At 69.7% G+C, this 57,351-nt stretch carries 47 protein-coding genes, 1 tRNA gene and 3 pseudogenes (1 of these 51 only partly in view); 30 read left to right on the forward strand and 21 right to left on the reverse strand.

Going from position 1 to position 57,351, the window contains the following annotated elements:
- The 4 genes and pseudogenes from ABD323_RS07430 to ABD323_RS07445 form a co-directional block, all read left to right on the forward strand.
- A pseudogene (locus ABD323_RS07430) lies at positions 1 to 249 on the forward strand (hypothetical protein); the annotation flags it as partial.
- Positions 250 to 491: 242 nt separating this feature from the next.
- Entirely contained in the window at positions 492 to 1,289 is a 798-nt protein-coding gene (locus tag ABD323_RS07435; protein WP_344440425.1) for a YcnI family copper-binding membrane protein, read from the forward strand.
- Between the two features lie 197 nt (positions 1,290 to 1,486).
- Positions 1,487 to 2,026: a hypothetical protein gene (locus ABD323_RS07440; RefSeq protein ID WP_344440426.1), complete on the forward strand. Its 540-nt coding sequence runs from the start codon at positions 1,487 to 1,489 to the stop codon at positions 2,024 to 2,026.
- A 294-nt stretch (positions 2,027 to 2,320) separates the two neighbouring features.
- Positions 2,321 to 2,923, forward strand: a complete 603-nt coding sequence (locus tag ABD323_RS07445; protein ID WP_344440427.1) for a superoxide dismutase — start codon at positions 2,321 to 2,323, stop codon at positions 2,921 to 2,923.
- An 85-nt stretch (positions 2,924 to 3,008) separates the two neighbouring features.
- On the opposite strand, the gene ABD323_RS07450 is transcribed toward ABD323_RS07445, so the two are convergent.
- The 3 genes from ABD323_RS07450 to ABD323_RS07460 form a co-directional block, all read right to left on the reverse strand.
- Entirely contained in the window at positions 3,009 to 3,698 is a 690-nt protein-coding gene (locus ABD323_RS07450) for a methylated-DNA--[protein]-cysteine S-methyltransferase (RefSeq protein ID WP_344440428.1), read from the reverse strand.
- A gap of 22 nt (positions 3,699 to 3,720) precedes the next feature.
- Positions 3,721 to 4,242: an RNA polymerase sigma factor gene (locus tag ABD323_RS07455; RefSeq protein ID WP_344440429.1), complete on the reverse strand. Its 522-nt coding sequence runs from the start codon at positions 4,240 to 4,242 to the stop codon at positions 3,721 to 3,723.
- Between the two features lie 74 nt (positions 4,243 to 4,316).
- The gene (locus ABD323_RS07460) at positions 4,317 to 4,814 is read right to left on the reverse strand and encodes a methylated-DNA--[protein]-cysteine S-methyltransferase (protein ID WP_344440430.1); all 498 of its coding nucleotides are present in this window, start codon (positions 4,812 to 4,814) and stop codon (positions 4,317 to 4,319) included.
- Between the two features lie 204 nt (positions 4,815 to 5,018).
- Here ABD323_RS07460 and ABD323_RS07465 point away from each other — a divergent pair, with 204 nt between their 5' ends.
- On the forward strand, positions 5,019 to 7,934 hold the full coding sequence (locus ABD323_RS07465) for an AfsR/SARP family transcriptional regulator (RefSeq protein WP_344440431.1): 2,916 nt from the start codon (positions 5,019 to 5,021) through the stop codon (positions 7,932 to 7,934).
- A 960-nt stretch (positions 7,935 to 8,894) separates the two neighbouring features.
- On the opposite strand, the gene ABD323_RS07470 is transcribed toward ABD323_RS07465, so the two are convergent.
- The 3 genes from ABD323_RS07470 to ABD323_RS07480 all read right to left on the reverse strand — a co-directional run bounded on the left by ABD323_RS07470 (position 8,895) and on the right by ABD323_RS07480 (position 11,511).
- Complete coding sequence (locus ABD323_RS07470) at positions 8,895 to 9,917, reverse strand: NAD-dependent epimerase/dehydratase family protein (RefSeq protein ID WP_344440432.1); 1,023 nt, start codon at positions 9,915 to 9,917, stop codon at positions 8,895 to 8,897.
- Entirely contained in the window at positions 9,914 to 10,504 is a 591-nt protein-coding gene (locus tag ABD323_RS07475; protein ID WP_344440433.1) for a TetR/AcrR family transcriptional regulator, read from the reverse strand. The genes ABD323_RS07470 and ABD323_RS07475 overlap by 4 nt, the downstream gene beginning before the upstream one ends.
- A gap of 368 nt (positions 10,505 to 10,872) precedes the next feature.
- Positions 10,873 to 11,511, reverse strand: coding sequence for a TetR-like C-terminal domain-containing protein (locus tag ABD323_RS07480; RefSeq protein ID WP_344440434.1), 639 nt, complete (start codon positions 11,509 to 11,511; stop codon positions 10,873 to 10,875).
- Between the two features lie 110 nt (positions 11,512 to 11,621).
- Between ABD323_RS07480 and ABD323_RS07485 the strand changes: the two genes are divergently transcribed.
- Positions 11,622 to 12,839 carry an alpha/beta hydrolase family protein gene (locus ABD323_RS07485; RefSeq protein ID WP_344440435.1) on the forward strand — a complete coding sequence of 406 codons (1,218 nt, stop codon included), beginning with the start codon at positions 11,622 to 11,624 and terminating at the stop codon, positions 12,837 to 12,839.
- A gap of 68 nt (positions 12,840 to 12,907) precedes the next feature.
- Here ABD323_RS07485 and ABD323_RS07490 read toward each other — a convergent pair whose 3' ends face one another.
- Positions 12,908 to 13,507 (reverse strand): TetR/AcrR family transcriptional regulator, encoded by a 600-nt coding sequence (locus ABD323_RS07490; protein WP_344440436.1) that lies wholly within the window; start codon positions 13,505 to 13,507, stop codon positions 12,908 to 12,910.
- Between the two features lie 118 nt (positions 13,508 to 13,625).
- Between ABD323_RS07490 and ABD323_RS07495 the strand changes: the two genes are divergently transcribed.
- The gene (locus ABD323_RS07495) at positions 13,626 to 14,450 is read left to right on the forward strand and encodes an SDR family oxidoreductase (RefSeq protein WP_344440437.1); all 825 of its coding nucleotides are present in this window, start codon (positions 13,626 to 13,628) and stop codon (positions 14,448 to 14,450) included.
- A 277-nt stretch (positions 14,451 to 14,727) separates the two neighbouring features.
- Here ABD323_RS07495 and ABD323_RS07500 read toward each other — a convergent pair whose 3' ends face one another.
- The gene (locus ABD323_RS07500; RefSeq protein ID WP_344440438.1) at positions 14,728 to 15,018 is read right to left on the reverse strand and encodes an Imm32 family immunity protein; all 291 of its coding nucleotides are present in this window, start codon (positions 15,016 to 15,018) and stop codon (positions 14,728 to 14,730) included.
- A 597-nt stretch (positions 15,019 to 15,615) separates the two neighbouring features.
- Here ABD323_RS07500 and ABD323_RS07505 point away from each other — a divergent pair.
- The 7 genes from ABD323_RS07505 to ABD323_RS07535 all read left to right on the forward strand — a co-directional run bounded on the left by ABD323_RS07505 (position 15,616) and on the right by ABD323_RS07535 (position 26,795).
- Positions 15,616 to 15,930: a hypothetical protein gene (locus tag ABD323_RS07505; RefSeq protein ID WP_344440439.1), complete on the forward strand. Its 315-nt coding sequence runs from the start codon at positions 15,616 to 15,618 to the stop codon at positions 15,928 to 15,930.
- A 459-nt stretch (positions 15,931 to 16,389) separates the two neighbouring features.
- Positions 16,390 to 18,432: a hypothetical protein gene (locus ABD323_RS07510; RefSeq protein ID WP_344440440.1), complete on the forward strand. Its 2,043-nt coding sequence runs from the start codon at positions 16,390 to 16,392 to the stop codon at positions 18,430 to 18,432.
- A 337-nt stretch (positions 18,433 to 18,769) separates the two neighbouring features.
- Positions 18,770 to 20,245 (forward strand): ATP-binding protein, encoded by a 1,476-nt coding sequence (locus ABD323_RS07515; protein WP_344440441.1) that lies wholly within the window; start codon positions 18,770 to 18,772, stop codon positions 20,243 to 20,245.
- 60 nt (positions 20,246 to 20,305) lie between these two features.
- Positions 20,306 to 23,098 carry a Z1 domain-containing protein gene (locus tag ABD323_RS07520; RefSeq protein ID WP_344440442.1) on the forward strand — a complete coding sequence of 931 codons (2,793 nt, stop codon included), beginning with the start codon at positions 20,306 to 20,308 and terminating at the stop codon, positions 23,096 to 23,098.
- On the forward strand, positions 23,095 to 24,105 hold the full coding sequence (locus ABD323_RS07525; protein ID WP_344440443.1) for a PD-(D/E)XK motif protein: 1,011 nt from the start codon (positions 23,095 to 23,097) through the stop codon (positions 24,103 to 24,105). Before ABD323_RS07520 ends, ABD323_RS07525 begins: the two co-directional genes overlap by 4 nt.
- Entirely contained in the window at positions 24,098 to 26,110 is a 2,013-nt protein-coding gene (locus ABD323_RS07530; protein ID WP_344440444.1) for an AIPR family protein, read from the forward strand. The genes ABD323_RS07525 and ABD323_RS07530 overlap by 8 nt, the downstream gene beginning before the upstream one ends.
- Positions 26,111 to 26,360: 250 nt before the next feature.
- Complete coding sequence (locus ABD323_RS07535) at positions 26,361 to 26,795, forward strand: very short patch repair endonuclease (RefSeq protein WP_344440445.1); 435 nt, start codon at positions 26,361 to 26,363, stop codon at positions 26,793 to 26,795.
- Positions 26,796 to 26,800: 5 nt separating this feature from the next.
- Here ABD323_RS07535 and ABD323_RS07540 read toward each other — a convergent pair whose 3' ends face one another.
- Both ABD323_RS07540 and ABD323_RS07550 read right to left on the reverse strand, forming a co-directional pair.
- Entirely contained in the window at positions 26,801 to 28,699 is a 1,899-nt protein-coding gene (locus ABD323_RS07540; protein ID WP_344440446.1) for a DNA cytosine methyltransferase, read from the reverse strand.
- Positions 28,700 to 29,369: 670 nt separating this feature from the next.
- Positions 29,370 to 29,852: pseudogene (locus ABD323_RS07550) on the reverse strand (phosphorothioated DNA-binding restriction endonuclease family protein); the annotation flags it as partial.
- 286 nt (positions 29,853 to 30,138) lie between these two features.
- Here ABD323_RS07550 and ABD323_RS07555 point away from each other — a divergent pair.
- Positions 30,139 to 30,672 carry an NUDIX hydrolase gene (locus ABD323_RS07555; protein WP_344440447.1) on the forward strand — a complete coding sequence of 178 codons (534 nt, stop codon included), beginning with the start codon at positions 30,139 to 30,141 and terminating at the stop codon, positions 30,670 to 30,672.
- Here the strand turns inward: ABD323_RS07555 and ABD323_RS07560 are convergent, their stop codons facing one another.
- Positions 30,673 to 31,983 (reverse strand): NsdA family TPR-like regulatory protein, encoded by a 1,311-nt coding sequence (locus ABD323_RS07560; protein WP_344440448.1) that lies wholly within the window; start codon positions 31,981 to 31,983, stop codon positions 30,673 to 30,675.
- Positions 31,984 to 32,161: 178 nt separating this feature from the next.
- Between ABD323_RS07560 and ABD323_RS07565 the strand changes: the two genes are divergently transcribed.
- The 5 genes from ABD323_RS07565 (at position 32,162) to ABD323_RS07585 (ending at position 35,864) form a co-directional block, all read left to right on the forward strand.
- Positions 32,162 to 32,650, forward strand: coding sequence for an ATP-binding protein (locus ABD323_RS07565; RefSeq protein WP_344440485.1), 489 nt, complete (start codon positions 32,162 to 32,164; stop codon positions 32,648 to 32,650).
- A gap of 140 nt (positions 32,651 to 32,790) precedes the next feature.
- Positions 32,791 to 32,925: a hypothetical protein gene (locus tag ABD323_RS07570; RefSeq protein ID WP_344440449.1), complete on the forward strand. Its 135-nt coding sequence runs from the start codon at positions 32,791 to 32,793 to the stop codon at positions 32,923 to 32,925.
- A 14-nt stretch (positions 32,926 to 32,939) separates the two neighbouring features.
- Positions 32,940 to 34,130 carry a cupin domain-containing protein gene (locus ABD323_RS07575; RefSeq protein WP_344440450.1) on the forward strand — a complete coding sequence of 397 codons (1,191 nt, stop codon included), beginning with the start codon at positions 32,940 to 32,942 and terminating at the stop codon, positions 34,128 to 34,130.
- Positions 34,127 to 35,032 (forward strand): aldo/keto reductase, encoded by a 906-nt coding sequence (locus ABD323_RS07580; protein ID WP_344440451.1) that lies wholly within the window; start codon positions 34,127 to 34,129, stop codon positions 35,030 to 35,032. Before ABD323_RS07575 ends, ABD323_RS07580 begins: the two co-directional genes overlap by 4 nt.
- Positions 35,033 to 35,048: 16 nt before the next feature.
- Positions 35,049 to 35,864, forward strand: coding sequence for a hypothetical protein (locus tag ABD323_RS07585; protein WP_344440452.1), 816 nt, complete (start codon positions 35,049 to 35,051; stop codon positions 35,862 to 35,864).
- A gap of 152 nt (positions 35,865 to 36,016) precedes the next feature.
- Here ABD323_RS07585 and ABD323_RS07590 read toward each other — a convergent pair whose 3' ends face one another.
- The 5 genes from ABD323_RS07590 to ABD323_RS07610 all read right to left on the reverse strand — a co-directional run bounded on the left by ABD323_RS07590 (position 36,017) and on the right by ABD323_RS07610 (position 41,707).
- The gene (locus tag ABD323_RS07590; RefSeq protein WP_344440453.1) at positions 36,017 to 37,777 is read right to left on the reverse strand and encodes a relaxase family protein; all 1,761 of its coding nucleotides are present in this window, start codon (positions 37,775 to 37,777) and stop codon (positions 36,017 to 36,019) included.
- Positions 37,774 to 38,394 (reverse strand): plasmid mobilization protein, encoded by a 621-nt coding sequence (locus ABD323_RS07595; RefSeq protein WP_344440454.1) that lies wholly within the window; start codon positions 38,392 to 38,394, stop codon positions 37,774 to 37,776. The genes ABD323_RS07590 and ABD323_RS07595 overlap by 4 nt, the downstream gene beginning before the upstream one ends.
- A gap of 459 nt (positions 38,395 to 38,853) precedes the next feature.
- On the reverse strand, positions 38,854 to 39,840 hold the full coding sequence (locus tag ABD323_RS07600; protein ID WP_344440455.1) for a DUF2637 domain-containing protein: 987 nt from the start codon (positions 39,838 to 39,840) through the stop codon (positions 38,854 to 38,856).
- A 140-nt stretch (positions 39,841 to 39,980) separates the two neighbouring features.
- Entirely contained in the window at positions 39,981 to 40,682 is a 702-nt protein-coding gene (locus ABD323_RS07605; RefSeq protein WP_425555900.1) for an ATP-binding protein, read from the reverse strand.
- Positions 40,679 to 41,707, reverse strand: coding sequence for a hypothetical protein (locus ABD323_RS07610; RefSeq protein ID WP_344440456.1), 1,029 nt, complete (start codon positions 41,705 to 41,707; stop codon positions 40,679 to 40,681). Before ABD323_RS07610 ends, ABD323_RS07605 begins: the two co-directional genes overlap by 4 nt.
- Before the next feature lie 539 nt (positions 41,708 to 42,246).
- Between ABD323_RS07610 and ABD323_RS07615 the strand changes: the two genes are divergently transcribed.
- The 5 genes from ABD323_RS07615 to ABD323_RS07635 all read left to right on the forward strand — a co-directional run bounded on the left by ABD323_RS07615 (position 42,247) and on the right by ABD323_RS07635 (position 45,891).
- Positions 42,247 to 42,795, forward strand: a complete 549-nt coding sequence (locus ABD323_RS07615; protein ID WP_344440457.1) for a helix-turn-helix domain-containing protein — start codon at positions 42,247 to 42,249, stop codon at positions 42,793 to 42,795.
- 160 nt (positions 42,796 to 42,955) lie between these two features.
- Positions 42,956 to 43,201, forward strand: coding sequence for an excisionase family DNA-binding protein (locus tag ABD323_RS07620; RefSeq protein WP_344440458.1), 246 nt, complete (start codon positions 42,956 to 42,958; stop codon positions 43,199 to 43,201).
- A complete protein-coding gene (locus ABD323_RS07625) occupies positions 43,201 to 44,367 on the forward strand; it encodes a tyrosine-type recombinase/integrase (RefSeq protein ID WP_344440459.1) in 1,167 nt (388 codons plus the stop codon). Before ABD323_RS07620 ends, ABD323_RS07625 begins: the two co-directional genes overlap by 1 nt.
- 186 nt (positions 44,368 to 44,553) lie before the next feature.
- Positions 44,554 to 44,901 (forward strand): hypothetical protein, encoded by a 348-nt coding sequence (locus ABD323_RS07630; RefSeq protein ID WP_344440460.1) that lies wholly within the window; start codon positions 44,554 to 44,556, stop codon positions 44,899 to 44,901.
- 57 nt (positions 44,902 to 44,958) lie between these two features.
- Positions 44,959 to 45,891, forward strand: coding sequence for a DUF3825 domain-containing protein (locus ABD323_RS07635; protein WP_344440461.1), 933 nt, complete (start codon positions 44,959 to 44,961; stop codon positions 45,889 to 45,891).
- Positions 45,892 to 46,215: 324 nt separating this feature from the next.
- On the opposite strand, the gene ABD323_RS07640 is transcribed toward ABD323_RS07635, so the two are convergent.
- A tRNA-Gly gene (locus ABD323_RS07640) sits at positions 46,216 to 46,286 on the reverse strand.
- A 206-nt stretch (positions 46,287 to 46,492) separates the two neighbouring features.
- Here ABD323_RS07640 and ABD323_RS07645 point away from each other — a divergent pair.
- On the forward strand, positions 46,493 to 46,729 hold the full coding sequence (locus ABD323_RS07645; RefSeq protein ID WP_344440462.1) for a hypothetical protein: 237 nt from the start codon (positions 46,493 to 46,495) through the stop codon (positions 46,727 to 46,729).
- Positions 46,730 to 46,845: 116 nt separating this feature from the next.
- Positions 46,846 to 47,421 (forward strand): dCTP deaminase, encoded by a 576-nt coding sequence (gene dcd, locus ABD323_RS07650; protein ID WP_344440463.1) that lies wholly within the window; start codon positions 46,846 to 46,848, stop codon positions 47,419 to 47,421.
- A 65-nt stretch (positions 47,422 to 47,486) separates the two neighbouring features.
- Here the strand turns inward: dcd and ABD323_RS07655 are convergent, their stop codons facing one another.
- The 4 genes and pseudogenes from ABD323_RS07655 to ABD323_RS07670 form a co-directional block, all read right to left on the reverse strand.
- Positions 47,487 to 48,383, reverse strand: a complete 897-nt coding sequence (locus tag ABD323_RS07655; protein ID WP_344440464.1) for an alanyl-tRNA editing protein — start codon at positions 48,381 to 48,383, stop codon at positions 47,487 to 47,489.
- 111 nt (positions 48,384 to 48,494) lie between these two features.
- Entirely contained in the window at positions 48,495 to 49,376 is an 882-nt protein-coding gene (locus ABD323_RS07660; RefSeq protein WP_344440465.1) for a Yip1 family protein, read from the reverse strand.
- Between the two features lie 257 nt (positions 49,377 to 49,633).
- A pseudogene (gene manB / locus ABD323_RS07665) lies at positions 49,634 to 50,698 on the reverse strand (mannose-1-phosphate guanylyltransferase); the annotation flags it as partial.
- A gap of 363 nt (positions 50,699 to 51,061) precedes the next feature.
- Entirely contained in the window at positions 51,062 to 53,293 is a 2,232-nt protein-coding gene (locus ABD323_RS07670) for a 4Fe-4S dicluster domain-containing protein (RefSeq protein WP_344440466.1), read from the reverse strand.
- 381 nt (positions 53,294 to 53,674) lie between these two features.
- Here ABD323_RS07670 and dnaK point away from each other — a divergent pair, with 381 nt between their 5' ends.
- The 3 genes from dnaK to dnaJ form a co-directional block, all read left to right on the forward strand.
- A complete protein-coding gene (gene dnaK, locus ABD323_RS07675; protein ID WP_344440487.1) occupies positions 53,675 to 55,522 on the forward strand; it encodes a molecular chaperone DnaK in 1,848 nt (615 codons plus the stop codon).
- A complete protein-coding gene (gene grpE, locus ABD323_RS07680) occupies positions 55,519 to 56,136 on the forward strand; it encodes a nucleotide exchange factor GrpE (RefSeq protein ID WP_344440467.1) in 618 nt (205 codons plus the stop codon). Before dnaK ends, grpE begins: the two co-directional genes overlap by 4 nt.
- A 126-nt stretch (positions 56,137 to 56,262) precedes the next feature.
- Positions 56,263 to 57,351 carry the 5' portion of a molecular chaperone DnaJ gene (gene dnaJ, locus ABD323_RS07685; RefSeq protein WP_344440468.1) on the forward strand. It continues 69 nt past the right edge of the window, so only the first 1,089 of its 1,158 coding nucleotides appear in the window; its start codon is at positions 56,263 to 56,265; the stop codon falls past the right edge of the window.

Genomic DNA, 57,351 nt, shown 5'->3' on the forward strand with positions numbered 1-57,351 from the left:
CGCCGCGAGGCGGCCGTGTGGCGGCTGGTCCGGCTCACCGCCCGGGCGGCCGGGGCCGCGGCCCGGGCGGGCGCGGCGCTGGCGGCCGGGCTGCTCGCGCTGCTGACGTCCCCGGTCGGGGCCGGGACCGGGCGGCAGCCCACCGGCCCCGCCCCGGGCACCCCGACCGTCCGGCTCCGGCCGCCGGCTCCGGCACTGCTGCAGCACTGCGTGATCAGGCGCGGCCCCCCGGTGCCCGCGGCGGGCTGACCCGGTCCCGGGAGGCCACCGCCCGCGGTGCCCCGCTCCTCGGCCACCGGCCGGCCGCCGCCTCCGGCTCGACCCCACCCCGCACCCGCCCGCCCGGCTCCCGGAGCCCGGCCGGCGCGGCACCGCGTCCTGCCCACCGGCCTCCGCACGGACGGCCCCACGGACGGCCCCGGTGCGCAGCGGGTGGGGGCCGACGCCCGCGTGCCGTCCCGCTCCGCAGACCGACCGACCTGAGGACCGTCATGATCACCTTCCCGTCCACCACCACCCGCGTCCGCCGCACCGCCGCCCTCGCCCTGGCGGGCGCCGCCGTGCTGCTGGCCGCCGGCCCGGCCGCCGCGCACGTCACCGTGCAGCCGTCCAGCGTGCCCGCCGACGCCACCGACCAGACCTTCGCCTTCCGGGTCCCCGACGAGGACGACACCGCCTCGACGGTGAAGGTCGAGGTGGACCTCCCGACCGACCACCCGATCCCGTCCGCGCTGGTCGCCCCGGTGCCCGGCTGGACCGACCAGATCCAGACCACCAAGCTGGCCACCCCGATCCACACGGACGACGGCGACATCACCGAGGCCGTCTCGCAGATCGTCTGGACCGGCGGCCAGATCGCGCCCGGCCACTACCAGGACTTCACCGTCGACTTCGGCGCGCTGCCCGCCGGCACCGACACCGTGGTCTTCAAGGCCCTGCAGACGTACGGCAACGGCACCGTGGTCCGCTGGATCGACGTGCCGCAGGCCGGGCAGCCCGAGCCCGAGCACCCGGCGCCGACGCTGCACCTCACCGCCGCGGGCGGCGCCACCCCGGGCACGGGCGCGAGCAGCACCCCGACGGCGGGCGCGAGCACGAGTGCGGGCGCGAGTGCGGGCGCGAGCAGCGGCTCCGCCACGCCGACCGGCACGACCGCGGCCCGCAGCGGCGGCAGCGACTCCACCGCCCGCGCGCTCGGCATCACCGGCATCGTGGTCGGCGTCGTGGGCGTGGCGGTCGGCGTCCTGCTCGGCCGCCGTCGTTCGGGCGGCGCCGGCCCGGCCGCCTGACGGCCCGAGGGCCCGAGGGCTCCGCTGGCCGGTGCTCGCTGACGGACAGTCGTCCGGTGCTCGGTATGACAGATGTCCTACCGAGGACCGGACGGCTGTCTCTGCCGGCGGTGACCCCCCGCGCGCCAGACTCGTGGATGTCGGCAAGAGGCCGGCGGGCGGGACAGCGGACAGCGTGCAGCACCCAGGGGGCGGCCATGAGCATCAGCATCAGCAGCGTCGACATGTTCACCGAGTCGAACCGGGCCAGCACGCCGACCGCGCTGGTCGCCGAGGCCTCGCAAGCCCCGCAGGCCCCGCAGGCCCCGCAGGCCGCTCAGCTCCCGGCCGACATCGCGGCGTTGCAGGGGGTCAAGCCGCTGCCGGCCTGGTTCTTCGCCTTCGAGGGCGTGATGGGCGGGGCGTTCGACATCCTCAAGGCCGACCCGAACGCCTGGATGGTGCTGGCCGGCCTGGGCCTGGTCAACCTCACCATCGGCCTGACGGTGCTGAGCAAGCGGCGCAAGCTGCTCAAGGCGATGCTGAAGAACGGCCGCACCCGGGCCATCGCCATCGGCCTCGTCTCGCTGCGGATGGGCGTGCACCTGGTGCTGGGCCTGCTCGGCGCCGAGATCACCAGCGCCGCGGGCCACCTGGTGCTGGCCGCGCTGATGGCCGCCACCACGGTCGGGCTGCTCTGGTTCGACCAGCGGGTCAGCTTCCGGGCCCTGGGCCTGTCGCTCGACCGCCGCGGCTGAGCCGGTGGGCCGGCCGGGCATCGGCCACCGGCTGCTGGACCTCGACGGTCGTCGGCATCGCGGATTCCCTGTCGCACCGCCGGTGCGGAGCCGACCCCCCGCGTCCCGGCGGGCGCCGGTTGGGAAGACGATCGTCCGTCAGCAAGGGCAGGCGCCCACGTGGGGGGTGCCGTCCGCCACTGACGGGGGCCGGCCCCGCAGGCAACATGCTGAAGCATATTCAGTGCAGTTGCAAGTGATGCGCAATAGTGTGATCCCGGCACGATCACCACCTTCGAAAGGAGCCGTGTCCTGATGGGCACCTACGCGCTTCCCGACCTCCGGTACGACTACTCCGCCCTCGAGCGCGCGATGAGCGCCGAGATCCTGGAGCTGCACCACTCCAAGCACCACGCCGCCTACGTCAAGGGCGCCAACGACACCCTGGAGCAGCTGGCCGAGGCCCGCTCGAAGGAGCAGTTCGGCACCCTGGTCGGGCTGCAGAAGACGCACGCCTTCCACCTGTCGGGCCACGTGCTGCACTCGCTCTTCTGGGAGAACCTCTCGCCGGACGGCGGCGACCGCCCGGACGGCGCCCTGGGCACCGCGATCGAGGAGCACTTCGGCGGCTTCGAGGCCTTCCGCAAGCAGCTGACCGCCGCCACCGTCGGTGTCCAGGGCTCGGGTTGGGGCATCCTCGGCTGGGAGCCGCTGAGCCGCAGCCTGATCGTCGAGCAGGTCTACGACCACCACGGCAACGTCGGCCAGGGCACCACCCCGCTGCTGGCCTTCGACGCCTGGGAGCACGCCTACTACCTCCAGTACCGCAACGTGCGCCCCGACTACGTCGAGAAGCTCTGGGACGTCGTCGACTGGAACGACGTCGCCGCCCGCTTCGCCGCCGTCGCCGGCTCCTGACGCCCGCACCGGTGCGGGCGTCCGCCACCCGCACCGGTCACGGCCGGCACCGGTCACAGCCGGCCCGCGTCGCAGCCGCCACCGGTCACGGCCGGCCCGCGGCGGCCTCCAGGTCGAGCAGCAGGCGCTTGGCCTGCGCGCCACCGGCGTACTGGCCGGGCGAGCCGTCCGAGCGCACCACCCGGTGGCAGGGCACCACCAGCGGCAGCGGATTGCCCGCGCAGGCCGTACCGACCGCGCGCACCGCCCGCGGGCTGCCGGCGGCCGCGGCCACCTCGGCGTAGCTCTCGGTCCGCCCGTAGCCGATCTCGGGCAGGTGGGTCAGCACGTCGCGCCGGAAGCCCTCCCTGGACAGCCGGTGGTCCAGCGGGAGCTCGAAGCGCCGCCGCCGGCCGGCGAAGTACTCCTCCAGCTGCCGGGCCGACTCGTCCAACCGGCCCGGCGCGCGCAGGATCCGCGCGCTGACCGTGTCGCTCAGGACCTGCAGCACCGCGTCGTGGTCCTGCACGGCGAACGCGATCCGCACCAGGCCCCGCTCGGTCGCGGCCAGCAGCAGGGAGCCGACCGGGGAGTCCAGGGTGCGGTACGCGACGTCCAGGACGCCCGCGTCCCGAGCCGCGTCGGCCAGCCGGGCGTGCAGGCGGGCCATCGCCCGCGCCTCCTCCGCGCCGTCACCGCCGCCGGCCAGCGCGGCGAGCAGGCTCGCGTCCGCCTCCCGAACGTCCTCGCCGTCGGATCCGCGGGTCGCCCCCGTGCTCGTGCTCGTGCTCGTCATCGTCCTCGTCCTCCCGTCGTGTTCAGGTCGTGTTCAGGCCGTCGGCCGACCGGGCGGCCGGCCCCTGCCGCCCGTCCCGCGGGTAGCGGGCGCGCAGCGCCTTGATGCCGTCGGCGGCGGCCCTGCGCGCCGCGTCCGTACTGCCGCCCATCACGGCCGCCACCTCCCGGTAGGGCAGGCCGGCCAGGTAGTGGTAGGCGACCGACCGGCGCTGGCGGTCGGGCAGCGTCCGCAGGGCCGCCCACAGGTCCGGGTCCCAGTCCTGGGGCCGGCCCAGTGGGCTGGGCCGCTCGGGCAGCTCGTCGACCGGCGTGGGGCGGCGGGCGCCGGCCCGGACGGCGTCGATCGCCTTGCGGTGCGCGACGGTCACCAGCCAGGCCTCGACGTTCGCGTCGGCGGGGAGGTCCGGATAGGCCTTCAGGGCCGCGAGGAAGGTCTCCGACCAGGCGTCCTCCGCGTCGTGCGGCCCCACGACGGCCCGCACGACCCGCAGCACCATCGGCCCGTGGTCCGTGACGATCTGCTCGAACAGTGGCTTGCTCACACCGGGTAGACGACCGGGCGCCGCCGAACGTGAGCCCGCGCCCCGGACGGGCTCCCCGTCCCGTTCCGTCCCGGTCAGAACAGCCGCCCCCTCCGCCGCTCGGCCGGCTCCTCCAGCTCCAGCAGGAAGCGCTTGCGGTCGAGCCCGCCCGCGTAGCCGCGCAGGCTGCCGTCGGCGGCCAGCACCCGGTGGCAGGGGACGATCACCGACAGCGGGTTGAGCGCGTTCGCCGCCCCGACCGCCTGCGCCAGCGACCGGTCCCCGAGCAGACGGGCCAGGTCGCCGTAGGAGCGGGTCTCGCCGTACGGGATGGCCACCAGCAGCTCCCAGACCCGGTGCTGGAAGTCGTTGCCCTCGGCGGCCAGCGGCAGGTCGAACTCCCGTCGCTCCCCGGCGAAGTACTCGCCCAGCTGGCCGCGGAGCGGCGCGAACCCCTGGTCGGTGCGCTCGCCGAAGGTCTCCGCCGGGGGCCGTCGCAGGTGCCCCTCGAAGTACAGCCCCACCAGCGCGCCGTCCTGGGCGATGGCGGTGAGCTCCCCCACCGGCGAGTCGATGAGCGTGTGCGTCCTCATGGCCGCCCTCCTGCCAGCCCCGGCGGTCTCCTGGCGACCGCCTCCGTCACCGAGTAGACGCCCCGCCCGACACGAACGTGAGACCGGCCCGGGCACCGCGTTCCGGCGATCTTGTAGGGTCGCCGTCAGGCCGGGGTCCGGGCCTGCGGAACCGCACGTCCGGCGGCACACCCACGCGACCACACCGACCCTGAGGGCAGCGGCATGCGCTACGGAATTCTCGGCTCGCTCGAAGCCCGCCGCGGTGAGCTCCGGATCGAGGTGGAGCGGCCGCGCCGGCGGGCCCTGCTCGCCTTCCTGCTGCTCAACGCCAACCGCTCGGTGACCACCGAGCAGCTGGTGGACGCGCTCTGGGGCGAGCGCCCGCCGGCCAGCGCCCGCGGCCAGGTGCACACCGCGCTCTCCGAGCTGCGCAAGCTGCTCGGGGCCGACGGCGCGGACCCGCTCTCCTCCCCCGACGGCGGCTACCGGCTGACCGTCGAGGAGTCCGCGCTCGACGTCAGCACGTTCCGCCACGCCGTCGGCGAGGCCCGCCGGCTGGCCGAGCGCGGCGAGGCACGCGCGGCGGCGCACGCGGTGCGCGCGGGCCTCGCGCTGTGGCGCGGCGACGCGCTGAGCGGCATCGAGGCGCCGTTCGCCGAGGCGGCCCGCAGCCGGCTGGAGGAGGAGCGCTTCGCCGCGCACGAGTTGCTGGCCGACATCGAGCTCGACCTCGGACAGCACCAGCAACTGGTCCCCGAGCTGACCGCCCTGCTGGACGCCTACCCGGCCCGCGAGGGCCTGGCCGAGCGGCTGATGCTCGCGCTGTACCGCGGTGGCCGGCAGACCGACGCGCTGGCGGTGGCCCGGCGGCTGCGCGCGGTCCTGGCCGAGGACTTCGGGCTGGACCCCGGCCCCTCGCTGCTCGCGATGGAGAGCGCGGTCCTGCGCGGCGACCCGGCGCTGCGGCGCGAACCCGCCCGGACGGGACCGCCGCCGGCCGTCCAGCCGCCCGCGCCGGCCCCCGCGCAGGCAGGGGCACCCGCACCCGCCGCAGCGCCGGCTCCGGCCGGCACCAGCTGGTCGGAGCGCTGGCCGAGCACCCCGCGCCCTGCCCAACTGCCCTCTGCCGCCAACGGGTTCGTCGGGAGACTGGCCGAGGCGGACAGCCTCGACGCGGTCTGGCGAGGAGCCCCGGGCGGCCCGCGGATCGCCATCGTCACCGGACCGGCCGGCGCCGGCAAGACCGCGCTGGCCGTGCGCTGGGCGCGCCAGCGGGCCGACGACTTCCCCGACGGGCAGCTCTTCGTCGATCTGCGGGGCTACGCGGAGGGCGCCTGCGAGGAGCCCGCCCAGGTCCTGGAGCGGTTCCTGATCGCGCTCGGCGTGGCGGGTCCGCAGGTACCGGCCACCGAGTCGGCCCGCGAGGACCTCTACCGCTCCTGCCTGGCGGAGCGCCGGATGCTGGTGGTCCTGGACAACGCCCGGGACTACCAGCAGATCCGGCCGCTGCTGCCCGGCGCGCCCGGCTGCCTGACCCTGGTGACCAGCCGGGGGGCACTGGGCACGCTCGTGGTGGAGTCGGGCGCGGTGCCGGTCCGACTGGGCCGGATGACCCCGGAACAGTCCGTCGAGGTGCTCAGCGGGATCCTCGGGCCCGAGCGGATCGCCGCCGAGCCCGACCAGGCCCTGGCGCTGGCCACCCTCGGCGGCGAGCTGCCGCTGGCACTGCGGATCATCGCGGCCCGCCTGGTGGAGGACCCGGACGCCCTGCTCGCCGAGCTGGTCGCGGAACTGGCCGCGGAGGGCAGCCGGTTGGACGGCCTGGAGCTGCCGGGCGACCGCAGCAGCGCGGTCGGCCGGGCACTGGACCACACCTACCGCCAGCTGCGTCCGGAGCTGGCCCGCTCGTTCCGACTGCTCGGCGTGCACCCCGGGCAGCTGGGCGGGGCCGCCGCCGCGGCCCTGATCGGCACCGGCCCCGTCCTGGCCACCGCGCCGGCCGCCGTCAACAGACGGCTGCTGCGCGAACTGGAGGCCGTCCACCTGGTGGAGCGGCCCGGACCGGACCGCTACGCGCTGCACGACCTGGTGCGGCTCTACGCCCAGCACCGCACGAGCGGCGGCGCGGCCGAGCGCGACGCCGCCCGGGCCCGGCTCCTCGACTGGTACATCGGCCTCAGCGCCGCGGCCGCGCGCCAGCTGGACCCCGGCCGCCCGCAGAGCGAACCGCGGGTGGAGCACCGGCTGGACACCCCGGACCCGTTCCCCGACGTCGAGGCCGCGCTCGCCTGGTTCGACCTGGAGGCGGAGAACCTGCTGGCCCTGACCCGGCTGGCCGCCCGGTCCGGCGACCACCGCGCGGTCTGGCAGCTGGCGGACCACCAGTTCGGGCACTTCATGCGCAGCCACCGGCTGGACGCCTTCGTCGAGTCCTACCGGCTCGCCGAGGAGGCGGCCCAGCTCGGCGGGGAACAGCACGTCGCGGCGCTGATGGCCAACAACCTGGGCGTCGCCCACTCCTTCCGCCGCGAACTGCCGCTCGCCAAGGCGGCCTACGAGCGCGCGCTGGCCATCCACCTGGAGCGCGGCGAGCTGCGGCGCGTGCTGAGCACCCGGAGCAACCTCGGCAGTCTGCACTTCGACCTGGGCCTGCTCAGCGAGGCCCGCGGCTACCAGGAGGCAGTGGCCGCCGACGCACGGGAGCTCGACGAGCCGCGGCTGCTGGCGGTGAGCCTGTCCAACCTCGGGCTGACGCTGGGCGACCTCGGCGAGTACGAGGAGTCGCAGACCCTCCAGGAGGAGGCGCTGGCGGTCCTGGCCGCGCGCTGCCCGCAGGAGCGGCAGTACATCCTGCGCGCCAACCTCGCCCGGGTGCGCTTCGTCGCCGGCCACTACGAGGCGGCCCAGGCCGACTGCCGCGCCGCGCTCGTGGAGGCGCGCAGCCACGGCGACCTGCTGCACACCGCGCGGCTGCTCTGCCACCTGGGCGACTGCCTGCTGCGCGACGGGCACCCGGACGAGGCGCGGACGGCCTGGCAGGAGTCCCTGGACCTCTTCACCGAGTGCGGCAGCCCGCAGGTGGCCAACGCCCAGGTCCGCCTGGCGACCAACGGCCTGCCGGCCGTCGAACCGACCTAGGACTGCCCTTCTCGACCCTTCGGGAGCGCGCGCCGGTGTAACGTCCCGGCGCGCCGAACCTCTGCGTCGCCCCCGCGTCGACCCCCTGCGTCGACCCGGTGGGGCCATGAGAAGAGCATGAGAAGAGCGCGAGAAGCGCGCTGCGTCAGAGTGGATCACGAGCCGGTCGCCACCGGTCCACCCCGCACCGCACCCCGGCTCGCCGACCACGTGAAGCCAATCGCACGGAAAGCAGTAAGTCAAGAAATCCGGAATCGATTCGCCGATCGACACCGGAATGTCCATGATCGACCTTTTCCCGACACTCGACACCTTCCCGGACGGAATATCCGGACCTGCCACCGACGGCTTGACACCGGATTCCACCGGGAGCTTTGATCAATCCCGTTCGGCGCGGAATGGCCGCCGAATGTGCCGCTCCATGACCCGCCATTCATCCAGGGCTCGCGCCGGCGAGCCCTGGGAGTCCCGAGCTCCGAGCAAGGCCACCATGAACCTCCCCAGCACCTGCCCCACCCCTTGCCCCACCTTCGTCGACCGCCCGCTCGGCCGGCTCCTGCCACCGCCCAGGCCGCCGCCGGAGCACCGCCCAGGCCGCCGCCCCTCGCACCCGGAATCCCCGAGCCGCTCCCCGACGCATTCCCGCTCCCGCACCACCCACGCCACCCGCCCCGCGAAAATCCATCCGCCTACCCCGGCCGGATTCCCGCGTCCCGAATCCCCCACCGCCAGCCATTCCCGGCGCATTCCGGCGACCCCGGAACCACCCGCCGCCTGGCATTCCAGAAATCCGGCCGAGCCGCCGGACCGACCTCCGCCCTCCACCTCCCCGGACGGCCGGAGAATGCGCCGACCCGGTCCCGTCCACCCGAGGGATCCCGTCGTTCGACAGGCCGCCGAGGACCTACGGGGGTGGGCCTCGGCGCCCTGTCGTCCGACGGGCGCCCCACCGTCGCCGGCTCAGCCCGCCGCGACTCGGCCCGCCGCGACGGCCTCGACGGCCCGGCACCAGTCGACGGTGTCGCGCAGCGTCTCCTCCAGCGGGCGCAGCACCAGACCGAGTTCCCGCACGGCCTTGTCCGAGCTGGTCGGGTTGTCGTGGTGCAGGGTGCGGACCGCCTTGACGTTCACCAGCGCCGGGACCCGCCGGAGGCGGGCCAGGCCCTGCGCGACCCAGGCCACCGTCAGGGCCACCGGGTACGCCGGCCGCCGGGTGGGCGCGGGCACCCCGCTGACGGCTTCGAGGGTGCTGAAGATCTGCCGCGTCGAGGCGTACGGGCCCCCGACGATGTACCGCTCCCCGCTGCGCCCGTGCTCCACCGCGGCGATCATCGCCTGCGCCACGTCCCGGGCGTCGGCCACCTTGCCGCCGCCGGGCAGCACCGCGGGGATCGCGCCGGCCAGGAAGTTGCGCACCAGCCGTCCGCTGCTGGAGGGGGCGGTGTCGTGCGGGCCGAAGAGCCAGCTGGGCAGGATCACCACGACCGGGAGCCGGTGGGTCCGCAGGAAGTCGGCGACCGCCTGCTCCGAGCGCACCTTGCTGCGCAGGTAGGGATTGCGCAGCACGCCCCGGTCGGCCGGCACGCTCTCGTCGGCGGGCCCGCCGCCGGGCCGGTGGCCGACCACCCCGGCCGAGCTGACGTGGATCGCCTTCCCCACGCCCGCCCGGTCGGCCGCCTCCAGCAGGGCGACGGTGCCGTCCACGTTGACCGCCTGCAACCGGTCGTCGTGCTCGCCCGGTTGGAACGTCTCACGGAAGTACGCCGCGGTGTGGAACAGCACGTCGCAGCCCTCCAGCGCGGCGGCGAACCGGCCGACGTCCAGCAGGTCGCCCTCCACCAGCCGCGCCCCCGTGTCGCCGAGCACCCGCTCGCCGACCAGCCGGTCCCGCACCAGCGCGGTGACCTCGTACCCCTGCTCCCGCAGCGACCGGATCAGGTTGCCGCCGAGCAACCCGGTGCCGCCGGTGACGAACGCCTTCATTCCCGTGCCTCCCCGCACTCTTCCTCCCTGGTGGACGGTGCGCCGTGCGCACCGAGGAAACCGGCCAACGCCCGCCGCACGGACGGGTCGGGGCCACCGCCGGCCAGCTCCAGCAGCGCGGCCTCGGACGACAGGGCGACGAACAGCCGCGCGCTGACCTCCGGCTCGGGCCACCCCATCGCCGCGAACTGCGGTGCGGCGAAACGGGCATGACCCTCGTTCCGGGCCGCGATCTCCTCCTGGATCAGCGGTTCGAACCGGGCCTCCAGCAACAGGGCCTTGAGCGCCCGCTGTTCCAGGCACGAGTCGAGGTACGCGTACGACCCGGCCTCCAGTGCCGCCCGCCCCACCGGCATCGAGTCGACCGCCCGCCGGATCCGCTCGACCGTGCGGTCGTAGAAGGTCCGGTGCAGCGCGAGCACGAACTCCGCCCGGCTGGCGAAGTGGACGTAGAACGTCCCCTTGGCCACCCCCGCCTCACTGGTCACGTCATTGACGCTCAGCCCCTGCAAGCCCCGCCCCGCCAGCCGCAGCCCCGCCTCGATCAGCGCCGTCCGCTTGCCCTCCGGATCCCGCACCCGCGCCATCACCCTGGCCACACCTCCGCCGTCGCCGCTTGCCGTGGGCCTCATACTGACTGACCGGTCGGTCATTAGCAAGGCCCTGCTGACCCCCCGTCACCCCCGACGTCGCAGCCGTTCCGCCGCCGGCCCGGGTCGATCCCCCGCCGCAACAGCCGCCCCCGCCCCCGTCCCCGTCCCCGCCCCCGTCCCCGTCCCCGTCCCCGTCCCCGTCCCCGTCCCCGTCCCCGTCCCCGAAGAACCGTCCGTCAGGCCCCCGAGCGCCAAGACTTCCGCCCCCGCGCGGCCGGCGCCGAACGCGCCGCGCCCGACCACGGCCGCTCCAGGACTCCACGCCCCCGGAACCGTCACCCTCGCCCGGACAGGACCGGGGCTCAGGCGCGGAAGGCGGCGAGCAGCTTGTCGGCGAGGCGGTCGAGGTAGTCGGGGTCGGTCGGGGTGTGGACGACCGCGAGGCGCCAGTAGAGCGGGCCGGCCAGGAAGTCGAGCGCGAGTTCGCGGTCCACGTCGGCGGGCAGTTCGCCGCGCTCGACCGCCCGGTCCAACAGGCGGGTGGCCTTGCTGCGGCGGGTGTCGCGGACGGCGGCGAAGAGCGCCCGGGCCAGCTCGGGACTGCGGGTGCTCTCGGCGAGCAGGTCGGGGATGATCCTCGAGGGCAGCCGGTGGCGCAGCGCGCCGGCGATGTCGGCGAGGAAGGCGAGCACGTCGCCGCGCAGGGTGCCGCTGTCGGCGACCTCGGGCGCGTCCACGGCGACCGCGGAGACGAGGGCGACGGTCATCTCCAGCTTGGACGGCCAGCGGCGGTAGATGGCGGCCTTGCCCGCCCCGGCCCGCTTGGCGACCGCCTCCAGGGAGAGCCGCGCGTAACCGACCGACGCCAGCTCCTCGAAGAAGGCGGCCGCGATCGCCGCGGTCACCGTGTCCTGGAGCACCGGCCCGCCGGGGAGCCGGCGCTCGGGAGCGGCGGGCGGGGCGGCGGGGGCGGGGTCCCGAGGGGCGGGCGAGCTGGGCATGCCCCGAACCTACACCAGACGGAACGGTTGCGTCTCGACTAGACGGGGGCTAGGGTCGCCAGCAGACGAGACGCACCCGTTCCGTCTCGACAACAGGCTGGAGGCACCTCATGCGGTTCCTGTACGAGGACGAGTCGTTCTCCTTCGAGACGCTGCGCACGGCCGGCTTCGCCGGCTACGGCGGCGCCGACCTGGGCGAGGTCGTGGCCACCGCCCGCACCATCGGCGAGGGCGACGAGGAGGCGTGGCTGCGCGAGTGGAAGAGGACCGCGGAGCGCGTCCACGCCATCGGCAGCCGCGCCCTGGCCGCCGGGCACCGGGTCAGCGCGCGCGAGGCCCTGCTGCGCGCGTCGAACTACTACCGCACCGCCGAGTTCTACCGCCGCGACGACCCCGCCCACGACCCCGAGGTCAAGCTCCTCTCCACGCTCTCGCGCGAGACCTTCGCGACCGCCGCGGCCCTGATGGACACCCCCGTCGAGGCCGTGCGGATCCCCTACGAGGACACCACCCTGCCCGGCTACCTCTTCCTCGTCGACGACTCCGGCACGCCCCGCCCCACCGTCGTCTTCACCAGTGGCTTCGACTCCACGCTGGAGGAGGCCTACTTCGCCCTCGCCGCGGCCGCCCTGCGCCGCGGCTACCACGTACTGGCCTACGACGGACCGGGCCAGGGCGCGGCGCTGCGCGAGCAGGGGCTGGTCTTCCGTCCGGACTGGGAGGCCGTGGTCACCCCCGTGGTCGACTACGCGCTGACCCGCGCCGAGATCGACCCCGACCGGCTCGTCCTGTTCGGCTACAGCCTCGGCGGCTACCTCGCCGCCCGCGCCGCCGCCCACGAACACCGCCTGGCCGCCCTGATCCTGGACGACGGCCTCTTCGACTACCACGCCGCCCACACCCAGGTCATGCCGCCGTTCCTGCGGGAGTGGATCGAGGCCGGACGGGACGACCTCGCCGACCCCGTCGCGGGCCTGCTGATGTCGGCCGGCACCCAACTCCGCTGGGCCCTGCGCAACGGGGTGTGGGCCTTCGGCGCCACCTCGGTCGCGGACTACGTCCGCCGCACCGCCGCCTACACCCTCGAGGGCGTCGCCCAGCTCATCGACTGCCCCACCCTCATCCTGGACGCCGAGAACGACCAGTTCTTCCGCGGCCAGCCCCAACGCGTCCAGGCCGCCCTGACCTGCCCGCACACCCTGATCACCCTCACCGAGGCCGAAGGCGCGGGCGAGCACTGCCACATGGGCGCCATGTCCCGCTTCCACCAGGTCACCTTCGACTGGCTCGACACCACCCTGGCCCCGACCCCGACCCCCGCCTCCTGACCCCGCAGCCGTCGTAAGGCGTCTTCCTGCGGCCCCCTCCGCCGACCGCGACGGCTCCGATCACCCGATCACCCTTGGACGAGACCGTCGATCTCCCGGGCCAGCCGGGCGCCCTCGCGGGTCATGATCTCCGGATCGCGCAGCGCGTTGGTGAGCAGCGACATCCCCTGGTAGGCGCCGACGAGAGCCAGGGCGTGGCCCGCGGGATCGGCCACGCCCAGCTGCCGGTACTGCTGCTCCACCCAGTCCAGCAGTTGGCGGATCACCTGCCCCACCGCCAGGTCGAGCCCGCCCTCGGCCCGCTTGTCGAGCTCGACGGCCAGGGTGCCGGTGGGACACCCCAGGCGAGCCGCGGTGTCCCGCTGATCGACCCACGCGGCCACCAGGCCCTTGAGGCGTTCGCGCGGGTTGGGGAGCCGGTCGAGCCGCCGGGTCAGGGTCGCCAGGTATCCGGAGTGCTCCGCGAGCGCGGCTTCGACCAGCTCGTCCTTGGTCTTGAAGTAGTAGTAGACGTTGCCCGCCGGCACGTCGGCGGCGCGGGCGATGTCGGCGATCGTCGTGCGCTCCACCCCCTGCTCGTGCAGGACCCGGGCGGCGGCGGCGGTCAGTCGCTGCCGCTTGCCGACAGCCGCCCGGCCGGCCGAGCGGGAATCCACTGAGTCAGTCACCCGACTAACTATAGACAGCCGACCACTCCGCCGTGCTAGCTTCTCCCCCAACGGAGTGAGTCAGTCAACTAACTCACTCCCTCACTCCTCACTCCTCACTCACATCAAGGGGATCATCATGATCGTTGTCACGGGTGCGACCGGGAACGTCGGACGGGCGCTGGTGCGGATGCTCACCGAGGCACGACTGCCGGTGACGGCGGTGTCGCGGCACATCACCGCCACCGACGTGCCGCCGGGGGTCCGCACGGTGGCCGCCGATCTGGCCGAACCAGCCGGCCTGCGGGACGCCTTCGACGGCGCGCGGGCACTGTTCCTGCTGGTGGCCGGCGAGGACCCGGACGGCATCCTGGCGGCCGCCCGGTCCGCCGGAATCAGCCAGGTGGTGCTGCTCTCCTCACAGGGCGCGGGAACCCGGCCCCAGGCCTACCGGCACCCCGTCCTGTTCGAGACGGCCGTGCGGAAGTCCGGCCTCGACTGGACCGTCCTGCGCTCGGGTGGAATGGCCACCAACGCCTTCGCCTGGGCCGAGTCGATCCGCACCCGACGAGCGGCCGAGGCACCGTTCGGCGACGTCGGCCTGCCCTTCGTCGACCCCGAGGACGTGGCCGCGGTCGCCGCCACCGTCCTGCAGACCCCGGACGCCCACCTGGCCGCCACCTACACCCTGACCGGCCCCGCCCCGACCACCCCACGCGAACGCGCGGCCGCGATCGCCGCCGCCCTGGGCGAGCCGGTGCACTTCACCGAGCAGACCCGCGCACAGGCCCACGCCCAACTCGCCCGATTCATGCCCCTCCCCGTGGTCGAGGGCACCCTGGCCATCCTCGGCGAGCCGACCGAGGACGAGCAGCGGCCGAGCCCCGACATCGAACACATCCTGGGCCGCCCCCCGCACACCTTCACCACCTGGGCCGCCCACAACACCCCGGCCTTCCGCTGACCACACCGGCCCACCAGCCGGGGCGCCGCGCGAAGAGCAATCACCGGCGGCGAGATCAGGGCCCCCAACAGCACACAAGCACTGCGGAGTTCCGGGAACGGCATCCGACGAGCTCGCGCCCTGCACTCGGCAATTCCGCCAACTCGATTGCTTCACAGCGCCTCTGACATGCCGCCACACCGCCCCGCGGCTCGCTGATCCCAGTCGGCCGGCCCCATCGTCGACCGCCATTCACCGCCCCTCCCCGCCTCTTCGGGCACGGACGGGGCACACGACGCTACTCGCCGTCGTCCCGTTCCAGGACCAAGCCGACCGAACCCTCTTCGAGGCCGTTGCTGTCTTCGAGATGCAGGTGGCTGCCGTCCGGGGTGCCGGCCTCGGCAAGAGTCAGAACGTGGCGGGCGAGAGTTCGCAGCCCGGCGGCGTTCGCCTCGATGACGATCTCGGCCCCAAGGTTCCGGACGTTGATCCGTGCGTCCTGCTCCCAGCTGAACACACGCGACACGCCATCAGCGCTCGCGGCCATCGTGGTACTGGCGGTCAGAGGCATCTCCTGCTCGGCTGTCATGACGCCCATCCTGCCGGATCAAGGTGCGGGCAAGGAGTCCGCAGAAGAGCGCAGAACCGCGACACTCGAGCCATCCGCACGCCACCAACGAGCGTGACAGGAAGAACGCCGACAGCATGGATGCGGAAATCACCCACAGGCTCGAAAAGGACACAACCGACCGAGAGGGCACGCGAGGGGCACGAAAGCCAGAATCGGCTCACCAACGACAAAGGCCCAGCCTGGGGATCATGTCCCTGAGCTGGGCCTTTACCACTGGAGCGGGCGACGAGAATCGAACTCGCGCTATAAGCTTGGGAATCTTTGGTCCTTCGGGCCGAAAACAACCTCTGCCCTGCGGCGATGTCCGTCCTGACGACCTTCCGACACGGCCGTCGACGCCTCCTGCCGACCGTCGTTCACCGGTCGTTCTGGCACGGATCTGGCACGCGGTGGCAGGCCACCATGAGTTGCTTCTGCGGCCCATCCACCCTAGATGTGAGTCCGACGTCAGTCGACCTCTGCGAGTAGGTGTCCCCACGTCCTTCGGCTACTGGGCGCTCGATCAACGGTAGGACGCCTACACGTACCGCTCGACAGGTGAGAAAGAATGAGCCCATGGCTACGGAGCACGAGGGTGCGTACTCAACCTGGCACGGGGCGCTCAAGGTCCTGACTCGCGGCGCCCCGGAGCTGCAGGAGTGGCAAGACCAGCGCTACAGGTTCGCTCATCGTGTTGGCGAGCTGCTCGTTGCCGAACAGTCAGGACAGCCAGCAGTAACGGGGCCTGTCCTCTACGGTGTGTACCTGGCGGGAACCGGGCTGGCATACGTGGGCCAGACCGAGCAGGGCGACCGCCGCCTGCGCGACCTTCCCGTGGGCGAAGCCACCATCTCGCGAACACCGTTCCTCCCGAGATCTGGGAGCGTGTGATCGTCGTACAGTGGCCGAACCTCCTCGGCCAGCTGCCACACGAGGAGCAAGAGCAGGCCAAGGAGCTCGGTCCCAGGGTCTGTGGTCTGGTACTTGAGCACCAGACGCAGCTTCTGAGGTCTCCGCCTCCAAACAGCCGACGCCGGCACAGAGACGGCCACTGGCGCCACAGAGAACTGGCAGCAAGTCGTTCCCTCGGGGCAGTACACGCCGACCGGCTGCCGAATCTCCACGAACGCACCCGCGACGCCTGGGACGAGTTGGCTGCCATCGACCGTTCGACCGCTGCCTCATGCCTGTCGGTCACAGCCTTCGGCCGTGTGGTCTTTCCGGCAGCGGTGTGAGGCCAAACAGGCGGCCGGAGGCTGGCTCTTCTCCGGCAGAGGGTAGAGCGACCTGAACCGAAGTAGTCGGAGAAACTCTCAACACACGCTGATCGCTCTCTGTCATCCTTCCGTTGTGGACTTGGAAAACCTTCCGGAAGTTCTGGGTCGCGTTGAAGACGGCGCGCGTGAAGCAGCACGGGTGATCACAACGAGCGCCGGCCCGCTCCGCCGCCCGGGGGTCTCTGCTGTCGCCTCACACCGCGCCTTCATCCCGGTGACCTCGGCCCAGTGGGCCACCGTTCTCGACGACGCCGCCTTGCCGAAGCTCTGGCTCGGGCTTCGAGCCTTGGCGCAGCAGGTGGTCGGGCTCGGCGCCTCAACCGGGCGGGTGGTCGGCCGAACCCTCCCGACACTGCTTGTGCAACTTCGCAGCTCAGCGGACGCCCTGGATACGGTCGCGGGCGAGGTTCTGCGGTTCGCGCCACCCGATGCAGTTGCAGGCGAGGCTCAACTCGTCGAGGACCTTGCAACTCATGGACGAGGCTTCGTCCAAGCAGTGTGGGACTGTGCTGGCGACGGGTGGAACGAGTCCTCGTGGCAGGACGCGAGGACCCGTGGCCAAAGTGCGGACGCCGCAGCGCAAACTCTGCTGGATATCCCGGCAACAAGCCACGGTTCTGATTCGGAGGATGTCTTCGACCGCACCCTCGGAGTCCCGTCTAGCGAGCTACGCGTGGGCAAGGGGCCAGCGTTTGCGGCCCGCCTCGCCGCTGCGTGGTCTCGGGATCCTGAAGGTCTGGACCGCAGGATGCGTGATCAGACAAGCCATCTGCTCGATGACTCGCTCGTGCTGACAGGGAAGGTACGACTGCACCTGGCCGTGCTGGCCGCAGCTGATCGTCCTCTGCTTATGCACCGGGCTGCCGCACTAACTCGCGAGCTTGTCTCGAGCATGTTGGCAGTTGAGCCGGAACAGGTTCGGTCAGCGATTGCCGAACACGTCCGTAGCGAGCCAGCCATGCTCTCCACCCACCGCGGTCTGTTCAATGCATGGGGCATCTACAAGGGCGCTCCGTCAGCCGAGGAGCAAATGCGCCCAGTCGCTGACATGTACAAGATCGTTGTAGAGGGTGACGTGAAGCGGACCGCAAAAGTCCTCCTCCGGCTCCTTGGCCGCCCCGTACCACCGGCGCTCACGCTGGCCACGGCACGGGAGCTGCTGGCATCGGAGCAGACGCAGCCGCTCTGCTCGATACTGGCATCGGTCATCATGCCGGCCTGGCGGAACGCTGTCGCTCACGAGGACTTCCACTGGGACTCGTCGATCGGCGCCCCCTTACTGTCCGGCCAGCAGGTGGATCTGGGCGAGATCCTGGTCGAGGTTGGACGCGCTCGCAGCGTCTGCCTGGGCTTTGAACACGGTGTTGCCATCGCCTACGCCCAAGCCCCTTTGAAGGACTCACAGAGCGCCGAACCGCACAACGAGGTAGCCAGGAATCTGGGCATTCTTCGAGCAGTCGGCGAGGCAGGCCAACCGGTACTGGACCTCCGCCGAATCCGGACCACTGTTCAGTTGGAGGTCCAATCGGTCTCCATCAAGACGCTGGAGACTCTGCTAGGCGCGCTGGTCTCAGGAGCCGAGGTGGACAAGTCTGTCGAGCGATGGGAGGTGCACCAAGGCAGTCGGCGCCCCGCGTTCTGCGTAGACCGATCCGCTATCGACGCCGTGCTGAGTCTCGCCGAGGTCGACGACCAAGATCGAAAAACCCTGACGTTTCCCCCTGCTGGCCTGCCGATGATTGCGAGCGGCCTTGCCAACGCGGGTGCACCGCTGGATAGTGCTGTGTCAGCCCTGCTTGCATTGGCTGCAGCACAGGTGGTCGGCGAACGAGACCGGCTGGCGCGCCGACTGACCAAGAACGATCGGGAGGCTGGCCTAGATCTCCTCAGGACGTTGCAGCTGACCTCCAGAGCCGTCGTCGCAGCCACGGCCTTCATCGACGAGGAGGCTGGTCGGCCGCTGGTCATGTTCGCAAAGCTCCTGCAGTTCGAGCACGACAGCCTGTCGGGATCCAAGCCAGTTGCCATGGTCAACCGTGTTGCACCCGCTGACCGGGCCCTCCGACGACACGCCCCCGCCTTCCTGCCCTGGATCATCGAGCAGTCACCCGGTTAGATCGTGGACCGCGTTTAGGCCACCGAGCCTTCCGCCAAGACCAGTTCGTCTTATGAGGCGCTCAGCTGCCACGTTCCAGCCCGCTCCACATTCGGTCGAAGGTAGCCGCCAGCTTCAGCTGCTTCGGCCGAGTTCATCCTGGGGCGATAGTGCGGAACCGGTAGCCCTTGGCGATCTCGCTCAGCTACCCTGACCAGGGGCATTCGCTCTCGGTGAAGTGCAGCGATACACAGGTGAATTGTCTCCGATTCGAGCTATCTCTTCCTCCGGGCCGGGCGTACCCGTGGCGGCCCTGACTCAGTTACAGCTCAGACGGAACCCGGCACGGAGCGTGGTTGTGGATTTCGATGTCGCCGCCCCAGACCCGGCTGGGATGGTCGCGTCGCTCAGCTCGCTGGGCTACTCGCTCGAAGCAGCCGTGGCGGACCTTGTGGACAACAGCATCTCGGCCGGTGCCAAGAAGGTCGACGTCGAGTTCACCTGGGCTGGCCGTGACTCCTGGATCGCCATCGTCGACGACGGCGACGGGATGACGCCGGATCAGCTGAAGACCGCTATGACGGTTGCTGCCCGCGGGCCCTCCGCACCTCGCACCGCCCACGATCTGGGCCGCTTCGGGGTGGGCCTCAAGTCGGCATCCTTCTCGCAGGCGCGACAGCTCACGGTCGCCAGCTCGGACGCCGGGACGTGGAACGTCCGCACCTGGGATCTCGACATCGTCGAACAGTCCGGTGAGTGGCGACTGCTTCGGGGCACGGACGCCGACACTGAGAAGCTTGTCGATCGCCTGGTCGAGAACTACGGTCACGGCACCGTGGTGATCTGGAAGCGCCTCAACGGCTACCACAGCGACGGGGTCGACGCCGATGACGAAGCCACCCAGAAGCAGTTCTACTCCGAGGCCGCTCGGACGGAGTCCCACCTTGGGATGGTCTTCGCCCGCTTCCTTTCCGGGGCCAGACGTCTCGCACTTCGCGTCTCAGGAACCGAGGTGCAAGCCTGGGACCCGTTCATGGTCTCCCATCCCTCTGTTCAGCGCCTTCCCGTCGAGGAGCTGCCACTCGGCTCCGGATCTGTCCGTGTCGAGGCATTCGTCCTGCCCAGCACGCACCGTCTCTCTCCTGACGTGTACGACAGGGCCGCCGGACCGGGTGGATGGCTCGGCCAGCAGGGGTTCTACGTGTACCGTCGCAACCGTCTGATCCTCGCGGGCGACTGGCTGGGACTTCGCGGCCTTCGGCGCGAGGAGAAGTTCAATCTCGCGAGGATCGCCGTGGACATCCCCGCTGAGACCGATGTCGAGTGGGGTGTCGACATCCGGAAGTCCAGTGTCGTCCCACCTGTCGCACTACGCCGGCACCTGACCCGCATCGCGGCGCATGCTCGCAGCAGGGCCTCCGAGGTACTGCGGCACCGAGGCCAGATCGCCGCGCGAACTCACGGTGACCCACTCGCCTTCGCGTGGACCGTACGGCGGCAGGACGGCCGCGTCACCTGCAAGATCAACAGGAGTCACCCTCTTGTTCGGGAGGTTCTGAGCGTCAGCCATGAACACGGGGTCAACGTCCGCGCGATGCTTCGCCTACTTGAGGAGACAGTCCCTGTCACCGCGCTGCGGGTGATGCACGAGACGGACACTGCAGACGATCCTGTCCCCTTTGACGGAGGTGGAACTGCCAGCTCAGAGGCCGTGGAGGTGGCCGAGAGGATCTTGACCGCCATGATCTCGCAGGGACGCTCGCCGAAGGAGGCTCGCGACCGGATGCGGGTGATGCCGCCCTTCGACCAGTTGCAAGGCTTCTGGTCCGAATGACGCAGCGTCAGGAGTTCCCCTTACGCTCTCCTCTTGAACCCGTCTTCTTGGAGGTCCCTCGTGAGTAACGCCTCTGACGAAACACTCGACATGGCCATGCGTGTGGCCCTCGCCATGCTGCCGGTGGATCGACAGGCGACCCCGGACGAGGTCGCGGTTGCCATCAATGCGGTTCTCGGCATGCTGACGGTCCAGGGCAAGACCCCGGACCGTCACAAACTGACGAGGATGCTCGAGGAACTGGTCGCCGTGTTCCAGGAGTCCTCCTCCGGCTTGGAGGACAGGACGGGCCACAGACCCTGGCTGCCTGACGCCAAGAACGAACGCGACTGGGACTTCTGGGCGCGGTACCGGCGGTATCTCGAGGACGTACGACGCATGCCGCCACGCGTCGTCTGGAGGCTCGACCAGAGCACGGACGAGATCCTCGGCCAGCTCGAAGACCCTCGCCGCAACGGAGCATGGCGGCGCACCGGCCTTGCCATCGGCCAGGTCCAGTCCGGGAAGACGGGCCACTACATCGGTCTTGCCGCCAAAGCAGCTGACGCCGGCTACCGGCTCGTCGTCATCCTCGCCGGTATCCACAACGACCTCCGGAGCCAGACTCAACTGCGCGTCGACGAAGGACTTCTCGGTTTCGACACCCAGTACCAGCTGCGATCGGACCAGGAGGGAGCCAAGTACCGCATAGGAGTTGGCGCGATGTCCCATGCCAAGCGGCTCGACATCGCATCCCTGACCAACAGCGCCGAGAAGGGGGACTTCGACCGCAAGGCCGCCTCGAAGTCGAACATCCCAGTGGGCAACTTTCCCGTCGTTCTTGTGATCAAGAAACATCGCCGGATCATCGACTACCTGCGCACCTGGGTCACCGAAACCCACGGCACGGACGAGCCCAACTCCGGCAGGAAGATCGTCCAAGACATCCCCCTCTTCGTCATCGACGACGAGGCTGACAACGCCTCGATCAACGTCTCCAAGGACCCGGAGAACGACCCCTCGAAGATCAACGCTGCCATCCGCGAGCTACTCAGCAGCTTCGACAAGTCGTCCTACGTCGGCTACACGGCCACCCCGTTCGCGAACATCTACATCGACCCGGAAGCCAACCACGACAAGTTCGGGGCGGACCTCTTCCCAGATAGCTTCGTGCGCAGTCTCCGGGCGCCGTCAAACTATCTTGGACCCGAGCGGGTATTCGGGCTGCAGGTCGACGACCAAGACGAGGAAGACATCGAGGCGCTGCCACTCGTGCGCCACGTAGAAGACCACGATGCGTGGGTGCCGAATGGCCACAAGTCCTCGCACATCCCATCGGACGACCTTCCGGTCTCTCTTCGAGAGGCAATCGACTCGTTTATCCTCGCCTGCACGATGCGACGTGCCCGCGGGCAGATTAACGAGCACAACTCAATGCTCGTGCACGTCACCCGTTTCACTGCCGTCCAGGGCATCGTCCGCGACCAAGTCGACGACTATCTCCGACTTACTGTGGACTGCCTGCGAGACCGCTTCGGCCAGGCAGCGGCAAAGAGGCTGGCCGAACTACAATGCCTCTGGGAGAGGGATTTCGTCAAAACGACCGAGTTCTTTCCTGCAAACGAGGCCCCATCTTTTCCCTGGGTCGACGTCGCCATCCACCTGCAGTCGGCGCTGACAAAGATTCAAGTGAAGGCGATCAATGGAGCGGCGCGCGATGCTCTCGAATACTATGACCACCGCAAGACCGGCCTCTCCCTGATCGCCATCGGCGGCGAGAAGCTCTCTCGGGGACTTACCCTCGAGGGTCTCACCGTCAGCTACTATCTGCGCCCCTCAAAGACGTACGATGCCCTGCTCCAAATGGGCAGGTGGTTCGGGTATCGTCCTGGCTACGAGGACCTTTGCCGGCTCTACACCACGCCAGCTCTCGAGCAGGCGTACGTCGAGATCACGGCCGCAACCGACGAGCTGCGCCGGGACATCGAAGAAATGGCAGCCCTTGGGTTGACGCCGCGTGAGTTTGGGCTAAAAGTGCGGTCGTCGTCGCTAGGCTTGGGAATCACTGCGGCGAACAAGATGCGTCAAGGAACAAAGGTCCTGCTCAGCTACTCCGGCGAAGGACCGGAGACTGTGATCTTCAATCTGGCAGAGCGTGTGGTCCAGCATAACTTCAGGGCCCTTGATGCCTTTGTCCGCAAGCTTGACACCCTCGCACCCGCCACGGTTGATGCGCCTGGTGTCAGCGTGGTGTGGGAAGACGTGCCACCCGAGGCAATCGTCTCCGGGTTCTTCGAACCGTACGTTACGGACCGCGGAGCACAACGGGTCCGGCCAGCATTTATCGCCGAGTACATCCGCCAGTGCGCCACGGTAGGCGAGCTGGGCAAATGGACCGTCAGGCTGGTCAGTAACTCTCAAGCGAAAAGTTTCACAGAGATCGGTGGCCACCAAGTCGGCCTGATTAAGCGATCCGCGATGAATAATCCGAAAGTCGAAGGTCGGTACACCATTCGTCGCGTCCTAAGCCCGCCGGACGAGCTCACCGACCTGGATACTCATCAAAGGGAAGTTGGTCTGACTGCAACCCGAAAGGCCGCAGAAGGACAGCTCAACCGCAAGGGGCAGCCGCGCGATCCGAAGATCGCGACCGACCGCTTTCTTCGCCGCCAGCGCCGACCGGAACAGGCCCTACTGCTGATCTACCCTCTCGTTCACCCGAGCTCCAGCAAGGACGACTTCACCACGCCCCTCGTGGGATTCAAGGTGAGCTTTCCCTTCTCAGCCAACGCGACCAAGACCGAGTATGTGGTCAATGACATCTGGCTGCAGGAGGACATCGAGATCGACGACGACGAGGAGAGCGACGCGTGACTATCACCGAGGACGACTGGCGCGAGCTGGAGGCGCCCCAGGCAACTCCCGGAAGGTCAATCCGCCGCCTTCACCCTGAGTCCACCCACGACATGTATCTCGCGGTCTCACACCCGGGGTTGCGCCGCATGTTGGTGCTGAAGGGCGACGCTCCTGCAGCGGAGGGCGTCGCGCGTTCCCTCAGCCGGCTCCCCCCGACGGCAGGGCTCGAACTCCAGTTGAACTCCCTGTCGCGGCAGGATTACGAACTACAGGTGGTGCTGACAGCTGACGACCTTCGCGAGGTGTTCAGCCCTCTGGTGGCCGACATAGCAGGTGCGACACATAGCGCTCCTTCGACAGCAGACGCCCTGCTCGCGGCCGTGGAGCGGTTCGAGCGCTGGCAACACCTTCTCCGCTCCATCGGCAAGGACGGGCTCGGGCCGGAGATCCGTCGCGGCCTGTTTGGGGAGCTCCTCATTCTTCGCGACTATCTGATGCCGTCCCTTCCGGGCTTGGAGGCCGTCAACGCCTGGACCGGACCCACCGGAACCAGCCAAGACTTCCAGCTTCCCAGTGTTGCTGTTGAGGCCAAGGCGAGCACCGCGAAGAGCACACACCGGATCCGGATCTCCAGTGAACGGCAGCTGGACAGCACTGGCACCCCGGCCCTCCTGCTCTCACTCATCTCGCTTGACGAGCGCCGTGGCGGCTCGGGCGAAAGCCTGAACGCCATGGTGGACCGCATTCGCGAACGACTGACCAGCGTGGCGGCGCGGTCTCGCCTGGACAGCCTCCTGATACAGGCCGGCTATCTTCCTGGCCACCGCGACCACTACGACGAGCCGCGTTACACCAGTCGCGACCTGCGCTTCTGGAGCGTTCGCGACGACTTCCCCCGACTCGTCGAGTCGGACCTTCGCCCTGGAGTGGGCGACTGCACGTACCACGTCGACACATCCGGCTTGGACGACTACCTCCTCACCACCGATGAGGTCACGAACCTGATCAGGGGCACCCATGGCTGAGCTCGACCAGACTGCGTTCGCCCGCGACCTCGTCGCGGACGTCCTGGCAACTGCCGAGGCCGAGCACTCGACGACGCCGGAGACGTTCACCCGCCGGGTGCTCGAGGATCTCGAGCAGGCCGGCATCGTGTCGAACACCTTCACCGCCTATCACAAGTCACACGGCGTGGAGGTACACGGCTACGGGTGGAACGAGTCGACGGACAGCCTGGATCTGTTCGTGACCGACTTCCGTCTGTCGCCTCTGGAGGAGAAGCTCACCAAAGCGCTGTCGGAGAGCCTGTTCAGACGGCTTCTCACCTTCGTCCGCCGCTGCGAGAAGGGTCTCCGCCAGCACATCGACGAGTCATCCGACGTGTACGACATGTGCTCGACCGTCGAGAAGGCCATCGCCGAGGTAGAGCACATCAGGCTCTTCCTGTTCACGAACTGTGTGAGCACGTCGCCTGCACCTGAGCCGACCGAGTTGGACGGAATCCCCGTCACCTACGAGACCTGGGACCTCCGGCGAATCCACCGCCACGCCAGCTCGGGCACTCTGAGTGAACCTATCGTGGTCACCTTCGCCCCACCGCTCACCTGCCTGGCTGCTCCGAGCACCGAACCCGACTACTCGGTCGTCCTGGCCGTGACTCCTGGTCAGCTCCTCGCCGAGCTCTACGGGGAGCACGGCCCCCGGCTGCTGGAGTTGAACGTCCGATCGTTCCTGCAGGCCCGCGGCTCGGTTAACCGGGGCATCAGGGCAACCCTGCTGGACGCGCCGGGCCGGTTCCTGGCCTACAACAACGGCATCACGGCAACCGCCTCCCAGGTGGACTTCGTCCATGACGGAGACGGGCGACCCATCGGAATATCCCGGGTTCACGGGCTTCAGATCGTGAACGGTGGACAGACAACTGCCTCGCTTCACCACGCATGGAAGCGCGACAAGGCCGACCTGTCCCAGGTCCGCGTGCAGATGAAGCTGTCGGTTGTCGATCCCGAACGGCTGGCGGAGATCGTACCGAAGATCTCCGAGTACTCGAACACACAGAACAAGGTGACGCTGGTCGACTTCAGTTCGAACCACGAGTACCACGTGGCCATCCAGCGCATCACCCGAACACTCTGGGCACCAGCTCTCGACGGGAGCGGCCAGGAGACGCACTGGTTCTACGAGCGGGCACGTGGGCAGTACGCCGACGACCTCGCGAAGCGGTCACCCGCACAGCAGCGGCAGTTCCGTCTTCTCTGGCCGACACGGCAGAAGTTCACGAAGTCGGATCTCGCCAAGTTCGTACATTCCTGGGAACAGCTGCCGCACCTGGTCAGCCGGGGAGCACAGAAGAACTTCGGCGAGTTCATGATCCGGTTGCAATCGAACCTCCCCCACGTGGACGCGCGCTACTGCCAGCGGCTCGTCGCGAAGGCCATCCTGTTCAAGGCGGTGGATCGGGTCGCTGCTACCCATGGGGCAGGAAGCCACAAGAGTCTGGTGACGACCTACACCGTGGCGCGCCTGTCACAGGCAGTCGACAGGCGGATCGACCTCGACCGCATCTGGCGCGAGCAGCAGGTGTCGGCGGTCCTCGAGTCGGCACTGCACGAGCTGTGCCCGAAGGTCATGACCGCGGTTACCACTCCCCTGAGGGGAAACCACGTCGGGGAGTGGGCGAAGCAGATCGGATGCTGGGACGCGGTATCCCGCGTTCGGTGGGTGGTCCCAGCGGCCCTGGCGGCCGAGCTCGCGGACCTCCCCCTCCAGGACGTCGCCGTCGCCAACGACGGAGGTGCTCCCACCGCGGACGTCGCCGAGGTCCTGGAGATCTCCCCCGAGGAGTGGACGGCCATCGAGCGCTGGGCGAAGGAGACACGGAGCCTCGAGCCCTGGCAGCGCCAGCTCGCCTCGACCATCGGGCGCCGTCTCGCCGCTGGAGAGGAGATCGGCGAAGCACAGGCCGCCCAAGCGATACACGTGCGCAACGAGGCCATGCGAGTCGGGTTCAGTCCCGCCTACGACGTCTGACCTCGGCCGACGGCCGATGGGCGAAGCACCCGCCGTCCACTCACAGGCGACCTTCGGTGAGAGGGTCGCGGACGGCGTCCTCAGCGTGACCGACCACGATCCGCCCCTCCTTCGTCGTCCACACGGAGTCCCGCTGGCGCTCAGAACACGAGGGCGGGTCCCGCACCGCCTTTGGTCACGATGCCCCGTAACTCCTGAGCGTGGTGGGAAAATGGTTGACGAACGGGTGAGCAGATTGAGTGGTACATGGGTGCGTACGGCGAAGAGCGAACACCTGAAGGGGCGGCGCACGAAGAACACCGCTCCCGAGGTGGCTCTCAGGAGCGCCGTTCACCGGCTCGGGCTCCGCTTCCGTCTGCAGCGCCGGGTGGCTCCGCGTTGCACTGCTGACTTCGTGCTGCCGAGATATCACGTCGCCGTGTTCGTGGACGGCTGCTTCTGGCACGGTTGTCCGGAGCACGGACCTCGCGAGTTCCGCGGCGCGAACGCCCAGTTGTGGGCGGAGAAGATCGCGACGAACAAGGCTCGGGACGAGCGCAACACCGAGGCGGCCCGAACCTCCGGGTGGGTTGTGGTCAGAGTCTGGGAGTGCGAGGTACGTCGTGACCCGAACCAGGCAGCGCTGCGTATCGCGACGACAGTTGAAGCCCACCAGTCCCCTGCACCAACCCACGGGCCGAAGTAGGTCTCCTACGGCGCGGCCGCGATCTCCAACTCGTCGTCGAACAAAGTGACCGTCTTCTGAGGGCAGTACGCCTTGAGCGGGCAGGCCGAGCAGACAGGCTCGATGTCATGGCAGATGCTCGAACCGATCAGGCGGAGAGCGGCCATCCTCAGGGGAGCGTCCTCGCCAGCCCCCACTATCTTCACGAGGTTGACACGGCCGTCGCTGAGTCGGTTGACCCGGTGCGCGGTGCTGTCGTTAAGACGAGCGGCCACACGAAGCGGTCCCTGTCCCACCAGCAGTAGGTCTTCGCCGGTCAGCAACCTGTAAAGGGAATCCTCGCCCGGCTTCATCCCGACCAGAGATGGCACATCGGACGGTTTGCGCCAAGCGGCCGGGCTGTCGACGAGTGGCTGCAGCCGAGCCAGCCGCTTCTGGGTGGTGTCAGTGGGTGCTGCCGCAAGCAGCCCCGCGTACATCGGACCGCTGAGCCGCTTGAATCGCTTGATCACGGCCAGGATCTCCGCCAGAGGTCCGCTCCTGATCTTCGAGCCCGCGAGAACCGCCACCACCGCAGCATGCAGCGGCGCAAGCTGCTCTCCGGGCAGGTGGTACCAGTCATCCCCAGCCCGCCGCTTCCTGGCCCAGGCAGTCAGGTCGTTGCGCACGTCGCGCCAGCGTGGCTTGAGCCCGTCGGCCGGCGCTGCCACTCCCTCCACCGGGGCCAGAACCTCGGCCGCTGCCTCACCCAGGAAGGGAGGTACTGCATTGCCGATCTGTCGGAAGGCGTCGCTGCGCACGCCGGCGAAGCGAAACGAGTCGGGGAACGTCTGAACACGGGCGGCTTCCCGCACGGTGAGGGTCCGCAGTTGCTCAGGGTGGATGTACCAGTACCCGTCCTTGGCGATGTGCGCCGTGATGGTCCGGCTCAGCTCACTCCAGTCAAGCTTCTTGTACTTGTCGGTGAAGTGGTCGGCCTTGTACCGCCGCAGCTGCTCGGGCACTTCCGAGTACAGAGTGCTGGAACTCATCAAGGCGAAGATCTCGCGGTCATCGTCACGTACTGCCCGGGTCATGTGATCCCAGACGAGCCCCTCGGGCGCACCATCCCGCATCTCCGTGGCAAAGACACCGAGCTTCTTCGAAGACTTGTACGGGAGGCTGCGTGCCCCCTTGTTGCCGTCCGGAAGCTTGGGAAGATCACCGATGGCGTCACTGAGCGTGGTCCACGACTGCTGTGGCGACCGCCAGTCGAACTTTTCGACGTCGTTGCGAGCGAGCAGTATCAGACGCTTCCGATGCTGGGGAACCCCGTAGTTCCATGCGTCGGCCAGTCGGACCTGGGTCGCGTAGCCAAGATCCTCCAGCTCCTGCTCAATCGTCCGAATCACGAAGAAGTCGTCACCGAGACCCATGTCCGGCACGTTCTCCATGAGCACAGCTCGGGGCCGGATCCGCTTCACCAGGTCCAGGTATGCGACCCAGAGCTCCCTCCGGCGGTCCTCCGGATCTCTGCCGTGCTTCTCCACCAGGCTGCGGATCTTGCTACGTCCAGCCCGACTGAAGGGCTGACACGGGGGCCCGCCAGCGACCAAGTCGATCTTGGCTGGCTCCAGGATCTGCACGAGCCTGTCCCGCTCGGAAGGATCACCGAGATCCATGTGCAGGCTCATACCCGGGAAGTTGGCGGCGTGCGTCTCCAACGCGCGCTGATCGAAGTCGACGGCAGCGGCCACCGTCCAACCTGCTCGCTTGAGTCCGAGACTCAGACCACCGGCTCCGGAGAAGAGATCGACCGCCAGTCGTTCCCCCCCGCCGAGGTCGTCGAGCCACTGCTGGAAGCCTTCCGGGGTGCAGCTCTTCTCGTGCGGACCGAGCTTGAGGTAGTCGCTCCGCTCGAGAGGCACCCCGTAGTGCTCCCCCACAGTAAACCTCCGTCTGAACGAGATGAATGAGCACCAGGAGATCACAGATCAGGGCACTCGATCAAGAAGATCAGCCGTCCCGCAACCGGAGTTGGCTGGCCGTACCTCTCGACAGATCGCAGGACACACCCCGCTGGGCGCTCCCGGAATGACCTTCGAAGGCCCGGCAGTCTCTGCTTCCACCAAACCAAGCAGCATGACACGCCCTCCCTGGAAAGCCAATCCTAGGGCACTGTTACCACAGGTACTGGACAGAGGAGCCCAAAGTCACCCGAGAGCGTCGCCGTGAACCGAGACCCAAGCCTGAATCGAGATGGCAGAGGGGCCATGCTCCGGACGGTGTGGCGCCGGAAGGCTGCAGGATCGCGTCGGTCGCACACTTGTTGTTGTGACACAACGATCGGTCGGTACACCAATATCGGCCGGCCACTGCGAACTCGTCACCGCACGCCGCTTCACGGAGGGGGACTCGGTGGAGCAGCTGACCCGCTTGCTGCATCGCGCATACGCCGATCACGCCGCCGCCGGGCGGGCGTTCTTTGCCTCGTACCAGTCCGTGCAGGACACGGCCTACCGCCTGGGCAGGGGTGAGTGTTGGGTGGCGTTCCAGGGGGATGCGATGGTGGCGACGGTGACGGTGGCGGCTCCTTTCGCGGCCCCGGGGGTGTACCCGGCTCCGGCGGGCGCGGGGTCGTTCTGGCAGCTGGCGGTAGAGCCCGACGGCCTCGCACAGATCGGTGTGCAGCGACGGCGGGAAATGGACGTCCAACAGCACTCTGACCAGCCGCCCCAGCAGTGAAGGCTCCGTGACGAGCGCTGACCTCAACTCCGGCACGAGCCTGCCGGTTGCACCGCTGGAACGGAGAGCCCGGACCCCACTCCTTGGGCTTCCCTGCCCACGATCTGTCCTGACCTCCCAGACGCCGTCACTGACCAGGTGATGGAAGGGGTAAGCGGGAGTGGTCGGGTTCGGTGGCCCGTACTCGACCAGCAGCCGCTTCAGTTCCTCCTCGACCGCGCTGTAGCGCAGTTCACCATCGGCGTCCTGCTGGAAGCTGCCGAGCGCGTAGAGCAGCAGCAACGGCTTGTGCGGAGCGCGGACCTCGTTGTTGGTCCACTGCCGCAGCTTCGCCACGCGATCGAGCCAGTCCATGGCCGCCAGCGTAGTTCGTGGCACTGACGTCAACTCCGTGGTGGCGCCTGGCGCCTCAGCCGAGGTAGTGGTTAGGCGCCGGCGAGGTTCTCGCCGATCTACTGGCTCAGGCTGGGGGTGGAGTTCGTACTGGTCAGGGCCGGCGGGCTGGTCCAGCGGACGCCGTCGGCCTCGTCGTTGATCGTGGACATCCGTATTCGTCACCCTGACGCAAATTCGCCGGAACAGGCGGGCCGCGCTGCTTGGGTCTGACATGCTGAAGGTCCATCGAGAGGGGCCTCAAACGATGCAATGGAAGATCCACGGGGAACGTCCCATCTACGAGAACCCATGGGTGAATCTGTGGATGGTCGATGTCGAGCAGCCCGACGGGCACCGCTGGGAGCACCACGTGCTCAAGCTGCGGCATCTGGCAGTGGCCGCGGTGGTGAACGACCAGAAGCAGGTGCTGATGATGTGGCGGCACCGCTTCATCACAGACTCGTGGGCCTGGGAGCTTCCCATGGGTCTGATCGAAGCTGACGAGACCCCTGCGGAGGCCGCCGCCCGCGAGGTGTTGGAGGAGACGGGCTGGAAGACCGGAGAGGTCAAGCCGCTCATCTACGCGCAGCCCGCGAACGGGATCACCGACTCGGAACACTTCGTCTTCCGGGCCGATGCCGTCGAGTACGCCGGACCACCGACCGAACGGAACGAGTCGGACCGCATCGAGTGGATTCCGCTCACCGAGCTGCGCGGCATGATCGACCGCCGCGAGATCGTCAGCAGTGGCTCCCTGGTCGGTGTGCTGTACCTGCTGCTCGATGAGGCCGGCCTGTAGTCACACGCTCATGTCCCGGATGCGTACCGACAACTCGGCGGCCGGCCGGGCAGTGCGGTAGGGCACCAGCAGCAGACGGAACTCCTGGAGGTGCGCGAGCACTCTGGGGGAAGCCACCTCGACTGCCAGGTCAAGGGCCCTCCCGGCCGTGGCGCACGCCAACTCCATCTCTCGCCGTTGGAGTTGGGTGCGCGCGAGCCAGAAGTAATGGAACGCACGCCCTCGCAGGTTCGCCGGCGCCTCGCTACGCATGGCCTCTTCGATGAGCGGTTCGGCCGCAGACGCGTCGCCGAGCTGGCCCAGCGCGATGCCGGTGTCGACGGTGAGCTTCGTCCGATCGAAATACTGGACCCACGCCGGGCCGTCATCGGCGGGGTCGATCCGTTCGAAGTACCGGTGCGCGTCCGCGATGGCTCGGCGGGTGGACTCCTGGTCCTGCGCGCTGGCATGGCCGAAGGCTTCCCGCATGGACAGCATCGCCATCAGCCTCGGCGTGCCGGCGTCGAACCGAGCGCTGTCCTGCGCGGCCCGAGCCAGGGTGATCGCGTCGCGGGCCTTGTCCTCGTAGGTGGCCTGGAGGCTGAGACAGGAGAGCACGTTGGCGACGAACGGCCGGTCGTCGATCTCGCGCGCCAGGCGCAGAGCATCGGTGAAGTAGGTCCGAGCCGTGCTGTACTGCCGGGCGTCGAAGTACGTCCACCCCGTGAGGCGTGCGAGCTCGGCCGCGATGCCGTGGAGACTGCGCTGGTAGTTCGGATCGGCCGTGTCGCGCAGAATGCCCATCACGTACCGCAGTTGGCCCATCACGGCCGGCCGAAGGGCTTCACCGCCGTGCTCGTCGTCGCGTCGCCAGTAGTCCTCGATGGACGCCTGGAGGGACCTGAGAACCGTCGGCGTGGCCTTGGCGCCGGCCGCGATGGCGAGGATGTCGTCCAGCTCGCGATTCGGTAGCACCGAATCCCCCGTTGAGGTGACCTGGTAGTTCATCGGCCGCGTGGTGTCGCGGGAAGGGGCCGACTGACGCTCCCACGCTCGGGGAGCAAGGCCGACCATGTGGCCGGGGATGCGCAGGCCGTCCGCGATGCGTTCGATGACGGCCATGTTGGTGATCGTCCGACTGCCCGCGATGACTTCACCCACTCGACTTGGCGTCAGCTCGCAGACCCTGGCGATGCGGGACGGGTGGAAGCCACCTCTGGCCTTCGCCAGGCCGAAGATGACCGCGAAGTCCCGCACCTTGCAGGCGGCAACCATCTCGGGGTCCGCCAGCAGGCGACTCGGCAGCCCCGCCGAAGGCGTGGATTCGGTCATATCCGGCACCCCCAGCACCGGGAAGCTCATCACTCGGTGTCACGTGGCATAACTGACCGCGAGTCTACCCATGGTGGGTACACACCTGGCCCTTATTCCGGAACCGCCCGCCCGGCAATCCTGGGGTTCCTCCGAGGGCAAGCCGGAGGAACCCCGACTGAGAGGGCGGTCCGTGCTGATGAGCCCGACGAACAACGCCGAGCTACCGGCACCACAGACGTGGGAGGTTGAGCCCGAGTTGGCCGCCGTCCCGTCAACCCGTCGCCTGATCAAGGGGATTGCCCAACACTGGAGCGTCCCGTTGTCCCATGCCGCGTTGCGGGACGTCGAGCTCTGCGCCAGCGAAGTGCTCACCAACGCGGTCGAGCACACGGGCGCCCGGTTCCGGGTCACCGTGCGGTGGACCGGCGAACATCTGCGCGTGGAGGTCGCGGACAACAGCCTCCGGGCGCCCGACCCCGGCAGCGCTGAGGACATGATCACGGGCGGACGTGGTCTCGTCCTGGTCGACGGGCTCGCCCACTCCTGGGGCTGGTATCCCGAGGGCGCCGGCAAGGTCGTGTGGTTCGAGTGCGCGGCTGACCAACTGGTGACCGGAGACAGACGGCTCGCCGTCCTTGTCCACGCCACGCAGGCCCAGACAGCTTGCCTACCGCAGTCAGCCTGACCCTCTCAGCCTCCACTCAGCCCTGGGAATCACAGGCCGAGTGGACACAGCGCCGGTCACCACACCTTTGGTCGGCTGGCGCCCCTCAGTCTTCCCGCCGGAACCCCGGCGGGAGTTCTCAAGAAGAAGGGAAGAAGCACATGGTGCAGGACACCCCGACGGCTCCGGCCGCTGAGAGCGGCCTCCTGGTCGCCGCACGAAAGATCGCCGCTGCCCGGGCTCGTACCGAGCAGCCGTCCGACGTCAGCAGCGGCCGTTCCGACGGCAACGACTGATAAGGACGCCCACGATGCATGATGCCGCTTCGTGGGCGGCGCGTCTGGGCGGGGACTCGTTCCTCGCCCAGACGTTCAACCGCTCCTACGCCGTCATCCCCGGGCAGGCTGCCGACGTCGCCGGCCTGCTGTCCTGGGACGACCTGAACACCATCCTCGCCACCCAGCGCTTGGAGCCCCCGCGGCTTCGGCTGTCGATGGACGGCGAGATGCTCCCCCTGCACCAGTACGCGCTGCCGGTGACCACCCGCCGGGCGGTGACCTGGCACCGTATCCAACCGGCCGAACTTCAGGCACGGTTGGCCGAGGGTGCCTCGCTGGTGCTGGACTCGGTCGAGAAGATCCACCCGCCGATCGGGGCCGCCGCCGAGGCCCTGGAACGGTTCCTCGGCACGCTGGTGCAGGTCAATGCCTACGCCTCGTGGACCGAACGGGAGGGCTTCGGCACACACTGGGACGACCATGACGTGGTGGTGGTCCAGATGTACGGGGCCAAGCGCTGGCGGTTGTACGCCCCCACCCGGACCGCGCCAACCTTCCGGGACGTGGAGGCCCCGGAGCAGCCGGAAGGCGCCCCGGTAGCCGATCTCGTGCTGACTGCCGGCGACGTGCTCTACCTGCCGCGCGGTTGGTGGCACGCGGTCACCGCGGACCAGGGAACGCCGTCCCTGCACCTGACCTTCGGCCTGGTCACCCACACCGGAGCCGACCTGCTGACCTGGGTGGTGGACCAGCTGCACTCCCACCTCGCCTTGCGACTGGACGTGCCGCGCTTCGCCTCGCCCGGCGAGCAGGCCGCCTACGTCGACGAGTTGCGCAAGGAGATGCTGACCGAGCTGTCCGATCCCGAACTGGTCAGCCGCTGGGCCGAGTCGGTCGATACCACGCACTACGGCCGGGCCATCACGTCCCTGCCCTACATCGACGGCCTTCCGGCTCGGCCGGAGATCACGGTCCGGCTCACCGCGCCTCGGGCCAGGATGACCGAGAACGGGCCGGACGGCACCGTGACCCTTGCGGCGGCGGGGACCGCGTGGGACTTCGCTGGCCAGGCAGCCCCGCTGCTGCGGGTTCTGCTGGCCGGACAGCCTGCCACCCTCGGATCGCTGGCTGCTACAGCCGACCTGGGGGTGAAGGACGTGGCGTCGCTGCTCTCCGTGCTGATCGAGGGCCAGGCCGCCTCCGTGGTCGGGACGGCGCTGTGACCGCCGCTCTCGCCCTGGGAACGTACCGGGTGCGCGCCGTCAGCCAGGCGGCGCGCACCGCCCTCGCCGCCGGGGCGCGATGGGTGGACACGGCCCCCAACTACTCCCATGGGTTGGCGCATCAGGAGCTGGCGTCCGTTTTGGCTGGCCACCCGAGCGTTCGGGTGAGTACGAAGACGGGCTTCATCACGACCACCCAAGGGCGTGCCGCCGTCGAGGCCAACGTGCTCACCCCGGAACAGGCGGGGGTGGGCCACAGCCTCGATCCAGCGTTCGTGCGGTGGCAGACCGAGCAGTCCCTGAGTGTGCTGGACCGCGCCGACCTGGTCTTCGTCCACAACCCCGAGCAGGCAACGTCCGGGCACGACCGCACCCGACTGCACGATCTTCTACGGGGAGCGTTCGCCGTACTGGAGGACTTCGCCCAGGCCGGCCGAATCGGCGGCTACGGCGTCGCCACCTGGTCGGGCCTGAGCTCGGGCGCGTTGACGGTGGCGGAACTTCTCGGCCTGGCCGAGCAAGCCGCCGGCTCTGCGAGTCACCACTTCGGCGGACTGCAGCTCCCGGTGAGTCTGGTCATGGCCGAGCCCATCGCCAGGGCGCTCGACGGCGGCGGACCGCTCGTGGAGGCGGGGGACGCCGGAGTGATCACTTTCGCGTCCGCTCCGCTCCATGGCGGAGAACTCCCGGGGTTGATGACACCCGAACTGGTGGACCTCATCCGGCCAGGGTTGTCCGCTCCGGCAGCTGCGCTGCTGGCGGTGGCGTCGTGCCCTGGCCTGGATGTGGTGCTGCTGTCCGCGAGCACCGCGAATCACTGGCACGATGCGGAAAAGGCTGTGGCCATCCCCCTGGAACGCGACCGACTCAGGAGCGTGATCGATGCACTCGCCGCCGGATGAGGAGACCAGACTCCGCATGGAGGCCGCCCACGCCCATGCGGCGGCACTTCTCGGGCTCACCTGTACCGGCGCTCCTGTGTGGGGGTTCCTCGGCTGCACCATCAGCCGTCGGGCCGGTGTCCTCTGGTTGCGGGTGGCCTCCACCGCCAAGGCGAATGCGGGCCGGAAGCAGGGAGAAGGCAGCGTCGGTGCGTCGGTCCTGGTGCCGGACGACGTGCCGCGTCCCAGACTGCACGACGTGCTCGACTGGACCGACGACACCTACGCCTACAAGGCCGAGGTCGCCGACTACGTCCCGCATCCGGTCATCTCACCCGACCGGCCGGACCTGGCCCACGATCCCGGTCTCCCGGACGAGTGGTGGGGGAGCCTACGGCAAGCCCTCCACCGGCTGGGCCACGCGGAAGGCGTTCGGGTCACCGTGCGGTCCGGCTGGATCGACAAGGCGTTCCCGCAGTTCCTCGGCATCCCCGCACCCGAGAAGATCGAGCGTGTGACCGGCCACGGTGACCTTCACTGGGGCAATCTCACCGCACCGCTCGCCCTCCTCGACTGGGAACGCTGGGGCCAGGTGCCTGTCGGCTACGACCCCGGCCTGCTTCACACCAACAGCCTGTTGGTTCCCGGGCTCGCCGCTCGCATCCGAGACGAGTTCTCGTCGATCCTCGGCACGCCAGCCGGCCGGATCGGCGAACTGGCCGCGCTGGCCGAGATGCTGCAAGCGGTCGCGCGGGGCTGGTATCCGGAGCTCGCCCCACTCCTCGCCGAGCGCGCCACCGAACTCACCAGCGTTCAACCGCCCGTCGCCGAGCACTCGGAGATCACTGCGTGACTGCCCTGGCAGTCCGGGCCAGCGGGCACCCCTGGTTCAACAGGACTGCGGGCAGGGTGCGTTCCGGTGCAAGGCTGCTACGTCAACACCTGGATGACGCGAGCCGACATCACCCGCCGGTGCCTGAGAACTTGGCACCGACGGGTGATGAGCTACCGGCGACGGGGTAGTGGGGTTGGCGGTGCCGACGGCCGAGGCTGGGCGGCGGGGTTCACCGGCATCGCGACTGTGCGGCCGGTGGCGGTTGTCCTGATCCGTGCCGCGCCGGTCCGTGTGCTCGGCTTCGCCACTGCCGGTGTTGTCGGGAGGCTGGCATCGCGTCGGATGCGCCAGTTGAGGACGGCGGTGGCGGAGTCGGCGGTGGCGAGTTCGCGTCGACCGGCGGCCTGGGCAAGCAGGACGGCCGGATCGTGGCCGGCAGCTTCGGCTTCGGCGAGGGTGGCGGCGAGGGCGTTCCAGCCGTTCTCGTTCAGCACCTTGGTGGCCTGGTCGGCCGGAAGGGCCTGGCGGATGGCTGCGGCCTGCCGGTCCTGGGCGGGCGGGGGCAGGCGCTGGCCTTGGAGGTCAAGGGCGGCCATCGGTTTGGCCGCGTGCCGCGTATACGCGGTGCGCAGGTGGTCGGCGGCGGCGTTGGCGGCCTCGGCCTGGTACTCATGGCCTCGGGCGGCGTGCCACTTCGCGATGAGGACGGCGAGCAGGACGAGGCTGGAGAGGACGGTGGCGGCTGCGGCGCCGTCATCGGCTCGGCCGACGGCCGGTCCCGCGTTGAGGACAGCGCGGGCGGCCGAGCGCATGGCTCGCAGGTCCGTCTTGGCGGCTCGGGTGTGGGTGAGGCCGGTGCGGTCGAAGGCGCGGGCGGCTTGGGCGATCTCCTTCCTACTGAGGACGGAGCTGGTGGCGGCGAGGGCGTCGAGGATCTCGATGCTGCCGCTGATCGTCGCGGCGGCTTGGTCGCCGCTCTGGTCGTCGGCCAGGGTGGCCAGGGCATGGTCGATGGTGGTGCTGGCTTGGTGCCGGCCGGAGGCGGGCCAGGTGTACTCGTTGGGATCGGGGTAGACGGGTTCGGCCGCGCCGGCGGCGAGGCGGGCGCGGATCTTGGGGAGGGACAGGTCGGGGTCGAGCTTGCTGCCGGAGAACCAGACGGGCTCGGTCTTGGCGTTGCGGTCGCCGGGGAGTGCGAACTTGTAGCCGATGGCGTCTCCGGAGGGCGCGCGTCGGGTGCTGGTCCTGATGCCGTGCTCGGCGAGGCGGCGCAGGAACTCCTCCTCGGTGGCGGCTCCGGCGAGGGACTGGCGGACGGCGGTGCGCAGGGTCTCGCGCGGGGTCTGGGGGAGGTTTCGGCGTTCGGCCTTGCGCAGTTCGGCGCGGGTGGGGCGCTTGGGCCCGCTGTGGCGGTCCTTGGTGCGGGTGTGGGCGAGGCTGAGCAGCCACAGTTCGTTCTCGATGAGGGTGAGTTCGCTCTCGACCCGGCCCCAGTCGCCCCGGATGCGGGGCTGGGTGAGGTTGCCGCGCACGAGGGTGGCGAGGATGTGGATGTGGTCGTCGGCATGGCGCACCGCGATCCATCGGCAGCCGTCCGGATCTCCTTCGGGAGCGACACCGGCGGCAACGACGATCCGCTGGGCGATGCGGTTCCACTCGTCGTCGCTGAGGAGCCGGTCGGTCGAGGCCGCGCGCACCGAGCAGTGCCACACGTGTTCCTTGGGTGCTCGCTCGCCGGCCTGGACGATGCGCAGGTCCAGCGCGTCGCGGAGCTGGGTGAAGGTGACGCCCGGCTCGCGGCCGGGGTTGGGGGCGAGGCCGTCCCAGGATCCGACGATGTGCGGGTCGTTGTGCTCGTGGTGCTGCCCGGGTCCGAAGAGGTACTTGAGCAGGCCCATGGTGCTGCTGCCGCCGCCGATGCTGGCGATCACCGGTTCCTGCCTTGCGCGAGGCGCATCGCCACCTCGTCCAGGTGTGTCAGGAGCGTGCGGGCGTCGGCGAGCAGGGCCCGGCCCTCGGTGAAGGCGTCCAGGACCTGGCACGGTGGGAGGGCAATGTCGGAGTGGTAGTCGCGGGTGAGCTGGTTGACGTTGTTGCCGAGCTTGGCGACCTGGGTTCGCAGGGCGGCGGCCTCGTCGATCGCCGCGTCCAGGCGCTCGTCTCGGGTGGCGATGTCGGTGTGGTCGTCGGCGAGGGCCTTGCGGATGACGTATGCGGCGGTGGCCAGCTCTGCGGCCTTGGCGCGGCGCTCGATTTCGGCTTTGTCCTCGCTGTGGCAGCGGAAGGTGAGTTGGCCGTCGAGAGGGTTCGTGTTGTTGCGTCGGCGGCGCTTGGGGGCGCGGTGTGCGGTGGCTCGCTTGGGACGTCGCGCGGCGGCAGGGCGTGTGGGCGGGACGTCGGGGTCGCTCTCGGCGGACGGCACAGCGGCGGTGGCGCTGACGGCGAGGGGCTGTACGTTCGCGGGCGGCTCGGTGCTGGGCTTCTCCTCGTGCGGCGCCCCCTGGCGCCGCACGTCCGGTGATGCCGAGTGCGCCCCCGCGCTCGGCATCACCGGCTCTCGCCCTCCCGGGCGAGGGCGTCCGCGTCCGACCCTTCGTAAGAGGGTCGGACGCCCTTGCTTGCTCCGTCTGGGGCAGAGCGGTGGTCACCTCCGTTGCAGTGCAGGGGGCTTACAGGGTTCTCGGGCTGGTCGTTCATGGGCTGGCGGACGGTGGTCACGGGTGTGCTCCACGGGGGTGGGCGGTCGGTGCGGGGCCTGGCGGTCTCGGTGGGCAGTTTCCGGGTGGGTGCCGGTTTGGTTGCGCCGGACTTCGCGGGTATGAGCGGCCGAACTGGCGGGGCTTTCCGAGCGTGGCCTGCCGTGCGGGAGGGGCAGTTCGTGGTGCAGGTGGGTCCCGTAGGGCGTGGGGACCTGGTTGCGATGGGACTTCTGCCGATGCCGCTGCGAGTCGGCAGAAGTCGGTGGTCAGCTGACCGGGGCCGGTCGGTCGGCTGGCCACGACGGCGGTCAGTCGGCCTCGGGGTGTGTACGGCCCTCCGCGCCGCCTGCCTCCTGACGGAGTCGCTTCATTAGCTCGGTGAGGCGGGTGCTGCCGAGCGGAAGGCCGGCTTCCCGGACGGCTTGCTCGACGACCGCGCGGCTGAGGCGCCCGTGGGCGGCGACCGCCGCGCGGCTGACCTCCAGCAGTTGCTCCATCGACGCGCCCGGCGGACGGCCGACCGGCTTGCCCTCGGCGGTACTGTCGCCACCGCCGACCTGCGACTCGCCTGCGAACTCAGCGACTTCTGCCGAATCGCCGGCTGGAGTGTTCGCAGTGTCGAACGGCTGGTCGTCGCCTTCCGCCGCCTGGCGGCCGGGCAGCGCGTCGCTCCACTCGGAGGGCAGCAGGCCGGCGGCGGACAGCAGCGTCAGCAGTGCCGTCTCGTCGCTTCGGTCCTCCATCCGCTGCAGCTGGATGTCCTCGTCCTGGTCGGCGGCGACGGGGTCGGCAGAAGTTCCGCTGTCTGGATCGTCGTTCTGCTCACCCCGGCGGATCTCGGTGTTCTCGCCGTGGCGGGCGATGAGGATGTACAGGTGGACGGCGCCGCCGAGGGCGAGCGGGGCGAGGATGGACAGGAAGCCGACGACGGTGTCGCTGAGCCGGAGCCTGCTGTCGGTGCCGGTCAGGTCGTTGAGGCGGACGGCGTGCAGGGCGTTCGCCCACACGCTGGCGGCGGTCGCTCCGGTGAAGAGCGTCCAGGCGTAGGCGCGGGCGGGCCGGGGGGCTTCGCGCAGGACGAGCAGGGCGCGCACGCCGTAGGCGATGAACCCGTCGATGATCAGCGGGAACACGTAGGTGAGCGGGCCGCGCACGTGGATCGCGGCGGCCATCTGCCGCAGGGCGTCGTAGGACAGAGCGAAGCCGAGCGCGCCGAGCAGTACGACCGTGAGGCGGTCCCAGAGGGAGACCCGAGCGGCCGGTATGCGGGCAGGGGGCAGTGCGGCGGTAGTCATGTGAGGTGCTCCAGGTGGCCTCGTCGCTGCAAGGGCAGGGCCGAGCGGCGAGGGGTGGACGTGTGAAGGGGATGCCGGGCCGAGCGGCGAGGGGTGGACGTGTGAAGGGGATGCCGGGCAGAGCGGAGCCGGTGCGCGGCTCAGGCGGTGCGTCGTCGGCGGTCGGGGCCCGTGAGGATGACGCGCTCGCACATCTCCGCCAGCCGGGACGCGGTGCGGTCGCCGAGGGCGGCGCGGATGTCGCCGAGCGGCAGGTTGGTGGTGAAGATCGTCGGGAGCAGGTACTCGTAGCGGTGGTTGACCAGCCGCAGCGTGAGCGCCTCGGTCCACTCGGTCGCCTTCGCGGCACCGAGGTCGTCGACGATCAGCAGCGGGCAGGCCATCAGCGCGCGCATCTCCTGCTCGGCGTCGACGCCCTGACGGGGCCTCTGCGCGGCGTACAGCTCCTCGGCGGTCGTCTTGATCCACCGCAGGCGCACACCGCCCGCGAGCAGGCTGCGGACCGCCCCGTACGCCTGGTGCGTCTTGCCCGACCCGGTCGAGCCCGTGATCAGCAGCGACGGGCCCTGGGCGATGCCTGGAGCGCCGCCGGGTCCTCGGCGGCTGGCCAGGGTGACTTGCTGGACCCAGGTGGTGACCTCGGGGTGGTCGGCAACGGCAAGTCGGTAGCGCGGCGGAATGCGCCGGTCTGCCAGCTCCAGCACGGTGGACGGCTGGTCGGCCTCGCGTTCCGCGGCGGTGGTCGGGACAGCCTGGATGCGGGCGAAGCGTTCGCGCCAGCCCCCGCCGATGAGCTTGGGATCGCGGTCGGCGGTACGGGCCGCCGTCGGGGTGGAGGTCACAGCTCGCCCCCGTAGTAGGCCAGGGCGTCCCCGGGGTTGGTGAAGGGCTGGTGGTGCGCGCGGGCGGCGCTCTGCCGGGCCGCTGCGGGCTGGGCGTTGATGGCTTCGTGGACCATGTCCGGAAGCAGGCTGGGGCTCAGCGGCCTCGCCTGGTACCGCGCCAGGCCGGCCCGGATCTCGTCTTCGGTGAAGTTCTCGGCCAGCAGGCTGGAGATGACCTTGGCGAGGTGCCCGAGCACCTTGGCGGGCGGGCGCTTGCGGCAGCCCCGGACGTACTCGGCGAGCAGGTCGTGGGCAGTCACGCCGTCATCGGTTGCCTGCCCCGCGACGTGGTGCGGCGCATCCTGGTTAGGGATGCGCGAGGGTGCCGGGGTGGGCGCGGCGGAGCCGCCCCCTTTAGGGGTAGATCCAGGATCCATGATCCTAGATCCAGGCACGAGGTCCTCCTGAGCCCTCCGGAGGGATTCCGGAGACGTGCCCTGACCTGCTGTTTCACCGGCATCCGCCGCCTGGTTGCCCGACTCGGGCCTGCTGAGGGTCTGTGGAGCGGCCTCGGGAAGCGTGGTGTCGCCGACTGGTGCCGAAAACGGGCCGGAGAGGGACTCCGAAGCCTTCCCGAGGTCCTCCGGAGCCGGGCGGGCACACCGCTCCCCCTTGCACTTACCGCACCGCCGCTCACGTTCGTGCACCGGGCACGACGGGAGCCGGGAGGCGCTCGGGTGGGAGATCTTCTGGTGCTCGTGCCACTTGGCGACGTGCAGGTACTGGCGGCCGTCGCAACCGGTGTACCGGCAGAGCAAGTCGGCGGAGGCGAGCTGCTGGAGGTCATCCGCGCAGTGGACCGGGGTGTGCTCGGGCCGCAGTGCCCACAGGACGCCGTTGATGATCGCGGCGTGGTCGATGTGGCGGCCCTCGTCGTCGACCTGGGTGAGCAGGCAGACGAAGGTCCGCTCAGCGGTCAGCGACACCTCGGCGAGGCTGAGCGACTGGGTGATCTCGGGCTTGATGGTGCGGATGCGCGCCACGGCTACCGCCCCGCCTTCGGGGGCAGGCTGCCACAGGCGGGTGTGGTGCGAGCCGCCAGGGTCGTACTCTTGGGCATGGCTTCCTCCCCGAGGCACCCGTGACTGTGACGGTCCGGTGCCTCGGTTGATCGCTGTGGTAGGTGGTCAGTTCAGGGAGTTCCTTCGGCCCTCGGTGCGCCAACACCGGGGGCCGCTCCCGTTTTCGGGCGGTCGCGCGTTCCTCTCCGCGCCGCCCCGTTCATCCCCTCCTGCGTCTCCGGTCGGCCGGCTCTCTGTCGATCTCGCCGCCTCGGCGGAGTCGAGGTCAGCGCCGCCAGTGACGTTCCATCTTGGAGCGCCACGTGGCAAGTCGGCATGGGCACCGCCCTCTCGCCGAGTCGCGCACCCAAGGACTACCAGCAAAGTCCGGCCGCGCCAAACAGCATGTCAATGACCATAAAGCGGTGGACAGACCGGCACGCGCGCGGACGGCGCAGCACGATCCGCACGACTCTCCCGGACTACTTGGTGCGGCCGGAGATCCATGCTTATATCCCGTCATGGCAACACGACCCGTCGAGATCGGCCCGACCGGTCTGCAGACCGCGAAGAACATCGAGCGGCTGCGGACCGAGCTCGGCATGAGCCAGCGCCGACTCGCCGAGATCCTCACCGATCTGGGCCGCCCCACGCCCACGACCGCGCTCAGCAAGATCGAGCGCGGCGAACGGCGCGTGGACGTGGACGACCTCGCCGCCATCGCCGTCGCGCTCGGGGTCTCCCCCGCCACCTTGCTCCTGCCGCCCGTCGCCGACGCGAGCCGGACCAACGTCACCGGCGCCGGCCCGGTCACCACCGAGGCGGCCTGGGACTGGGCCGACGGCATCAGCCCCCTTCTGCCCTTCCCCGTCGACGAGCCCAACCAGGCTGGCGAGGACGGCCTGCTCACGCACGCCCTGCGCGCGCGGCCGGAGGGCAGACGCACCCGGCACCTGCCGCTCCCCTCGGCTGCCGAACAGGCAGCCGAGGCCAACCCGTTCAGCCAGTTCACCCAGGCTGAACTCGTCCAGCTTCTCGACAACCTGAAGGCCGCGATCACCCGCGACTGACCCAGAGCCCACCCGGCTACCTCCCGGGCCCGTATCACCCCTGCTCGTTCCGGTGTTGGCGCACCGGAATCGCAGCGTCGATCCAAAACCGACCACCTACCACAGCGATCAACCGCGGCGACGGCACGTCACAGCCACGCGCGCCGCGAGGAGAGAACCCATGCCCGAGAACAGCAACCGCCGCTCGACCAACGCCTCCGAGCAGTACCTGACCGTCGGCCAGGTCGCCGAACGCCTGGGCACCACCGAGCGCTTCCCCCGGCGCCTCATCGCCGAGCGGCGCATCGCCTTCGTCAAGATCGGCAGCCACGTCCGCATCTCCGAGAGCGTGCTCGCTGCCTACATCGAGGCCAACACTGTCGCCCCGGTCCGCTCCGGCCGCCGCCGCTTCGGGCGGGCTGCCTGATGGCGAACAACTCCGGCCGACGGCGCCGCTGGGGCTCCGTCCGCAAGCTGCCCTCCGGCCGCTTCCAGGCCCGCTACCCCGGCCCCGACGGCCTCCTCCGCAACGCCGACGAGACCTTCGCGACCAAGGGCGACGCCGAAGCCTGGCTCGTCGAGACCGAGACCGACATACGCCGCGAGGAGTGGCGCGACCCCAACGCGGGAGCCGTCAACTTCCTCCTCTACGCCACCGCCTGGATCGACGAACGCGACCTCGCACCTCTCACCGACGAGCTGTACCGCCGGCTTCTCCGCCTGCACCTGGAACCGTCGTTCGGCGAGTCCGAGCTGAAGGAGATCACCGCTCCCCAGGTCCGGGCCTGGCGCGCCGCCCTGGTCAAGGAGGGCAAGAAGACCACCGCGGCCAAGTCCTACCGCCTCCTGAAGGCGGTCCTGGAGACCGCCGTCGACGACGAGCTCATCCGTCGAAACCCCTGCCGCATCAGGGGCGGTGGCAAAGAGGAAGCCGAGGAGCGTCCCGTCGCCACGGTCGAGCAGGTCCTCCAGCTCGCTGACCTCATGGGCCCGCGCTGGCAGCTCATGGTGTTCATGGGCTCCTTCATGGCCCTCCGTCCCGAGGAGCTGGCCGAGGTCCGCCGCTCCGACGTCGACCTGGTCAAGCGGGTCGTGTGGATCCGCCGCGCGGCCCCCGAGCTGACCACCGGCAAGCGCGTCCTGGGCGACCCGAAGTCCAAGGCCGGAAGGCGACCGGTCGGCATCCCGCCCGAGATCGTCCCTGACTTCGAGCTGCACCTGCGCTGGTACGCCGCGAAGGAGGACGACGGCCTGCTGTTCATCGGCGAACGCGGTGCCCCGTTCCGCCGCTCGACGTTCGGCCGCAAGTGGCGCAAGGCCCGTACGAAGCTCGGCATGGACGGCTTCCGCTTCTACGACCTCCGCCACACCGGCAACGTCCTCGCCGCCAGCACCGGCGCCAGCCTCAAGGACCTGATGGCCCACATGGGCCACTCCTCCGTCCGCGCCGCGCTGATCTACCAGCACGCCACAGCCGAACAGCAGACCAAGATCTCCAACGGCATCAGCGCCGCCGTCGTCGACATCCGCACCCGCCGTCGGCCACCCGCCTCGGGCACTGCCGCGACTACGGAGGTCCCGCGCCAGGCATAACGCAACCCGGCATCAGCAGAGCCCTGGCCAGTCGCACTTTGGCCAGGGCTCCATCTCCGACAGCCCATCAGGCCACACCTCACGACCCCAGCTACCTGACGGTTCGACAAACATCTTGCCCTCCCTGGACTTAAGGATTTATTCTTATCTACAGAAAAGATCCCGAAGGAATCATGGAGGGGCGGGATGGCCGACAACTACGACGAGCTCCGCGAGTCAGTCACTGCCAACGACGGGCTCTACACCATCGACATGGGCACGCTCCGCGACATCCAAAGAGCAGGTCGCCTTGGCATCCACGTGCGCGATGCCATCAGCCGCAGCCTGCAGTCGCACGGCATGGGACACATCCCTGGCGAACTGCCCGGCAACCAGTACGACGAGGTGCGGCTGTACCTTCTCGGCAGCCCGATCGGAGACATCGTCAAGGCGGTACTGAGCCCGAGTAACAAGGGAGACGATGCGCTGCGCGCTGTAAACGCGTCAGAGGCCCAAGATCAACTGCGCCGGATCCGCGAGATCGTCAACGGCTAACTTCTGTCAACCGTCAGTCGCAGCAGGCAAATACACACCGACCGCGAGAGGCCAGCAGTGACGTCCGAGAGCCAGCCAGTGACACCGAACGATCTCGCCCGACTCCAGCAACACTTCACGGGCACCGCCACCTCAGCGCCAAGCCAGCCTCAGCAGCCCGGGAACGCCCTCTTTGACTATGCCTACATGGGCTATGTGCGGTCCGCAGTAAGCCTCCAGGGCGGCACAGGCGACCCAGACCTCTTTGACCGGCTGGCCGACATGGCGGAGGACGAGAACTGGGATGGACTGAGCCCCGAAACGCCGGGCGACAACCGCATCCTCCGCAACTACATCAGGTGGACGTTCGAGCGCGCACACCAGCAGGGCAGAGTCTCGACCAGCACCGACGGCACATGCACGGCTTTTAACACCGGGCTGGCCACCGGCCGGCAAGAGACGATCTACGGGCTGTTCAAGCGGAACAGTCGGCCAGCTGGTCAGCCATGGGCCTTCACAGGCTGGCGCTCTGGCAGCGACCGCGACTTCATGGAGAAGTTCCCACCTTCTTCGCGTCCCGACTTCGTGACCTACACCGACAACCCAGCCGAGTACATCTACGACTGGCGCCGAGAACTTGTCGTAAGCGTGGAGCACATCCTCGATGACTCCGGGAACCTTGAGCGCTTCCCGGCAGCCTTGCGAGGCACCCCCCATCTTGCTCGGATGGCGTTCAAAGGGGCCGTCGACGGAGCAGTTGACCGTGTCCGCCGAAACTACAAGGCAGCCGTTCCGACCTGGTACCCCACACAGAACGCCGTTCAGCTTCTTCTGCCCCTGTCCCTCGTGGACATGAGCACAGTTGACCTTGCTCTTGTCGTATCGAGGCAGGGCGAGTTCTACCGGGGCCACACCGTGCTCACAACTGCGATGGCCTACAACAATGCCCGGCTGCTCGCCCGCCCCGACAGCGACTGGTTGCAGCCGGCCGCTGAGATCGAACCCTCGTAGGCCAGAAGAGGTCAGGCGCCCGCACGATCCGTGCCGTGCGGGCGATCTGCCTGGAGCCCACAATCGACCTCCAGACTGACGGCCTCGCGGCGGCCCAGCAGCTCGAATGCGAGCGGGCGCAGCAGGTGATCCAGATCACCAAAAGTTGATCTCACGTCCTGAGATGACTTCAGCGCAAGGCGTGCACCGAGAGGCTGGCGGCAGGCGACAACCCTGCATCTGACGCCCGGGAGCATCAGATCTGGCACGAATCTGGCACGACGGCCCCGAATTGGTCCAGACAACAAGAAAGCCCCAGGCCGTTGACCTGGGGCTTTCCTTCTGAGCGGGCGACGAGAATCGAACTCGCGCTATAAGCTTGGGAAGCTCATGTTCTACCATTAAACTACGCCCGCCTGACGAGCCGTCAGTGACCGCTCGATCTTGCATCATGCTACCCCATCTCGCGGGCCGGTCCACACCCTTACGGTGGGGGCTGCCGGGACGGCGAGCCGCGGGTGGGGATGTCCGGAAGATCCCCTAATGTGACGCTGTCCACTTGCGGCGGCGGTTCCCGGGCAGGGGGCTGCTGCTGTGGGGTAGTTGGGGTAGTTGGGGCAGCATGGGAAGGGGATCGATGGAGCAGCGGACCGTCGTTCGTTGTGCCGAGGGGCACCTGTTCAGTACCAGTACGTTCCCGATGCAGAATCTCGGGGCCGGCCGGCTGGGGCCGGGGCGGTTGATCCGGTGTCCGCAGTGCGGGCGGTTGCGCAGTTCGGTGCCGGCTGATGTGAGTGCGCTCTCGGCGCCGCAGCTGGCGCGGGCGCTGCGGCTGGAGACCGGGGCGTTCCTGGCCTGACGGGTCGGGCGAGGCCGGTGGGGACCGCGTCCGGGGCCCCACCGGCGGGGCCTGGGGTGGACGGGGGTGGACGGGTTGATTGCGCGCCCGCCGCGGGCAGCACGTAACCTCATGACGTGCTGCTCTCCGACAAAGACATTCGTACCGAGATCGACAACGGCCGCGTCCGGGTCGATCCGTTCGAGCCCGCCATGGTCCAGCCGTCGAGTATCGACGTCCGACTGGACCGCTTCTTCCGGGTCTTCGAGAACCACCGGTATCCGCACATCGACCCGTCCGAGGAGCAGCCGGATCTGACCCGGCTGGTGGAGCCGGACGGCGACGAGGCGTTCATCCTGCACCCGGGCGAGTTCGTGCTGGCCTCGACGTACGAGGTGATCACCCTTCCGGATGATGTCGCCTCGCGGCTGGAGGGCAAGTCGAGCCTGGGGCGGCTCGGGCTGCTGACGCACTCGACGGCCGGGTTCATCGACCCGGGGTTCAGCGGGCACGTGACGCTGGAGCTGTCCAACGTGGCGACGCTGCCGATCAAGCTCTACCCGGGGATGAAGATCGGGCAGCTCTGCCTGTTCCGGCTCTCCTCGCCCTCCGAGCACCCGTACGGGTCGGCGCGGTACGGCTCGCGCTACCAGGGGCAGCGCGGGCCGACGCCTTCGCGCTCGTACCTGAACTTCCACCGCAGCGACGTCTGAGGCGTCCACCAGGGCGGTTGACGCCTCAGACGGGTCGTTGACGCCCCGGCCGGATCGCCGACGGGTCAGGCCTGCTGCGGGCGGGTCACCGCGGTCAGCTCGCCGCCGTCCTCGGAGAGGGTCAACTCGGTCCGCAGTGCGGAGAGTTGGCCGAGACGGTGCAGGTGGGTGCCACCGCAGGCGATCTCGGCCGGGCCGATCGGGAGCTCGCAGTGCCAGCGGCGGCGGGCGGTCAGCTCGGGGCCGGGCACCTCGATCCGGACCGGGGCGTCGCCCGCCACCCAGGCGGCCAGCCGCTCGTTGACGTCGGCGGTGATCGCGGGCAGTGCCTCGGCCAGCGCCGGCAGGTCGTCGGCGGCCTCGGTCGTGAAGCCCTTCTTCCGCAGCGACTTGCCGAGCCGGTAGACGTCGGTGCTGGCCTCGGTGTCCATCACCGAGCTCGCCATCGCCAGGCTGTCGAAGTCCGGGTTGCCGAAGGCGTCCGCGCGCCCGGGGTCCTTGCGCCAGCGGGCGGCCAGCGCGGCGTTCAGGGCCAGTGCCAGCAGGTGGCAACCGGTGTGCGATGCGGAGAGCGCGGTGCGCCGCTCGGTGTCCACCGCCAGCGTGACCGTGCGACCGGTCAGGTCCTCCTGCGGCGCCGCGTCCAGGACGTGCAGCACCAGCCAGGACCAGGCCTCGTCGCCGCGCCGTACCGGGATGTCCGCGCCCACCAGCAGTTCCCCGCCCTCCGGTCCCACCGCGCCGGTCAGGCAGTCGACCACCGGCAGGCTCGCGCCGTCGGCCACGGTCAGCGTGCCGGTGTCGGCGGGCTGGTCGGGCCAGGTGTGGTCGAGCGGGTGGAACGGGCTCTCGGCGGTGACGACGCCGTACCGGCCGTCCGCGAGCACGTGGACGGCCAGCACGGTCGACTCGCCGGTCACCGCCCCGCCGGGGAAGCTGACACGGGTGGTGGGGAGGGTCATTCGGTTGCTCCGTGCATGAGGGAGAGGGACGGGAAGGGAGGAAGAGAAGAAGGGAGGGAGGGAGGAAAGGATGGGGAGGGGGAGGGGGGAAGGGGGAACGGGCGGCGGCGGTCAGCCCAGGGTCGGGAGCTTGATCAGCACCAGCAGCGCCAGCAGTTGCAGCGAGGCGGCACCGGCGGCCTTGCCCCACGGCAGGTCGTGCACCCGGCGGACCATCGTGGTCAGCAGCACCCCGCAGAGCAGCCAGGTCGCCCAGCCGACCGCCTGGACCACCACGTTGCCCGACGGCAGGAAGAGCGCGAGCAGCAGCCGCGGCACGTCCGTGGTCCAGCCGACCAGCACCGCCAGTCCGACCGTCGCGGGCCACGGGCCGTCGCCGCCGAGCTGGCGGGCCAGCGCGTAGGTCACCGCGCCGAGCACCAGGCCGGCCAGGGTGAACCCGACGGCCGCGCCGGCCAGCGACCACAGCGCGGTCGAGAAGGTCGAGTTGACCACCTCGTGGCGGGTGTCACCGAAACCGAGCACCGCGAGCACGGCGTAGAGCAGCGAGACGGTGAGGGCGGGCAGCCAGGCCTGGTGGTCCCGCATCTGGTCGAAGGTCCGGGCCGGGGCCCGGTAGATGCCGACCAGCAGCGGCCGCCAGGGCAGTCGCGGACCGGTCGCGCGCGGCGTCGTGCGGCCACCGGCGCGGTAGGTCGCGACGCTGTCCTGCCCGGACGCCGACGGCGGCGGCTGGTAGGGCGGCTGGGACGGCTCCCCGTACCCCGGCTGCCCGTATCCCGGCGCCCCGTAACCCTGCCCGTCGGGCCCCTGCGGGTCGTACCCCTGCCCGTGGTACTCCTGACCCCCGTACCCCGGCGCCCCGTACCCCGGCCCACCGGTCGGGAAGGCCCGGGTGTTGCCCGGGTGGTCGCTGCGGTACGGGTCGTGCGGCGGCGCCGCGAGGTACTCGGGCTCGCCGCCCCACCCGTTCTCATATCCGTTGCCAGCCACGCTCCGACGGTACCCGCAATGGCGATCGGCAGCCCGGTCGCCCGGCGAAAGCCGGGGCATTGCAGCACGGCTGTGACGCGGCGACGGCCCCACCGCGGGTCGAAACCCACGACAGGACCGTCGGAACCCACCACCGCCCCGCCCGTACCGCTGGTACCCCACGGCCGGACCGGGCCGGCCTACTTCTGCAGCACCGAGCCGTGCACCGCCGCCGCCGAGGTCTCGCCGGCCGGGCAGCCGCCGGGGCCCGCCGTGGTGCGCACCGCGCCGACCGGCAGCAGCGTGCCGCAGGCGATCCGGATGCCGTTCGGCAGCTCGTTGTCGGACTCGACGGTGGCGCCGTCGCCGATCACCGCGCCGTCCAGCGAGGTCCGCTCACCGACGGTGGCGTACGCGCCGACGATGGAGTCCTTCACGAAGGCGCCCGCGCGGATCACCGCACCGGGCAGCACGACGCTGCCCTCGACGATCGCGCCGGCCTCGACGACCGAGCCGGCCGCGACCACGGTGCCGCCGCTGAGCACGGCGGCCGGGTCGACGGTGGCGCCGTCCAGCAGCAGCGCGTCACCGGTGGGACCGGGGACCGCCGGCGAGTCGACGCGGCCGAGCACCAGGTCGGCCGAGCCGCGCACGAAGGCGGCGGGGGTGCCCAGGTCCAGCCAGTACGAGGTGTCGACCACGCCGCGCACCAGCGCGCCGGTGGCGAGCAGCTCGGGGAAGGTCTCGCGCTCCACCGAGACCACCCGGCCGGCCGGGATCCGGTCGATCACCGAGCGGGTGAAGACGTAGCAGCCCGCGTTGATCTGGTCGGTGACGATCTGCTCGGGGGTCTCCGGCTTCTCCAGGAACTCCAGCACCCGGCCGTTCTCGTCGGTGGGGACCAGGCCGAAGGCGCGCGGGTCCTCGACCCGGGTCAGGTGCAGGGTCACGTCGGCGCCGGCGGCCACGTGACCGTCGCGCAGCGCGGCGATGTCCAGGCCGGACAGGATGTCACCGTTGAAGATGAGCACCGGCTCCTCGGGACCGCAGGTCAGGCCCTCGGCGGCGTTGCGGATCGCACCACCGGTGCCGAGCGGCTCGCGCTCGGTGAGGTAGACCAGCTCCAGCCCGTACGGCGTGCCGTCGGCGAAGTGCTCCTCGAAGACCTCGGCCAGGTACGAGGTGGCGAGCACCACCCGAGTGACCCCGGCGGCCGCCGCGCGGGCGAGCTGGTGCGCGATGAAGGGCACGCCCGCGACCGGGAGCATCGGCTTGGGGGTGTGGGTGGTGAGCGGGCGCAGCCGTGTGCCCTGACCGCCGACCAGCATGATCGCCTGGGTCATCTTTGGGTTTCTCCCCTTGGTTCCGGTCAGCGACCTGGCCTGTGGAGTGTTGCCAGGGCCGTCGCCAAAAAGCACGTTCTTGAGTGCCGCTTGTCTTGGTGATGCTCTGCTGTCCGGTCCGGCACCGGCGTCCCGGCGCTGCTCTGAGCTGCGTCGGGCCCCGGTGGGGGGGGGGGGGGGGGGGGGGGGGGGGGGCGGCCGGGGGCGGCCCCGGCCCGCACGGGGCCGCCGGACAGCCTGCCCCGGGTGGATACCACCCAGGGCAGGCATCATATGTGAGGGTTCTGGCCACAAGCACATTCGCGCACGACTCGAACCCCCGTACCTCGCGGCACCCGGTCGGGCGGCCCGCCCGCCGGTGGGTCAGACCCCGGCCGGCTCGGCCGGCTCGGCGGGCGCCTCGGGCGCCTGCGGCAGCGCCTTGACCGAGTCGAGCAGCAGCTGCGCGACGTCGACCACCTTCAGGTGCTCCTTGGCCGCGCCCTCGTTCTTCTTGCCGTTGACCGAGTCGGAGAGCATCACCAGGCAGAACGGGCACGCCGTCGAGACGATGTCGGGGTTGAGCGACAGCGCCTCGTCCACCCGCTCGGTGTTGATGCGCTTGCCGATCCGCTCCTCCATCCACATCCGCGCGCCGCCGGCGCCGCAGCAGAAGCCGCGCTCCTTGTGACGGTGCATCTCCTGCTGGCGCAGACCCGGGACCTTGTCCATGATCTCGCGCGGCGGGCTGTACACCTTGTTGTGCCGACCCAGGTAGCACGGGTCGTGATACGTGATCAGGCCCTCGACCGGGTTGACCGGCACGAGCTTGCCCTCGTCGATCAGGTGCTGCAGCAGCTGGGTGTGGTGGATCACCTCGAAGTGCCCGCCGAGCTGCGGGTACTCGTTGGCGATGGTGTTGAAGCAGTGCGGGCAGGTGGCGACGATCCGCTTCTTCGGAGCGTCCTCCAGCGCCGCGTTGAGCGTCTCGACGTTCTGCGCGCCGAGCATCTGGAAGAGGAACTCGTTGCCCAGGCGGCGGGCCGAGTCACCGGTGCAGGACTCCTCCTTGCCGAGGATCGCGAACTGCACGCCGGCGGTGTGCAGCAGCTCCGCGAAGGCCTTGGTGGTCTTCTTCGCGCGGTCCTCGAGGGCACCGGCGCAGCCGACCCAGTAGAGGTACTCGACCTCGGCGGGGTCGATGTCCTGCCCGATCACCGGCACCTCGATGCCGGTCTCCTTCTTGAGCTCCTTGACCCAGTCCAGGCGGGCCTTGGTGGCCATGCCCCACGGGTTGCCCTTGTTCTCCAGGTTCTTGAGCATCGTGCCGGCCTCGGTGGGGAACGAGGACTCGATCATCACCTGGTAGCGGCGCATGTCGACGATGTGGTCGATGTGCTCGATGTCGACGGGGCACTGCTCGACGCAGGCGCCGCAGGTGGTGCAGGACCAGAGCACGTCGGGGTCGATGACCCCGCCCTCCTCGGCGGTGCCGATCAGCGGGCGCTCGGCCTCGGCCAGCGCGGCGGCCGGCACGCCGGCCAACTGCTCGGCGCTGCCCTGCTCCTCGCCCTCCATCGACTTGCCGCCACCGGCCAGCAGGTACGGAGCCTTGGCGAAGGCGTGCTCGCGCAGGCTCATGATCAGCAGCTTGGGCGAGAGCGGCTTGCCGGTGTTCCAGGCCGGGCACTGCGACTGGCAGCGGCCGCACTCGGTGCAGGTGGAGAAGTCGAGGATGCCCTTCCAGGAGAAGTGCTCGACCTGGGAGACGCCGAAGACCGCGTCCTCGGCCGGGTCCTCGAAGTCGATCGGGGCGCCGCCGCTGGTCATCGGGCGCAGCGCGCCGAGTGCGACGGAGCCGTCCTCCTCGCGCTTGAAGTAGATGTTGAAGAACGCCAGGAAGCGGTGCCAGGCCACGCCCATCGAGGGGTTGATGCCGATGGTGGTCGCCCAGGCGAAGGAGATGCAGATCTTCAGCATCGCGAAGATGTAGATCAGGTTGACCAGCACGGCGTGCGACAGGCCGTGGAAGGCGGCCACCAGCGGGTACGAGATCAGGTAGCGCGCCTCGTAGGAGCCGACGCCGCTCAGGGCGCCCTCGACGCCGCGCAGCAGCATGATGCAGATGCCGATGCCGAGGATCGTGTACTCGACGTAGAAGGCCTGCCAGGCGATCGAGCCGGCGAAGCGCGACTTGCGGCCGGCCCGCGAGGGCAGGCTGAGCAGCCGGATCACGATCAGCGCCAGGATGCCCAGGGTGGTGAAGGTGCCGACCAGTTCGGTGAAGACCTCGTACGGCAGCCAGCCGCCCAGCACGGGCAGCACGAACTCGGCGTCGAAGAGCTGGCCGAAGGCGGTGACCAGGGTGAGCACGAGGCTGAAGAAGCCGACCGCGACGAACCAGTGCGCGACGCCGACCACGCCCCAGCGGTTCATCCGGGTGTGGCCGAGGAACTCCACGCCCACGGTCCTGACCCGGCGCCACGGCTGGCCGGTGCGGCCGCCGTCCGCCTGTCCGGTCTTCACGACTTGGTAGATGAACATGCCCGCACGGGTGGCGAGCGCGATGCCGATCACAGTGGTGACCAGCGAGATGACGATCGCTGCTAGCTGCATCGGCTCTCCGTCTCCTGCGGTACGAGGGGCGATGGGCGGTGGATCGCGGCGGACCGGTGCGGTCCGAACGTGAATGGCCCTTCCCGAGAGTGTACTCGTCGGTAACTTATCGAGGGGACCGGGCCGGACACTACCGCGCGTTAACGCCCGTTCAGAAGGTCCGACCGCTATGGCGACAGTCACGTAAGGCCACGCTCACCCGTCCGGCCCACCCGAGGGGGCGCGACGACCCTCCCGGTGCTCCCGTGGCGGCGGGGACGCCCGCCGAGAGATAAGGGCGCAATAAAGTTGAGTGGGTCCGACTCAGTCCTGTTGACGCTCATGCACCCGTCAGGCATGCTTGAGTCCGTACAGCTCAACTTCTTCATGGAGGTATCCACGATGGCACGCGCGGTCGGTATCGACCTCGGCACGACGAACTCGGTCGTCAGTGTTCTCGAAGGCGGTGAGCCCACCGTCATCACCAACGCCGAGGGCGCCCGGACCACGCCGTCCGTCGTCGCCTTCGCCAAGAACGGCGAGGTGCTGGTCGGCGAGGTCGCCAAGCGCCAGGCGGTCACCAACGTCGACCGGACCATCCGCTCGGTCAAGCGCCACATGGGCACCGGGTGGAAGATCAACCTGGACGGCAAGGACTTCAACCCCCAGCAGATCAGCGCCTTCATCCTGCAGAAGCTGAAGCGCGACGCCGAGGCGTACCTGGGCGAGACGGTCACCGACGCCGTCATCACCGTCCCGGCCTACTTCTCCGACTCCGAGCGCCAGGCGACCAAGGAGGCCGGTGAGATCGCGGGCCTCAACGTCCTGCGCATCGTCAACGAGCCGACCGCCGCCGCGCTGGCCTACGGCCTGGACAAGGACGACCAGACCATCCTGGTCTTCGACCTCGGTGGTGGCACCTTCGACGTGTCGCTGCTCGAGATCGGCGACGGCGTGGTCGAGGTCAAGGCCACCAACGGCGACAACCACCTCGGTGGCGACGACTGGGACCAGAAGGTCGTCGACCACCTGGTGAAGGTCTTCCACTCCGGCCACGGCGTGGACCTCTCCAAGGACAAGATGGCGCTCCAGCGCCTGCGCGAGGCGGCCGAGAAGGCCAAGATCGAGCTCTCCTCGTCCTCCGAGACCTCCATCAACCTGCCCTACATCACGGCCTCCGCCGAGGGCCCGCTGCACCTGGACGAGAAGCTCACCCGAGCCCAGTTCCAGCAGCTGACCGCGGACCTGCTGGAGCGCTGCAAGCACCCGTTCCACAACGTGATCAAGGACGCCGGCATCTCGCTCTCCGAGATCGACCACGTCGTCCTGGTCGGTGGCTCGACCCGCATGCCGGCCGTCGCCGAGCTCGTCAAGGAGCTGACCGGCGGCAAGGACGCCAACAAGGGCGTCAACCCGGACGAGGTCGTCGCCATCGGCGCCGCGCTGCAGGCCGGTGTGCTGAAGGGCGAGGTCAAGGACGTCCTGCTGCTCGACGTCACCCCGCTCTCGCTGGGCATCGAGACCAAGGGCGGCATCATGACCCGCCTGATCGAGCGCAACACCACGATCCCGACCAAGCGCTCCGAGATCTTCACCACGGCCGAGGACAACCAGCCGTCCGTGCAGATCCAGGTCTACCAGGGCGAGCGCGAGATCGCGGCGTACAACAAGAAGCTCGGGATGTTCGAGCTGACCGGCCTGCCGCCGGCCCCGCGCGGCCTGCCGCAGATCGAGGTCACCTTCGACATCGACGCCAACGGCATCATGCACGTCGGTGCCAAGGACCTCGGCACCGGCAAGGAGCAGCGGATGACCGTCACCGGCGGCTCCGCGCTGCCGAAGGACGACATCGAGCGCATGATGCGCGAGGCCGAGCAGTACGCGGAGGAGGACCACAAGCGCCGCGAGTCGGTCGAGACCCGCAACCAGGCCGAGCAGCTCGTCTACTCGACCGAGAAGTTCATCGCGGACAACACCGACAAGCTCCCCGCCGACGTCAAGACCGAGGTCGAGGGCGCGATCGGCGAGCTCAAGGAGGCCCTGAAGGGCGAGGACATCGCGGCCATCCGCGAGGCGTCCGAGAAGGTCTCCACCACCGCCCAGAAGCTCGGCCAGGCGCTCTACGCCAACGCCGACGCGGCGGGTGCGGCCGGCGCCGAGGGCGGCGAGAACGTCAACTTCTCGAAGGAGGACGACGTCGTCGACGCCGAGATCATCGACGACGAGAAGCCCAAGGGCGGTGCGGCATGACGGAGAAGGCGCGGGGCGTGGAGCCCGGCGACGACTCCAACGCCGACGAGGCCGTCCTGAAGGCCGCGGAGGAGGCGCTCAAGGGCGCCTCCGACGAGGCCGCGGGTGACGCCTCGGACGAACTCGCCACCGCCAAGCGCGAGCTGACCGAGCGCACCGGCGACCTGCAGCGCCTGCAGGCCGAGTACCAGAACTACCGCAAGCGGGTCGAGCGCGACCGGCTGACGGTCCGCGAGATCGCGGTCTCCAACATCCTGGAGTCCCTGGTCCCGGTCCTGGACGACATCGGCCGGGCCCGCGAGCACGGCGAGGTGACCGGTGGCTTCAAGTCGGTCGCCGAGTCGCTGGAGACCGTGGTGGCCAAGCTCGGGCTGCAGCAGTTCGGCAAGGAGGGCGAGCCCTTCGACCCGAACCTGCACGAGGCCCTGATGCACAGCTACTCCTCGGACGTCACCGAGGACACCTGCGTGCAGGTCCTGCAGCCCGGCTACCGGATCGGCGACCGGATCATCCGGCCGGCGATGGTGGCCGTCGCGGAGCCGCAGCCGGGGACCCAGTCCACCGGCGGCCCGGACTCCGAGGCCCCCGAGGCTGACGGTGCGGCCGACAACTGACACGCTGTGCGCTGCGGGGCCGTACGTCGCCACTGGTGACGTGCGGCTCCGCAGCGCCGTATCGAGCCGCCGCGCCGCCAGGCGCGCCGGCGCCGTATCGCCCCGATCCGGGAGGTGGTTGGAGTCATGAGCACGAAGGACTACGTGGAGAAGGACTACTACAAGGTCCTCGGTGTGCCCAAGGACGCCACCACCGCGGAGATCAAGAAGACCTACCGCAAGCTCGCCCGGGAGTTCCACCCGGACGCCAACAAGGGTGACGTCAAGGCCGAGGACCGCTTCAAGGACATCTCCGAGGCGTACGACGTCCTGTCGGACGACAAGCGCCGCAAGGAGTACGACGAGGCGCGCAGCCTCTTCGGCTCCGGCGGGATGCGCGGCGGGGCGCCGGGCGGCAACGGCTACAGCTTCGACTTCGGCGACCTGTTCACCGGCTCGCAGGCCGGTGGCGGCGGGGCCGGCGGCGGCATCGGCGACGTCTTCGGCGGCCTGTTCAACCGCGGCGGGCGCCAGCCGCAGCCGCGCCGCGGCGCCGACGTCGAGACCGAGGTGACCCTCAGCTTCGAGGAGGCGGTGGACGGCGCCACCGTCCCGCTGCGGATGACCAGCCAGGCCGCCTGCCGGGTCTGCTCGGGCACCGGGGCCAAGGCCGGCACCACCCCGCGGGTCTGCCCGACCTGCGTGGGCGCGGGCACCGTCAGCCGCGGCCAGGGCGCCTTCGCGCTCTCCGACCCGTGCCGGGACTGCAAGGGCCGCGGCATGATCGTGGACGACCCGTGCGCCGAGTGCCACGGCAGCGGCCGCGCCAGCTCCGCGCGCACCATGCAGGTGCGCATCCCCGCCGGCGTCCAGGACGCCCAGCGGATCCGCCTCAAGGCCAAGGGCGCCCAGGGTGAGCGCGGCGGCCAGAACGGCGACCTCTACGTCACCGTGCACGTGGACACCCACCCGGTCTTCGGGCGCAAGGGCGACAACCTGACAGTGACCGTGCCGGTGTCCTTCCCCGAAGCGGCCCTCGGCGGGACCATCGAGGTGCCGACCCTGAACGGTCCGGCCGTGCGGCTGCGGCTGCCGGCCGGCAGCGCCAACGGCCTGACCCTGCGGGCCCGCGGCAGGGGTGCCACCCGCAAGGACGGCACCCGGGGCGACCTGTTGGTCACGGTCGAGGTGACGGTGCCTCAGCAGACCACGGGCGACGCCCTGACGGCACTCGAG

It is taken from the genome of Kitasatospora nipponensis, assembly GCF_039528135.1.
Classification (GTDB): domain Bacteria; phylum Actinomycetota; class Actinomycetes; order Streptomycetales; family Streptomycetaceae; genus Kitasatospora; species Kitasatospora nipponensis.

Excerpts from the sequence above, each read along its gene's own strand:
- ABD323_RS07565 (WP_344440485.1), top strand. The coding sequence starts at position 32,162 with ATGAGCCCGACGAACAACGCCGAGCTACCGGCACCACAGACGTGGGAG.
- ABD323_RS07570 (WP_344440449.1), top strand. The coding sequence starts at position 32,791 with ATGGTGCAGGACACCCCGACGGCTCCGGCCGCTGAGAGCGGCCTCCTG.
- ABD323_RS07615 (WP_344440457.1), top strand. The coding sequence starts at position 42,247 with ATGGCAACACGACCCGTCGAGATCGGCCCGACCGGTCTGCAGACCGCG.
- ABD323_RS07530 (WP_344440444.1), top strand. The coding sequence starts at position 24,098 with ATGGCTGAGCTCGACCAGACTGCGTTCGCCCGCGACCTCGTCGCGGAC.
- ABD323_RS07585 (WP_344440452.1), top strand. The coding sequence starts at position 35,049 with ATGGAGGCCGCCCACGCCCATGCGGCGGCACTTCTCGGGCTCACCTGT.
- ABD323_RS07475 (WP_344440433.1), bottom strand. The coding sequence starts at position 10,504 with ATGGCGCGGGTGCGGGATCCGGAGGGCAAGCGGACGGCGCTGATCGAG.
- ABD323_RS07460 (WP_344440430.1), bottom strand. The coding sequence starts at position 4,814 with ATGAGGACGCACACGCTCATCGACTCGCCGGTGGGGGAGCTCACCGCC.
- ABD323_RS07480 (WP_344440434.1), bottom strand. The coding sequence starts at position 11,511 with ATGCCCAGCTCGCCCGCCCCTCGGGACCCCGCCCCCGCCGCCCCGCCC.
- ABD323_RS07670 (WP_344440466.1), bottom strand. The coding sequence starts at position 53,293 with ATGCAGCTAGCAGCGATCGTCATCTCGCTGGTCACCACTGTGATCGGC.
- ABD323_RS07645 (WP_344440462.1), top strand. The coding sequence starts at position 46,493 with ATGGGAAGGGGATCGATGGAGCAGCGGACCGTCGTTCGTTGTGCCGAG.
- ABD323_RS07485 (WP_344440435.1), top strand. The coding sequence starts at position 11,622 with ATGCGGTTCCTGTACGAGGACGAGTCGTTCTCCTTCGAGACGCTGCGC.
- ABD323_RS07560 (WP_344440448.1), bottom strand. The coding sequence starts at position 31,983 with ATGACCGAATCCACGCCTTCGGCGGGGCTGCCGAGTCGCCTGCTGGCG.
- ABD323_RS07450 (WP_344440428.1), bottom strand. The coding sequence starts at position 3,698 with ATGACGAGCACGAGCACGAGCACGGGGGCGACCCGCGGATCCGACGGC.
- ABD323_RS07435 (WP_344440425.1), top strand. The coding sequence starts at position 492 with ATGATCACCTTCCCGTCCACCACCACCCGCGTCCGCCGCACCGCCGCC.
- grpE (WP_344440467.1), top strand. The coding sequence starts at position 55,519 with ATGACGGAGAAGGCGCGGGGCGTGGAGCCCGGCGACGACTCCAACGCC.
- ABD323_RS07600 (WP_344440455.1), bottom strand. The coding sequence starts at position 39,840 with ATGACTACCGCCGCACTGCCCCCTGCCCGCATACCGGCCGCTCGGGTC.
- ABD323_RS07465 (WP_344440431.1), top strand. The coding sequence starts at position 5,019 with ATGCGCTACGGAATTCTCGGCTCGCTCGAAGCCCGCCGCGGTGAGCTC.
- ABD323_RS07500 (WP_344440438.1), bottom strand. The coding sequence starts at position 15,018 with ATGACAGCCGAGCAGGAGATGCCTCTGACCGCCAGTACCACGATGGCC.
- ABD323_RS07505 (WP_344440439.1), top strand. The coding sequence starts at position 15,616 with ATGGCTACGGAGCACGAGGGTGCGTACTCAACCTGGCACGGGGCGCTC.
- ABD323_RS07625 (WP_344440459.1), top strand. The coding sequence starts at position 43,201 with ATGGCGAACAACTCCGGCCGACGGCGCCGCTGGGGCTCCGTCCGCAAG.
- ABD323_RS07495 (WP_344440437.1), top strand. The coding sequence starts at position 13,626 with ATGATCGTTGTCACGGGTGCGACCGGGAACGTCGGACGGGCGCTGGTG.
- dnaK (WP_344440487.1), top strand. The coding sequence starts at position 53,675 with ATGGCACGCGCGGTCGGTATCGACCTCGGCACGACGAACTCGGTCGTC.
- ABD323_RS07470 (WP_344440432.1), bottom strand. The coding sequence starts at position 9,917 with ATGAAGGCGTTCGTCACCGGCGGCACCGGGTTGCTCGGCGGCAACCTG.
- ABD323_RS07440 (WP_344440426.1), top strand. The coding sequence starts at position 1,487 with ATGAGCATCAGCATCAGCAGCGTCGACATGTTCACCGAGTCGAACCGG.
- ABD323_RS07575 (WP_344440450.1), top strand. The coding sequence starts at position 32,940 with ATGCATGATGCCGCTTCGTGGGCGGCGCGTCTGGGCGGGGACTCGTTC.
- ABD323_RS07630 (WP_344440460.1), top strand. The coding sequence starts at position 44,554 with ATGGCCGACAACTACGACGAGCTCCGCGAGTCAGTCACTGCCAACGAC.
- ABD323_RS07655 (WP_344440464.1), bottom strand. The coding sequence starts at position 48,383 with ATGACCCTCCCCACCACCCGTGTCAGCTTCCCCGGCGGGGCGGTGACC.
- ABD323_RS07555 (WP_344440447.1), top strand. The coding sequence starts at position 30,139 with ATGCAATGGAAGATCCACGGGGAACGTCCCATCTACGAGAACCCATGG.
- ABD323_RS07445 (WP_344440427.1), top strand. The coding sequence starts at position 2,321 with ATGGGCACCTACGCGCTTCCCGACCTCCGGTACGACTACTCCGCCCTC.
- ABD323_RS07595 (WP_344440454.1), bottom strand. The coding sequence starts at position 38,394 with ATGCCGAGCGCGGGGGCGCACTCGGCATCACCGGACGTGCGGCGCCAG.
- ABD323_RS07620 (WP_344440458.1), top strand. The coding sequence starts at position 42,956 with ATGCCCGAGAACAGCAACCGCCGCTCGACCAACGCCTCCGAGCAGTAC.